We start from the raw sequence: 57,671 nt of genomic DNA on the forward strand, positions 1-57,671 counted from the left end.
GGTAAGAAAGCGTCCCTGCCCGCAGCGGAAATCCCATAGGCAGCTCCAAGTCTGCAATACCTTTGCATTAGAAAAAACCGAACAATTTTACAAAACTTCGTTGGAATGTTTTGTAATCGTTCGGTTTTTTATCGTTTTGAACCCTTTTGTCCCAGCCTCTTTTATTGGTTATACATTTTTCACTTATTCACTTTGAGCAGAAGCACTTACCAATACGGAAGAAGGACCTTCTTTCATCGTAACTGGCTGTGTCTTCGTTTCACTAGCTTTCTGTTTTGTCTGCTTCTTTCCCGAAGGCACCATATTGAAGATGATATTTAAGAAAATCGCAGTTAAACTCCCTAACACAATCCCATTACTCGTTAAAATTTGCACACTGTCTGGCAATTTTGCAAACAGATCCGGTACAACTGAGACCCCTAGACCAATTCCAATCGAACACGCAACGATCATCGCATTGTCCTGAGATTTCGATATGACTGGGCTCAGCATTTTAATTCCTTGAGCGACCACCATTCCGAACATCGCAACCATCGCCCCTCCAAGGACAGCATTCGGGACGATTGTAGCAAGTGCTGCAACTTTAGGTAAGAAGCCCAATGAAATCAGCATGACCGCTGTCACTAAAATGACGCGGCGTGATTTGACACCTGACAACTGCATTAAACCAACATTTTGTGAAAACGTCGTATATGGAAAGGCATTGAAAATTCCACCGATGACAGAAGCCAATCCTTCTGCACGGTAACCTTTTTCCAGTTTACTTTTATCAATCTCTTCATCACAAATGTCTCCAAGCGCGAAATACACACCTGTCGACTCTACTAATGAAACCATTGCAACCAACGTCATGATTGCAATCGGCAACAAGTGAAAAGTTGGTGTCGCTAAGTAAAACGGAAGCACCATATGCACATAGGAAGCATCTTGTACATTTGAAAAGTCCACGATGCCTAAGAATACAGCCGCCACAGTACCTCCTACCAATCCAAGCAAGATCGCAATCGACTGCAAGAAACCTGTAGAGAATCTATACATCAGCACGATAAACAACAAGGTACCAAATGACAAACCAATATTCGTCAGTGAGCCAAAATCAGCAGCCCCTTGACCGCCACCCATATTATTTATCGCAACTGGAATCAATGTAATTCCAATAATTGTCACGACCGAACCTGTCACAACGGGAGGGAAGAAACGAACTAAGCTTCCAAAAAACCGGCTGATGAAAAAGATAATCACTCCAGAAGCGATGACCGCACCGTAAATAGCCGAAATCCCATATTCATTTCCAATCAAAATCATTGGGCCGACTGCCGTGAACGTACAGCCGAGCACAACAGGCAAGCCAATACCGAAATATTTATTACGCGAAATTTGTAAAATCGTTGCAATTCCGCACATCAGAATATCAATCGACACGAGATACGTCAGCTGTGTTGGTGTCAAACCGATAGCGTTCCCAACGATCAGAGGGACTAATACAGCTCCAGCATACATAGCTAGTAAATGTTGAAAACCAAGCAAGGTAGTTTTCATTAGAAGGCTTCCTCCCCGACGAATTGCACTTTTCCATCCTGCAAGGACTGTAGTTCCGCCAATGATTCCAGTCGAATCCCGGCCTTACGTATTAATTCCCCGCCTGGTTGGAATGCTTTTTCAATGACAATACCTACACCAGCGATTTTTGCGCCTGCTTGTTCTGCAATATCTATTAATCCGAGTGCTGCTTGTCCATTCGCTAAGAAATCATCGATCAACAACACGGTGTCTTCATTGGAAATGAAATCTTTAGAAACCGAAATATCATTTGATTCATTTTTCGTGAATGAATGTACTTTTGCGGAGTAGAGATGATCCGTCAATGTAAGAGATTTTCGTTTTCTCGCAAAGACGACAGGTACACCTAAAATTAGGCCAGCCATCGTGGCAGGAGCAATTCCTGAAGATTCAATCGTGACGATCTTTGTGATGTTCTGGTCACTAAACCGCGCAACGAATTCCTTCCCGATTTCCTGCATCAGTACTGGATCGATTTGATGATTTAAAAACGAATCGACTTTCAATACCTCTTCCGATAATACTTTACCTTCTTGTCGAATCTTTTCTTTTAACAACTCCACTTGTGTTTTGCTCCCTTCAAATGTACGAATAAAAAAAGCGTACATGCCATTTCCCCATATAAACTATGAGAGAGCGGCATCTACGCTTTTAAAGATGAAAAAGCATTTTCCTGTCGAACGACAAAGAAATCTGCTTTTCATACTCCTCATAGGCGACCCATTTACGGTAGATCGGTAGAAACTTGCGGGCCATATTCCCGCGATTATATGAGTTCTATTTAACTGAATGGTAATAGTATAGCATGATTCGACAACATTTCAATACTTAATTCTTCCAATTAAACTCATTGGATCCTTTCCTTTTGGAGCTTGGACATATTCCTGTCAAAAAAATATGTATCATAACTTCAGTCGAGGTGTAACAAAAAGCAATGGCTGCTATTCCACTCTCTTTTTTCCCATTACTCAAATAAAAATGATAGAGGACAAATAAATCACCAAGCCGACTGTAAAGCTGCTGATCACAGTAGTGAACAAGACAATTTGCGCTGCCAGTTCAGCCTCTATGTCGTACTCCAATGCCAGAGTGGAACTGTTCCTTGACGTCGGGAATGAACTTGCGATCCATAAAGACTGGGCTGTGACACCGTCAATCTTCAACAGTAAGATAAAAAGAAGCGCAACAGTCGGTGAAAGAATGAGGCGCCCAAATGCGCTAAGGAAAATCAGTCGATTCCATAGCGCCTTCACTTTTATTTGCGCTAATTGTGCGCCTAATGTAATGAGCGCAATCGCGATGAACGCGTTGGATAAATGCTCGATCGGCAATTCAACGAAGTGAGGCAATTGGATGTTTGCCAAGTTCAGAAATGCCCCGAGCCAAAGTGCATGAATGATCGGCATCTTAATAAATTGTTTCAGAATGGCCGCTCCTGATTGTGTCTCAGAAACCAGATTATATAAACCATAGGAATACGTCAGGAGATTTTGATAGACGATCAAGACAATTTGAATTGAGACACCGAGCGGATTTGCATGGAAAACCAGTTGGCTGACCGGCAATCCATAGTTACCAGAGTTAATGAGGACAATACTATTTTTCATTACTGCGGATTGCTGGCGGTTTAGACGCAGCATTTTACTGAATAAATGACCTATGACAATCAGCGAAGTACTGAATAATACAACAAAAAATAAAACATCCAGCAAGACTTTCACATTGATCACCGTATGGTATAAATTCATGAATACAGCAGCCGGGATGAGACAATACGTTAAGATATTCCCTAACGCCTTAACGTTAAAAGTAAATTTTATTTGCAAAACAACCCCAATTGCTAATAAAATTAGCATCGGTGTGATAACATTTACGAAGACTATGAGTAAATATTCCACTAGGAGATCTCCTTTCTGTTCTTATAGCCATATACTTCTTGGATCGATCTTCATTAATAGGAGGCTTCACTATTTTGAATTCAAAAAACGTACGACCGAACAAACATTTACATTTTCCAAAGAGTCAGTGGATCCTGTTAGCCGGCATTCTATTTATCGCAGCAACGATTCGATCACCACTGACTTCTGTAGGACCTATTATCGGGGCCATTCGAGACCAATTGCAAATATCCAATTCGCTAGCGGGCTTCTTGACAACGATTCCGTTGCTCGCTTTTGCTATTGTTTCACCATTCGTGCCTCGTATATCAAAAAAATACGGCATGGCGCCCACTCTTTTTTATTCGCTGATTGTACTAATGGCAGGTATTACTCTGCGCTCTGTAGGATCTAGCAGCTTACTACTAATTGGTACATTTTTAATAGGTGTAGGCATCGCTTTTGCGAATGTTCTACTTCCCGGCTTGCTGAAACTGAGTTTTCCATTACATATCGGATTGATGACAGGCTTGTATTCCGTTTCCATGAATATATCCGCAACACTCGCGTCCGGGATCGCTGCACCCATTGCCAATAACACTACATATGGATGGCAAGGTGCGCTCGGCATCTGGGGTGTCATTACATTCATAGCTATCATCGTGTGGATTCCGCAAATCCGAAAAAAACCGGTTACTGAAAAAGAAGTAATGAAAGACTTGAAAGCACGTCCGAAAACTCCGCTTTGGCGTTCGCCAATTGCCTGGAGCGTCACTTTTTTCATGGGCTTCCAATCCTTTTTGTTCTATACAACTTCCTCCTGGATACCCGTGGTTCTTCAGACGACCGGCTTATCGAACGAAGCAGCCGGCTGGATGCTGTCTCTGGTCCAATTCGCACAATTACCTATGTTGTTTATCATACCGATGATTGCAGATAGATTGAAAAATCAACGCGTGCTTGTCGTCGCTATCTTTGCATGTTATTTTATCGGATATGCCGGCGTGCAATTTGGCAGCGAAAACTTGACTGCTCTATGGATGATTTTCATCGGACTTGGCGGAGGCTCTGCATTTGGTCTATCGATGATGTTCTTTACATTGCGTACCAACACACCAGAAGAAGCCGCTTCTCTTTCCGGCATGGCACAGTCCGTCGGATACCTACTTGCAGCGGTCGGTCCTGTTCTTTTCGGTTATTTGCACGACTGGACAGGTTCTTGGACAACTCCGCTCTATGCATTCATGTTTATCGCATTCTTGGTATTCGTAAGCGGTATGTATGCAGGAAAAAATCGAATCATTTCTCAAGATCCAAAGGCTTCATGATAAAAAGAGCAAGTGCTGTTGCACTTGCCCTTTCTATTCATTCGAATACAAAATCTGCAGAAATCGGACAATGATCACTACCTAAGATCTCTGCATGGATTTCACTTGTTTGAAGCGTGGACTGAAGACGATTTGAAATGAGCAAAAAGTCAATCCGCCAGCCAATATTACGAGCTCTTACATCCCGCATATAGGACCACCACGTATAAGCCCCTTCTTGGTTAGGGTGCAAATAGCGAAACGTATCAATGAATCCCGAATCAAGCAAACGTGTCATCTTCGCACGCTCTTCTTTCGTAAACCCTGAATTGCCATAGTTGGATTTCACATTGCAAATATCAATCTCTTCGTGTGCAACATTTAAATCTCCACAGTAAATAACAGGTTTCTGTGCGTCTAGTTCTGTTAAATGAGCGAGCATTTCATCTTCCCATTTTAATCTGTAGGAAAGACGTGCCAAGTCTCTCTGTGAATTCGGTGTATAACAGTTCACTAAGAAGAACTTTTCAAACTCTAGCGTCAGTACACGACCCTCCGCTTCACTGTCTTGCCCATTCAATCCATATTGGACAGATAGCGGTCGTTGCTTTGTAAAAACAGCCGTGCCGGAATAACCTTTTTTCTCTGCGTAATTCCAATAGTGTTCATATCCGTCAAACGGCAATTCAATTTGTCCTTCTTGGCATTTGATTTCCTGAACACAAAAAATATCCGCTTGCATTTGCTCAAAAAAGTCATTGAACCCTTTTTTCACGCAAGCCCGTATGCCATTGACATTCCAAGATACTACCTTCAACTTTACACAACCTATCTAAATTTAATTGCCATTGAAACTAACAGCTAATTTTGCAGCCAGTGCCGCATTCGATTTAACCAATGCGATATTCGCTTCCAAGCTTTTTCCGTCCGTCAACTGCTGGACTTTCTTCAACATATACGGGGTGAGGTCTTTACCGCTTATTCCTAATTGTTTCGCCTCTATTAACGCATTCGATACAAGCTGATCCATATAGTGCTGATCCATCGCATATTCTTCAGGAATTGGATTGGCAATTATCGTACTGCCTTCTAAACCGAGATTCCATTTGACACGCAGCATTTCCGCCATTAATTCGATATCGTCCACTTGATAGTCTACACGATGTTCACTGCCCCTCGTATAAAAAGCAGGAAAAATATTCGTCCGGTAGCCTATAACCGGGACCCCTTTAGTCTCCATGTATTCGAGTGTCTTACCTAAATCAAGTATGGATTTAGCCCCTGAACAAACGACTGCTACACTCGTAAGTGCAAATTCCTCTAAGTCCGCAGAAATATCCAACGTCTCCTCGACACCACGATGAACCCCTCCAATTGCACCTGTCGTGAATACACGAATACGCGCCAAATCCGCGAAAAACATCGATGCTGCTACAGTCGTAGCACCAGGCTTCTTGGTAGCGATAAGATAACTTATATCTCGTCTGGACGCTTTGATAACCCCCTTGCTATCGCCAAAACTTTCCAACTCTTCATCCGACAACCCTATTTTAATCTTGCCGTCCATGATTGCAATCGTAGCAGGCACTGCTCCGTTTTCTCGAATAATCTGCTGAACCTCACGTGCAGCTTTTACATTTTCCGGATAAGGCATTCCATATGTAATGATTGTCGACTCCAACGCAACTAAAGGCTTGCTATATTTCATCGCTTCTTTGACTTCTTCCGAATAAGATACATATCTTCTCATCTGAGTTCCCCCTTTACCGTCCAATAACTTTACCCCCATACCAAAGATAAACATACTCTATCATTTGTTCAATGTTCTTCCGCAATGATTTGTTCGATCTGATAGCTTTCCAGATTCCATCCCGTCGGTTGATCCAACACCAACTGGGACAACAATTTACCAACGAACGGACCCACTGTTAAACCTGAAGACCCGAGTCCGTTGGCTACCCAGATCATAGGATGATCGGGCAATCGGCCAATGACCGGCATAAAGTTCGGTGTATGCGGTCGAATTCCAACTCTTACCTCGGCAACTTCAGCATCCTTCAAACCCGGCGCCACCGGTAACACATTCGTCAATACTTCTAGTATACCACCAGCTGTTGGCCGAGTATCAAAATTGTCTGTATTTTCATGTGTTGCACCTGCAACAAATTTCCCGTCTTCAAACGGCACAATATATTGTGTGGCGGGCGGCATGATGACGGGCCAATCCCCTGATGTATTGTATGATGTCTGCAAGTGAAGTATCTGTGCTTTCTGGCCATAGACTAACAGCGTCTTCCCTAAAGGCTCTGTAAATTCATTAGCCCATGCACCTGCAGCTAAAATGACTTGATCCCCTTTGATTATCTGATTTCCAACGATGACACCACTGACACTCCCACCTGTCATGTAAGGAACGGCAGAACCTTTAATCAACTGCACCCCTCTTTTTACCACGACTCGCTCTAAGGCTTCGCGCAACGCGTGGCCATCCACTTTGGCAGCCCCTGTGATTCTAACAGAACTATATTCGTCTGAGAGCGCAGGGAAATATTTCGCCGTTTGCGTCATGTCCAATAACTCCACTTCTCCGATTTCGGGAGATGATTTTTTGCGCCCTTCCAATAAATCCATTTTCTTATGTAAACGTTCACGCTCGGTATGGATAGCCAAGGCTCCAACTTTCTTATATCCTGTTTCAGTTTCTCCTTCCTCTTCCAGTGATCGAATCAACTCGGGATAATAGGCTGCTCCTGCTGTTGCTAGTGCATACCATGCCTTGTTTCGTCGCTGCGAAGCCCAAGGACAGATAATGCCTGCCGCCGCTCTCGTCGCTTGCCCTGGTTCCTGTCGATCGATTACAATGACTTCCACATCTTGATTGGATAGATGATACGCAGCAGAAATTCCGACGATCCCCGCACCGATAATAATGATTTTCTTCATACTAAATTAACTCCTTTTTATATACTTTTCAAATTCGACAAATTTTTCACTTTATTTTTTCTGAAAAAGCAGTATAATGATTCTATTCGAAAGATTTTTCGGAATATTCTACATCCAGAGGAGATCTGATGATTATGACAAGAGTACCTATGCAAATACAACTTACACAAAGCAAAAAAGAAAAGCCAGATCCAGCAACTTTAGTTTTCGGGAAAACATTTACGGATCACATGCTCATCGTAGATTACGAGGAAGGCAAAGGCTGGCACAGTCACCGTATCGTACCCTATGCACCACTGACGCTTGATCCTGCAGCTATCGTCTTCCATTATGGGCAAACAGTTTTCGAAGGAATGAAAGCATATAAATCGGAAGAAGGAACGATCCGTATGTTCCGTCCTGAAGAAAATATGAAACGCCTCAATTATTCATTAGATCGTTTGTGCATGCCGCGAATCGATGAAGAGAATGCCTTATACGCACTAAACCAGCTTCTGCAAATCGACAAAGATTGGATTCCGACTCTCGATGGGACTTCATTATATATTCGACCATTTGTAATTGCAACGGAAGCTTTCCTTGGCGTAGCACCTGCTAAGAAATATCAATTTTTCATGATTCTTTCTCCGGTAGGTTCTTATTATAAAGAGGGAATCCATCCTGTAAAGATTCTGGTTGAAAATGAATTTGTTCGCGCCACAAAAGGCGGTACAGGAAGCGCGAAAACAGCCGGCAATTATGCTTCAGCATTAAAAGCACAAGAAGTAGCCGATCAACAAGGCTATTCACAGGTGCTTTGGTTAGACGGTGTGGAGCGTAAGTACGTAGAGGAAGTAGGCAGCATGAACATTTTCTTCAAAATCAACGGAGAAGTCGTGACGCCTGCAATCAACGGCAGTATTCTGGAAGGTATCACACGGAAGTCTATACTACAGCTACTACGTCATTGGGAAGTACCTGTGGCCGAACGAAAAATTTCGATGGACGAAATTCGAAATGCCTATGAAAATGGGCAGCTGGAAGAAGTTTTCGGTACCGGAACAGCCGCTGTCATCTCTCCAGTAGGCGAACTGAATTGGGATGGCTATAAAATGATCATCGGCAATGGAGAAACTGGAGAGCTTTCAAAAAAACTGTACGACACACTGACAAATATCCAAACAGGCAAAGAAAACGATCCTTTCAATTGGGTCTACGAAATCAAAAAACATATTGCTCAACTTGCTTGACCGTGGATGAGAATAGAAACTGCCCAAAAAGTCATTTCAACCTGACTTTTTGGGCGTTTTTTTGTATAAAAAAATCTTTTGTACATCTTAGTCAGTCAGTTTTCACTGCTGTAGAGAAATGCGCGGTACACGGCTGGTCTGTTTCGTTAGGCAGGAGATTTGGAGCAGAGCTGCTTGACGACTGTACGGTCCAAAAGGGTTTTGGTTCAGTCCGACAACACATTGATGCGTTCTTCTGCTCCCTCTTGCTTTATAACTTAAAAAAGGCTGACACTGAAAGATCGTTTCACTTTCAGAACAGCCTCCTCTTTCTATTTATACAGATAGCAACGCGGCATCACTTGTCAACTGCTCACCACGAATTCGTTGGAATTCATCCATCAGCTTCGCAATTGTCAAGCCTTGCTTTTCTTCTTCTTCCACTTCTAATATGATCTGTCCCTTATCCATCATGATCAAACGATTTCCAAGATCCAGTGCCTGCTGCATATTATGCGTCACCATCAAAGTCGTCAACCTTTCATGCTCGACTAACCTCTTCGTCAAATCCGTGATCAACTCTGCACGAGAAGGGTCTAGTGCCGCCGTATGCTCGTCCAACAATAAAATTGACGGCTGAGTAAACGTAGCCATTAACAGCGACAACGCTTGCCGCTCTCCGCCGGACAACAATCCCACTTTAGCAGACATTCGATTTTCTAAATTTAAGTGCAATGTTTCAAGAGACGTACGAAACAACTCTTTCCGCTTTTTGTCTACACCGCGATGAAGCGAACGACGTTTATTGCGTGAATAAGCCATCGCCAAATTCTCTTCTATCGTCATTGTCGGTGCTGTGCCTGCCATCGGATCTTGAAAAACCCGCCCGATCATTTTCGAACGCTTAAACTCGGCTAATCTCGTTACGTCTTTACCGTCAAGATAAATATTACCAAAGTCAGGCGTCAATGCACCTGATATCATATTCATCATCGTGGACTTCCCTGCTCCATTACTTCCGATTACTGTAACAAAATCACCAGGATGCAAATGAAGATTAATCTGGTCGAGCGCCACTTTTTCGTCTGGGGTAGCTTCATTGAAAGTTTTATTGATTTGATCCAGTTTCAACAATCCTATGACCCCCTTGTGCTGCTTTCATTTCCATTCGCTCGGCTTGTCGACGTGCTTTTCGGGCTTTTTCCCGTCTCTTTTCTAAAATTTGCGGGATAATCAATGCCGCGATCACAATGATCGCAGTAATCAATTTCATATCGCCGGAGTCAAGAAACTTCACTCGCAAGGAAAGACCTAACACAATTCGATAAATGACAGCCCCGAAGATGACCGCCAATGTCGTACGGAAAATTGTTTTTGTTCCGAATATCGCCTCACCAATTATGACAGAAGCTAAACCTATGATGATCATTCCAATTCCCATTCCGTTATCGGCGAACTTACCATACTGGGCTATCAATGAGCCCGAGAATGCCACCAACGCATTGGAAATTCCTAATCCTAAAATTACGAGAGTATCTGTATTCGCGGAAAAGCTGCGAATCATTTTTTTATTATCTCCTGTCGCACGTATAGCCAATCCGACTTCCGTCTGCAAAAACCAATCGGCAATCAGTTTAATCAGGATCGTCACCAAAATCATCAAGAACAAAGTGCCCCATGTCGCAGGTAAATGTTCAATACCCAGGCCTGACAGGAAGCCATTTATAGCCCCATCAATTCCAAGGTCGCTCCAAAAACCTTGGAACTTGCTGAAAATCGTTTCTGCATTCAAGAGCGGGATGTTCGGGCGTCCTACTGAACTTTCAGTAGTCAGTCCCATTATCCGAAGGTTTATCGAGTAGAGAGCTATCATCATGAGGATTCCGGATAAAAGTGGATTGATTTTTCCTTTGGTATGTAATAAGCCTGTTATACATCCCGCAAAAAAACCGACGACAATTGCGGTTAGTGTTGCAACGAGTGGATGGTAATCAAATACAATCATCGTGGCCGCCACTGCTGCTCCTGTCACAAAACTTCCGTCCACCGTCAAATCTGGAAAATCAAGCACTCGGAATGTAAGATACACTCCGAGCGCCATGATCGCATAGATGATGCCCTGCTCAACTGAGCCAAATACAGCTGAAAACATGCAAGATCATCTCCTAACTTATTCTACCGTTTCGGCATTCCAATCGTCTTGGATTTCAAGACCGATTGTTTCAACAGTCTTCTTATTCACTACTAATTTTAAATTCTGGGGAACTTGTACAGGTAAAGAATCAGGAGTTGCTTCCCCTTTTAGAATCTTCGCTGCCATTTCACCCGCTTCATAACCGATATCGTAGTATTCGAAGCCGTAAGCCCCCAGGCCTCCTCTTTCAACTGAATCGAATTCCCCAACCATCATCGGAATCTTATTATCATTTGCAACAGAAACGACGGATTCCAAAGCCGAAACTACTGTATTGTCTGTAATGATATACAGTGAGTCGACTGAACCAACCAATGACTCAGCTGCCTGTTTCACGTCAGCAGATGTAGCAACAGAAGCTTCGACTACTTCCATGTCCATATCTTTCAAAATTTCTTTCACCTGATCTACTTGAAGACGTGAATTCTGCTCTCCAGAGTTAAAGATCATACCTACTTTTTTGGCACCAATTTGTTCTTTCAAAAATTTCATTGTGTTCGAGATTGCATCAGGATGGTTATCAATTGTGCCCGTCACATTTCCACCAGGTTCTTCATTGGAAGCAACCAGTTCTGCCGCTACTGCATCCGTAACAGATGTAAAGACAATTGGGATATCTTGTGTAGCGCTTGCCGCTGCCTGAGCACTTGGTGTAGAGTTGGCGAAAATCAAATCTACTCCAGCTCCTGCCAGGTTATTAGCAATCGTAGAGTTTGAACTATTGTCATTTTGCGCATTTTGTTTATCGTATTCAACATCTAACCCTGCATCTTTAATCGCTTTTTCAAAACCTTTTAGTGCAGAATCTAAAGATGGGTGTTCAACAATTTGTGTCACGCCGATCGTGTATTTTTCTCCCTCTTTTTCATTATCATCATTTTGATCGTTTGCCGATGATCCTGATGACTCCTTTTTCCCTCCACATGCAGCTAAGATGAGCACGATACTAAATAGCGCTGCTGCATAAGTCATCCAACGTCTCTTCATAGAAAATCCCCCTATACTTTTCTCTCTATTACCTTGTCGATATATTCAGAAAAGGCAATAATTATACGTTATCGTACACTCTACTAAGTTATCCGTCAATGCATTATTCGATATTTTAAGTAAATTCCCATAAATCGAAGATCTTCTTGTCATTATTATGTATTAATTAAGAAAATTATAGAAGCAGAGAGATAATTAAACTGTAATTAGCCAAGCGCTACTTACCTCGCTTGGCTAAACAAAAAAATTACTCTTATCTTTTATTCACTTAATTAATAGTTTAAAAATTGTTTCGTGCGCAGTTCCTTTGGCGATTTTAAAACTTCCTGTGGGTTCCCTTCTTCGACAATCAATCCTTTATCCATAAAAATCACTCGGTTTGCGACATTGCTCGCGAATTCCATCTCATGAGTAACAACTATCATCGTCATATGTTCTTCCGCAAGCTTTTTCATTACTTGCAGTACTTCTTTTGTCAGCTGCGGATCCAATGCAGACGTCGGTTCATCAAACAATAAAATATCCGGATTCATCATCAAAGCTCTTGCGATCGCAACACGTTGTTTTTGACCCCCCGAAAGCCTAGAAGGAAACTCATCTCGTTTGTCAGCCAGACCAACTTTCTCCAATAATTCAATGCTTCTATCACTATATTCTTTCGCTTGTTCTTTTTTTACAAGCTTGGGTGCCAATTCTAAATTTTGTTTGACTGTCAAATGCGGAAATAAGTTGAATTGCTGAAATACCATTCCCATTTTCGCGATGATTTTTTTACTGTCTGCCGGTTTAGCATAGAAGCCATCCTTCACTAGATGATCGCCATCCACAGCAATACTGCCCCCTTCTACTTCCTCCAACTGAATCAAACTCCGAAGCATTGTACTCTTACCTGAACCTGAAGGTCCGATGATTGCCAAAACATCATTTTTCTCTACATTAAAAGTTAAGTCTTTCAATACTTCTAATGGTCCGAATGATTTCTTTAAGTTACGTACTTCAATGAAAGACATAATTTTCTCTCCTCAATCATATTGCAGCTTTCTCTCTAAATACTTGAAAACAATCGTCAATGCAAAGGCAATCAATAAATAGATCCCCGCTGCAATGAAAAATGGAATGATCGTAAAATCTCGATTGACCACGGTCTGCGCGTAGTGGAGCAGCTCGGGTACCGCCACTGCATACAATAAGGCTGTGTCCTTTACTAAGGAGACAGACTCATTAGCAATCGGTGGTAACGTCACTCGGAACATCTGCGGTAGAATGACACGTGTAGTCGTTTGCCATTTTGATAATCCGAGGACTTGCGAAGCTTCGTACTGTCCTTTATCAATGGATAGGAGGCCACCGCGAAAGATTTCAGCAAAGTAGGCCGCATAGTTCAAAATAAACGCCAATGTGGCAGCGACGAACCGGTCTAACACGAGAAACTCCCCAATTACCGGAAGAAGTGGCAAACCAAAGACAAAAAACAATAGCTGCAATAACAAAGGGGTCCCACGCATGATATAAATATAAGTTTGCGCTAAAAAAGAAATTGGTTTCATACTACTTCTTACGGCAAGTGTCAGCATAAAACCAAGTGGAATCGAAAGAACGATAGCGAGCACGAATAATAGGACGGTCGCTTTAACTCCTTCGAGCATTGGGATCAGCATAGACATAAAATAGTCAAAATTCATCGTTTAATTCCTCCAAAAACACAGTTAAAAACTCTTGGACTTCCATTATAAAATGCTGCAGAAAGTCAGTACTCTCAACTTTCTGCAACACAGTTGATACACTATTTTTTCGCTATATACGCTAAAATAAATAACTTACACTCAAAGTACAACGTAGAACCCGTTGATTTCCGTTCCAGGCGGACGCTTTCCGCGGGGCGCGGGCGAGCCTCCTCGTCGCTTTGCTCCTGTGGGGTCTCGCCATTCGCGCTATACCCCGCAGGAGTCGCCGCCTTCCACTCCAATCAACTGAGTGTCCATTTCTGAGCAAACTCATATAAAAACTTTAATACAACATATATAATTTCGAATCAACGAAGGAGTTTATCTTCTCCAAACCATTCAGTGGAGATGTCAGCGGAAGTGCCGTCTTCGTTCATCGTATCTAAAGCTTTTTGTAAGTTTTCGAGTAACTCTTCATTGCCTTTCTTGACACCAATCCCGTACTCCTCAACCGCTAAAGAACCATCTAGTTTCTTGAAGACTCCTTCTTCTTTTGTCATATAGTAGTCGATGACAACTTCGTCAAGTACGACCGCGTCGAGACGGCCTGTTTTAAGGTCTGTCAGTGCCAATACATTATCTGCAAACTCGGTTACGGTTTTTAATTTTTCATGGATCGGGTGACTCTCCAGTGCCGGTCCTGCTGAAGACAAAGCTTGCAAGCCAACTACTTTCCCATCTAGCTCTTCTACTTTTCCAATATCTGAATCCGCTAATGTTACAACCACTTGGTTATTATCCAAGTACGGCTTTGTAAATAATACTTTTTCTTTTCGCTCATCAGTAATCGTATAACCATTCCAAATTAAATCAATTCGTCCACTGCTTAATTCGGTTTCTTTCGTTTTCCAGTCGATTGGCTGGAATTTCGCCTCAGCTCCCATATGCTCAGCGGCTGCTTTTGCCATATCGATATCAAATCCTACTAGCTCATTTTTATCATCTCGGAACCCCATTGGTGCAAATTTATCATCCACGCCAATGATGATCTCTTTAACTTCTTTGTCTTTCCCTGTGTCTGCACTTGTTGCAGGACTATCCCCTTCAGCGGACTTGTCCGAACAGCCTGCCATAACTAGTAGTAAGACGGCGAACAGGAATATGAACGACTTCTTCATGTTATTTCCCCTCTTTCTTTCTCTCTTTAATACGCTAAAGAATTAACGTATTACTAAAATACCATTAGATATCCGAAATGAAAAGCCCCTACTTTACTAAAATTAAATTAATCATAGAAAAAAGAATAGACGTCCGTCTATTCTCTGCCGCGTTATTTAGATCGCCGGAACACTTTATGCCCATCATATGAAAATATGAGTGACTTGTTCTCAAGTACCGTCTCCATATGAACAATGCGGCCCCACAGCCGGTGGATATGCGGGAGGACGTGCTCTAAATAGGGCAGATCAAGCTCCGTCTCCTCGTAACGATGCACAAGATACAACTCACCATTTTTCATATAATCGCCATCTTCCACTACGATATACGGAAACCCTCCATTCACCCGCATCCCGATCAACTGATTTCGGACATTCTCTGCCTGCAGATCCGAAACTTTGTACATATTCTCCTGTTTCTGAAAGACATACATATCTTCTTGCTTAATCAAGTCATCGGTCAAATAATTGCGGATGAACGATGTGTCATTCTCTATTTCCCTCGCTTCAAAAATCTTTTCTCGCCCTGTCATAGGACGTTCACCTTTTCCATCTGCTCCTTGCGCAAGTAAATCATATCGCTTTTCAATATCCTCAAAAATTTTCACTCCAAGATAATATGGATTGATGGAAGTCTTGGAAGGTTGGAGAACATTAGCATTCAACTTTGCAAATTCAATCGTCTCAGAGGGCGTCAAATCCATTTCCCGAAGTATTTGTTGATGCCAATAAGAAGCCCATCCTTCATTCATAATTTTTGTTTCCAGCTGCGGCCAGAAATATAGCATTTCCTCACGCAACATCGTTAAAATATCAGCTTGCCAATCTGTTAAAATTCTGCTGTTTTCCAATATGAAAAGCAGTACATCCTTCTCCGGCTGTTCGGGAAACTTTTTATTCATCTCGATCGCTTGCTGTCCAAGGACAGGATGCTGATCTAAATTCCATAAGTCATCGTAAGCTGTTCGTCTCGCAATAGGCTCATCAAATGAGGAAGAGGATGGTTTAATGTCGCGTACGATACTTGGATCAATATGCTCCTGGATAGCCAATACGGCATCCAAAAACGTTTCAACTCTTTGCTTACCATAGCGTATTTCATATTCCGCGATGCGCTCTGCTGTCGCTGCCATACTTTCCACCATGTCTTTACGCGTCTTGGAAAAATAAATATTATTTTTAAAGAAATCACAATGAGCCAGCACATGGGCAATGATCAACTTATTTTGAATCAAACTATTCGTATTTAATAAAAATGCATAACACGGATTCGAATTAATCACTAGCTCATAAATCTTGCTTAATCCGATGTCATATTGGAGTTTCATTTTATGAAATTGCTTTCCGAAACTCCAATGCGTATAGCGGGTCGGCATGCCGTATGCCCCGAATGTGTAAAGGATATCTGCAGGACACACTTCATAGCGCATCTGATAAAAATCTAAACCAAATCCACTGGCAATCTCGGTTATTTCTTCAATTGCTCGCTCTAATGCTAGCTGATCATTCAGCGTAATCCCTCCGTTCGCTTTTCAAAGAACTTCTTAAGTGCAAAGTAAACATCTCGGTTTTTCTGTAAAATGTAATAATTAAATTTCGGATGCTCTATCGATTTATACGCGGACATTAACGTGGACATTCTACGGTGTTCATTCACTTCTGCGTAGCCGAACATATTAGATATCGACAGTAATTCGTCTACATACTCCAGGCATTTCCTATTATCGCTTGTCATGTTTTCTCCGTCTGAAAAGTGTACCGGATAAATATTATAGCTGGCTGGCGGATACGATTCTTTGATCACTTGCAAAGCTTTTTCATAAGCTGAAGAGCATTTCGTCCCGCCACTCTCTCCTTTATTGAAGAAATTCTCTTCCGTCACAACTTTTGCTTCAGTATGGTGTGCAATGAATTCGATTTCGACTGTTTCATATTTTGTGCGTAGAAATTTTGTCATCCAGAAGAAAAAGCTTCTCGCCATATACTTCTCAAATTTCCCCATCGAACCACTCGTATCCATCATCGCAAGTACGACTGCCTTTGATTGGGGCTTCTCAACAGGATTCCACGTTTTAAACCGCAAATCATCTTCTATGATCGGAGCAATTTCCGCTTTCCCTTTCATCGCATTTCGTTTAATGGCAGATAGTAAAGTACGTTTTTTATCTATATTGCCAATCAATCCTTTTTTTCGAATATCCGTAAAGTCAATATCTTCAATTGTCGTCACAGATTGTTCTTTTTGTTCCAAATCCGGTAACTCCAGCTCCTTGAAGAAAAGCTCTTCCAACTCTTCCATCGACACTTCAGTTTCATAGATATCTTGCCCTGGTTGGTCTCCCGCTTCTTTGCCGTTGCCTTGTTGTGCTTGCTTTTGCTCTCCTTGCGCCACGACATCTCCAACTTTACTGTCTCCCTTTCCTTGTCCAACGTGCTTGGACTTCTCATGGTTGTAACGAATTTTGAACTCATCCAATGAACGAATCGGTATTTTCACTACGTCTTTTCCATTCGAAAGAATAATATTTTCTTCACTAATTAAATCAGGCAAATTACTTTGCAACACTTCTTTAATTTTATCTAGATGGCGTTGCTGATCCTGATGCCCTTTGCGATGGAGAGACCAATTTTCCTCAGTGACAACAAAACGACTTTTCTGGTTTTCTTCCATTCGAATCCCCGCCTATCTCTCGAACAATTTGTTTCCCTATCATATGCGGCAGAAGTTTGAATATTGACTAAAAAACAAGGTCCCTATTTCTGGGACCTTGTTTCTTTCGTCAACGATTCAGCAAACTGCCTACATAACGCAAAAGTTCATTGGCGGAAACTGAATTATACCCATGCTCATCAATCAGTCGAGCCACTACCTCGTTCATCTTCTTGAGCTGCGTCTCGTCTGGCGTAGCAGAAGTCGTTGTGATCTTGACGACGTCTTTTAAATCAGCAAACAGCTTCTTCTGTATAGCCTCCCGTAAGCGGTCGTGCGAACGGTAATCAAAGCGCTGATTCTTCCTTGCATAAGCGGAAATGCGAATTAAAATCTCTTCACGGAATGCTTTTTTGGCATTCTCAGAAATACCGATTTGCTCTTCAAGCGAGCGCATCAATTTTTCATCCGGATTTACTTCTTCTCCAGTTAATGGATCACGTAATTTATTTTTATTGCAATAGGCTTCAACATTGTCTAAATAGTTATCCATCAGCGTTTTAGCCGACTCTTCGTAAGAATACACAAATGCCTTTTGCACTTCTTTTTTGGCAATTTCATCATATTCCTTACGCGCCATGGAAATATAATTCATATACGTATCACGGTCTTCGGCAGAAATTGACGCGTGCTGATCGAATCCGTCTTTCAATGACCGCAGTACGTCAAGCGCATTGATACTAGGTACTTCTTTACGAATAATGGCGGAGGAAATTCGGTTGATCACATAACGTGGGTCGACCCCATCCATTCCTTCATCCATAAATTCATTTTTCAATTCTTCTGTGTCCGCATCGTTAAAGCCTTCTACACTCTGTCCATCGTAAAGACGCAGCTTCTTCAAGCGATCAATCCCTTGCTTTTTAGAAGCTTTCAAACGAGTCAACACAGAGAAAATCGCGGCAACACGCAACGCATGAGGCGCAATGTGGACATGCGCCATATCGCTTTCACGAATCATTTTCTGATAAATTTTTTCTTCCGCACTCACTTTTAGATTGTATGGAATTGGAATGACGATGAGTCGAGAATGTAATGCTTCATTCTTTTTATTGCTAATGAATGATCGATACTCCGTTTCATTCGTATGCGCAACAATTAATTCATCTGCACTGATCAACGCAAAACGTCCTGCTTTGAAGTTTCCTTCCTGCGTCAAAGACAATAAATGCCAGAGGAACTTTTCATCAAGCTTCAACATCTCTTGGAATTCCATCATTCCTCGATTTGCTTTATTCAATTCACCATCAAACCGGTACGCTCGAGGGTCGGATTCAGAACCAAATTCTGCGATTGTGGAGAAATCAATGCTTCCTGTTAAGTCCGCAATATCTTGTGATTTAGGATCGGATGGTGTAAACGTACCAATTCCTACTCTTTTATCTTCGGATAATAAAATTCTTTCTATTATAACATCTTCAACCTTGCCATCATATTCCTCTTCAAGACGCAAGCTATTCAACGGGGATAGGCTTCCTTCAATCCGTATACCGTATTCTTCAAAAAATGAATCACGCAATGGCATTGGAATGAGATGCAGTGGGTCTTCGTGCATCGGACAGCCCTTGATCGCATACACAGCTCCTTCGTTCGTGCGTGAATATTGCTCAAGCCCGCGTTTAAGCATTGTAACGATCGTCGATTTCCCCCCGCTGACTGGTCCCATCAATAATAGTACACGCTTCTTAACGTCCAAACGTTTAGCTGCCGGATGAAAATACTCTTCTACCAGCCGTTCAATTGACTCTTCTAAACCAAATAATTCTTCATTGAAAAACTGATAGACTTTCCGTCCATTTTGTTTTTCAACTCCTGCACTTTCGATCATCTCATAAATTCGTGAATGAGCAGTCTGCGCAACTTCTTTACGTTCCTTCAATAATTCCAAGTATTCCTTGAACGTCCCTTCCCACTTCAACTCATTTTCTTCTCTGCGATAATTATGCAATTGATTAATAATATCCAACGTCTCTCCTCCAATTAGGCTATGATGTATTATCGTATGCCCGTAGAAGAAAAATGATTCTTATCGTTGGAACGAGGAAAAATAAATTTACTTGATTTCATACTTTGTTCTTTTTTTAGATTCCTTTAAAATAGAAAGTATAAGTTACGGAAAAGGGGAATTTTATGAACAAGCAGCATAAAAAAGAAGCAGCCGGCCATTTGATCAGGAGATAATTGTATATATCAATTGGCGTTGTGCTGACCGCTGTCGCATTGGATTTATTTCTCATACCAAATTCCGTCATTGATGGAGGGATTATTGGTATAGCATTCATATTGAACTTTTTGACAGGCGTACCATTTGGAGTTCTTATATTGATCTGTAACCTTCCGTTTTTATTTTTCGGCTACAAGCATATCGGGAGGAACTTCTTCATTTCTTTATCGTTTGCCATCGCGTTACTTGCAATTGTGGAGTTCCCGCTAAAGACTATCGGTCCGTTCGTCACGGATCCGTTGCTTGCTACTGTTTTCGGTGGATTACTATTGGGTGCAGGTGTTGGAATGATTATTCGGAATGGAGGAGCCTTGGATGGTACAGAGATTCTGGGGATTTTATTGACGAAAAAGATTCCGTACAGCGTCGGGGAATTTGTTATGTTCTTCAATCTCTTTATCTTTACATGGGCTGGTTTTGTGCTTGGTCCTGAGAAAGCGATGTATTCGATCATTACTTACTATATCGCGTCCAAAGCAATCGATATTGTTATTCAAGGGTTGGATGAGACAAAAGCAGTCATCATTATTTCTGATGAATATGAGGAACTCGGTGAAGCGATTCGATTGAGACTGGGCAGAAGTATTACGAAGCTGCATGGTCGCGGCGGCTATACAGACAATGAAAAAGATGTCATCTATGTTGTGGTGACCAGACTGGAGATTTCAAAGCTCAAGCAAATCGCACAAGATATCGATCCCTCTGCATTTTTGACCATCATGAATACTCAAGAAACGCATGGAGCCACATTCAAATCGGCGATTCATTAACAAGTACCTTCTATATAATAGAAACAACCTCTCCGAAAAATTCCGGAGAGGTTGTTTCATCTATTAATGGAAGACAATCGTTTTATTGTTTTCAACGATAATACGATCTTCAAGATGCCATTTCACAGCACGCGCAAGAACACGTCTTTCGATTTGGCGACCAATTTTCTTTAATTGGACTGTGTCATCACGATGATCTACGCGTTCGATGTCCTGTTCAATAATCGGACCTTCATCCAAATCGTTTGTGACATAATGTGACGTTGCGCCAATCAATTTTACTCCTCGCCCGAAAGCTCTTTCGTAAGGACGGGCACCGATGAAGGCAGGTAAGAATGAATGGTGGATATTAATGATTTGATTCGGGAAGTGACTGACGAAGTTCGGTGTTAATATTTGCATATAACGCGCTAGCACGAGGACGTCGACGTCGTATTCTTCCATTAACTGAATCTGCTGCTGCTCTACTTCTTGACGAATGTCTTTATTCGCCGGAATGTAGTGAAAAGGAATTCCGAGCGCTTCGACCATTTCTCGTGCATCCTCATGATTACTGATCACGACGACAATGTCCGTGTTTAAGTCGCCATTTTGCCACTCCCAGAGCAATTCCATCAAGCAGTAAGGTTCTTTCGAGACGAAAATAGCTGTGCGTTTAAGTTCTACGGCGTATGAAAAACGATATTCCATCTCATACGCATCGGCGATCTTTTGAAAGTCTTTTTCTAATTCCTGCTTTTTCTCCAAGAGATTATCTGCATGGAATTCGATGCGAAGATAGAACGTTCCGCCTTCAGGGTCGGTCGAGTATTGGCTGGATTCCACGATGTTTGCTTGATGATTCAGCAAAAATGTAGAGACCGCTGAAACGATTCCGGGTCTGTCGGAGCATTGGACGAGCAATCTTCCGATATTTTGTAGTGCAGATGATTGTTCTGCTAGGTGTGTTGACATTCTACTTCTTGTTGACATGTATTCTCCATCTCCTACTTGATAAGTTGATTTGATACGTTGAATTGCTGCTGAAAACCGTTGATTTCCGTTGCAAGTGAACGCTTTCCACGGGGGCATGCGGTTAGCCTCCTCGTCGCTTCTGGAGGGCTCACCTGTCACGCTAATCCCGTTGAAGTCGCTGCTCTCAACGATAAATCAACTAGGTTGTTGTATAGCTTTGTAAATGGTTTCAATCCAACTTCCTGTAATCAATAAATTTCTCCAACCATCTAATAAAAGAAAGTTGGAGAAGGTTTTTGCTTCGTATAGTTTTCGAAAACCTATTCTAATGAAGCGTGACTCTTCTTTACAGTATGAAGGATTCGGCGCTTTTTCGCAAAGGTTTGTTATTCGGCTGGTTCATTCAATCCTTTTCCCATTCCTTTAAGGAAGTTCATGCCAAATGTTAGGGCACGGTTGATGTCGGGATCGTTTAAGGACTTCATTAATTGCAAGGCTCCGGTTTTTTGGTTTTCTCCATTACCCAACTCTGCTTCATGCAAACCACGTTGCACGCTTTGAGATAGTTTTTGGATCGTGGCCGGATCAATTGCAGTTAGAGTGCCGGCTGCAGCCATTAAGTTATTCAACATATTGGTGACCGGCTCTCTAGACACTTGACCGACCGCTATCCCTGCAATTTTTTCTTTTGCTTGAAGCATGGCTTGCAAAGCATCTAAGGCACCGATATCATGCAATTCACCGGTGATTTCCATTATTTTCTGGATAGAATCTTCTTGCTCTGCTAGTAACTTTTGCAGTTCAGCTAATTTTTCTTCTTGAACTTCAATTTCCGTCCGTTCGGTTCGTTTAATAGAAGTAATCGGTGTTGCCATTCCCATTCACCTCCCGATTCATTGATCTGTTAATTGCACATACCCCGGCCTTTTCCACTTACGCTCTACTTCCACTCCGTTTTGTGGATGCCTTTTCTTATCACGGTGATTGCTCTTCGGCAATGGATTCTCACCTTCTTGAGGTAAAACTTCCATACGTACCATTGTCTGCTTGTAAGCTGGTGTATTCGTCCGTTGATCGGTTGCCGGACCAGTTAGAAAATTGATGGCAGACTTTTTCTCTACAGAGTTCATCGGCAGGAACAGCTCATTTTTCTGTACTCGATCTGTGACAAGTGCCGGTAGCTTCAACGCACCATACGGTGAAATGAGACGTACAAATGTACCGGATACCACGCCGCGGTCTTTCGCTAATTCTGGTGATACTTCAACGTAAATATTCGGAACTTTCTCTTGAATTCCTTCTGATTTATTCGTCAGATTCCCTTCATGGAAATGCTCCAACATCCGTCCGTTATTAATATGAAGATCATATTCATCCGGGAACTTAACCGGCACTACCCAATCGGATAAAGCAAAACGGGCTTTTTTATCCGGAAAATTAAATCCATCTGTATATAACAAAGGTGTACTCTCCCCATCCAGGCTGCCCCAAAGGAAACTTCCCCATCCTTCTAGCTCTTCATAAGACGCTTGAGCGAAAATCGGGCTCAAGCTCGTCATTTCTTCAAAAATATCGCTAGGATGCGTATAATTCCAGTTTGCGCCTAGACGATTTGCTACCTCTTGAATGATCCACCAATCCTGACGCGAGTCACCTTTATTCGGCAGTGCTTTATATAGACGCTGAACACGTCGTTCCGTATTCGTAAATGTTCCGTCCTTTTCAAGTGAAGGAACAGCCGGTAAAATCACATCGGCATATTGCGCTGTTCGTGAGAAGAAAATATCTTGTACTACCAGGAAATCCAGCTTTGATAATACATCGTGCACATAGTTCGCATTGGAGTCAACAAGTGCCATATCTTCTCCGACAATATACATACCTTTCATAACGCCTTCATCAATCGAATGAAGCATCTGAATATTATCAAGGCCTGGCTTGCCTTCTATTTCCACGCCATAAGCACGTTCAAATTTTTCTCTCGCTGCGTCATCTGTAATATGCTGATAACCCGGCAGCCAACCTGGCAAACTTCCCATGTCGCATGCACCTTGCACGTTATTATGACCGCGCAAAGGATAAGCCCCTGCTCCCGGACGTCGATAATTTCCTGATGCGAGCAGCAAATTCGAGATCGCTGCTGATGTATCAGAGCCACCTGTATTTTGTGTAACACCCATTCCCCACAATATACATGTTCCATCTGCATCACGGATCATTTCGGCTGTTTTGATCAATACTTCTTTCGAAATACCGGTTACGTCTACAGCATAATCCAAAGTATATCGGTCGAGCACTTCTTTAAAATCTTCAAAATGCAAGACGTTTTCATCAATAAATTTCTGATCGTGCCAACCTTGATCGATTAAATATTTCGTAACAGCCATCAACCACACTTGGTCTGTTCCTTGCTGCGGCGTCATGAAGATGTCCGCGCGCTCCGCCATTTCATGCTTTCTAAGATCCGCGACAATCAGTTTTTGACCATGCAATTTATGTGCTCGTTTGACACGCGTAGCAAGAACGGGATGACCTTCTGCGGGATTTGCCCCGACAATAATGACAAGTCCGGCTTCCGCAATATCTTTAATCGTTCCTGCATCCCCACCCATTCCGACCGTACGGAACAATCCGTCTGTCGCAGGTGACTGACAATAACGAGAGCAATTGTCTACATTATTCGTCTTGAATACTTGCCGTGCAAATTTCTGTATAACATAGTTTTCTTCATTGGTAATTTTCGAAGAAGAAATCACACCAATACCATCTCGGCCATACTTCTTACGGATTTCCCCTAAATTTGAGGCGACCAAGTCTAATGCTTCTTCCCAAGAAGCTTCGACAAACTCATCACCTTTTCGAATGAGCGGCGATGTAATCCGTTCCTCGCTATTAACGAAGTCCCAACCAAATTTCCCTTTGATACATGTGGAAATTTGATTCACCGGCGCATCAGAAACCGGTTGGATCTTTAATATTTTACGATCCTTCGTCCATACTTCATATGAACAGCCGACACCGCAAAATGTACAGACGGTTTTCGTTTTTTTGATTTTAGACTCTCTCATTGCGGCCTCTACATCGGATACTGCCATAATGCTGCTATAGCCAGGCTCCACATCTTTGATCAAGTCAATCATTGGTTCCATTAATTCGTCATCCATTTTCGTCATAAAGCCGGCTTCTCCGAGCATCGTCTTTTCCATCAAAGCATTACATGGACAAACTGTTATACAATGTCCACAGCCAACGCATGAAGACTCATTAATTTTTGCTCCGCCGTCCCAAAGAACAATTGGGCGATCCCGTTCCCAGTCAATTGATAACGTCTCGTTAACTTGCAAGTTCTGGCAGACTTCCACACATTGACCGCAGGCGATACATTGATTCGGATCATACCGGTAAAATGGATGGGTGAAATCCACTGCGTCCTTTGAACATTTTGGCTCGTAAGGATACTTTTGATGCTCGACCTCCATCAGTGCAACTGTATTGTGCACTTTGCAGTTGCCATTATTGTTGTCACATACGGTGCAATACAGTAAATGGTTTTCGAGTATCCGATCCATCGCTTCTGTCTGTGCTTCTTTTGCACGCGGTGAAGCCAGCTCTATATTCATACCGTCTCTTGCTTTTGTAGAACAGGCTCGCATTAATTCACCGTTTACTTCCACGATACATGTATCACAAGTTTCAATTGGATCCACTTCTGGCAAATGACATATTTGCGGATGTTCTATTTTATTCGCATTTATAATTTGGATTAATGTTGACCCCTCTGCGAAGTCAAAGGGCTTGCCGTTAATTGAAATAGACATATTCACGTCCCCTTTCTTAAACAAAGATAAAAATCCACCATGAAAAAAACCGGCGTAAGCGGCAATTTTCATGGTGGAATAGTTTCTTAACAGGACTTGCTAAAGAACCAATCCATACTTACTATTACATGTAGGCGATAAGAACCTAGCAATCACGTACTAGAATCTCATCAATTCTTACTTTAGTATAAAGTAAAATAGCATGTAATACAATGCCTGCAATAAAAATGTTAGACTATTCTGCTAAATGAATCGAGGAAATAATATGAAAAAAATCCACATGTTCAATGATATTATCAGGAAGTTACGAAAAGACCTATTCGGCAAAGGGCCCGAAAGAATTCATACAATATTTGTTGACAATATGGCTGTGTCGACGCTTTATGGAAATCTTACTCCCACAGAAAAATTTATCGCCAGCACGCCTGAAGGAAAAGAAATGGTTCACAGGGCGCGTACAGGAATGATTCAAGCTGTATACGCAAAGGCCCCCCCCGAAGGGCTTGAAGAATTGACGGAAGCTAAATTTTTACACTTGTTCAGTGATTTTAAAATTGATGATGATATTGCTGTATCGGTTTTTTTATTTGATCGTTCGATTGATTGAAAGGGGGAAAATAGTATGGAACAGCAACATCAGCGGCCGATCATTCGTTTTCAAAATGGGCATTTTACTCAAAAAAAAGATCTGGTGGCAGTAGAATATGCAATTACCATTAAGCTGAATGAAAAAGAATTCGCAACGATTGTCTGCACACCAGAGTATATCGAGGATATGGTGGTGGGGTTTTTAGCGTCTGAAGGCATTGTCCCGAAATGGGAGCAAATAAAAGATATTCACTTGGACACAGAAAATGGTTTTATTCATGTGCAAACAGACACTATCTATCCCTTTTTCGAGCAATTACAGAACAAGCGCTATATCACTTCGTGTTGTGGTATGAGCAGACAAGGCTTTGTCTTTGCTAGTGACGTTTTGACCGCAAAAAAAATGAGCAGTGTCTCCGTGCAGTTAACAACCGAACAAATCTTTTCGCTGATGAACGAAATGGAAGAGCAAGCGGACATGTTCAGGCATACAGGCGGCGTCCATAATGCCGCCCTTTGCGCGCCAGACCGTTTATTGCTATCTAGAATGGATATCGGCAGGCATAATGCTTTAGATAAAATTTACGGACACTGTTTAAGAAATAAAATTTCCGTAAGAAATAAAATTATTGTTTTCAGTGGGCGGATCTCATCCGAAATTTTATTGAAAGTGGCAAAAATCGGTTGTGAAATCGTTTTATCGAAGTCGGCTCCAACTGAGTTGGCTCTGACATTAGCCGAAGAACTCGGTATTACTACGGTAGGTTTTATCCGAGGAAATTCATTCAACCTATACACACATCCGGAAAGAATTGTCTTAAATAATTAAAAACCTTTTTTCAAGAGCGGACAAAAATTAATATTGACAATAATGTGAATTGATAATAATATACAGCTTAATCCCAAATCACGTTCTTTATCTATGAAAAATTTGTAGAGACCTCTGTAATAAACATGGCAGAAAAGCTGTAAAATTAGCTTTTTCGACAAAGAACGAGACACTGGGCTCTTGCACATGTTACGTGGCTTATTAGACATCACAGAAACCGCTCGCTGAATTTATCAGTAAAAAAGGGAGGTTTATGAATGAAAAAGACAAAGAACAGATGGCTGATCGCATTGTCTGCAGTTGGGATTCATATTTCCATTGGATCGGTTTATGCTTGGAGTAACTTCACCAATCCATTGATCGATGAATTCGGCTGGACAACAAGCCAAGTACAACTGACGTTCAGTATCGCTATTTTATTCCTAGGATTGTCAGCTGCTTTTCTCGGACACTTCGTAGAAAAGTATGGTCCTAGAAAAGCCGGGTTGCTGGCAGCAACTTTCTTTGGTGTCGGAGTTACCGGAGCCGGTCTCGCAGTTAGTTTATCTTCTTTGCCGCTGCTTTATATTTCTTACGGCATGCTCGGTGGAATTGGGTTGGGTGTCGGGTATATAGCCCCTGTTTCTACACTTGTTAAATGGTTCCCTGACCGAAGAGGCTTAGCAACTGGACTGGCAATTATGGGCTTCGGTTTCGCGGCTGCGGTCAGCAGTCCGATTATGGAATATTTAATTGTCAATGTGGGGCTGCAAAACACTTTTTATATTCTTGGAATCTCTTATTTTATCATCATGTTGCTTTCTTCTCTTTATCTTGAAAAACCTGAAGAAGGATGGGCACCACCTGGATTTATCGAAAAAGTTCGTTCTGGAAAAACTGAAATCAAAAAAGATCTTGCACAGCTAACAGCGAACGAAGCGATTAAAACGAAGCGATTTTATTATTTATGGTTCATGTTATTTATTAATGTCACCTGTGGAATTGCGATTCTGTCTGCTGCTAAACCGCTGGCGATTGATAGCATCGGAATGACTACCGTTCAGGCAGCCGCTTTAGTTGGAGTACTTGGAGTATTTAACGGGGCCGGAAGACTGGGCTGGGCAGCAATCTCAGACTATATTGGCCGTCCGAATACCTATACTACATTCTTTGTCGTTCAGCTTATATTATTCTCAGTGTTGCCATTTACAACAAACGCGATCATTTTCCAAGTGATTTTAGCAATCATCTATACATGTTACGGTGGTGGTTTCGCATCCATCCCGGCATTTATCGGTGATATTTTTGGAACGAAGCAACTCGGAGCGATCCATGGCTATATTTTAACAGCATGGTCCGCTGCCGGAGTAGCAGGCCCGATGTTTGCGGCTTGGATGAAGGATACGACTGGCAGTTACGAAAGCAGTTTATTATTTTTCGCCGGATTATTCGTTGTGGCATTTGTAATCTCTCTTTTGATTCGTGTTGACATGAAGCGACTGCGTAATGAACAAGCTGGAATCGATCCCTCCGCAGTTCCACAAATAGCGGCTACGAAATAATGAAAAGCGCATCTCATTCATGAATTCTGAATGAGATGCGCTATTTTATCTTTCCGTTTCACTAAACGTGTCTCCGCCTTTGATGGTGCCAAGTTCAAATCCGTGTTCAAACCAATAGATCCGCTGCTTTGCAGTTCCGTGCGTAAAGCTTTCCGGTACTACATAGCCTCTCGCACGTTTTTGGATCGTGTCGTCTCCAACCGCACCAGCTGCGGTAATCGCTTCCTGTAAATCTCCTTGCTCCAAGTAGCCAAGACCTTGTGCATGATGCGCCCAGACGCCAGCAAAATAATCGGCTTGTAATTCAAATCTTACTAAGTATTTATTGAATTCTGTTTCACTCATTTTTTGACGTAAAGGCATAACTTGATCCGATATTCCAAGTAAAGTTTGTACATGATGACCGACTTCGTGCGCTATAACATAAGCCATCGCAAAATCTCCCGGAGCTTTGAAAGAACTCTGCAATTCATCGTAAAACTCTAAATCAATATATAATTTACGATCTCCTGGACAATAGAACGGACCTGCCGCAGCACTTCCAAAGCCGCATGCAGTCTGTACTTGACCGGTATAGAGGACAAGCGTAGGATTTTCATATTGAAGGTCTTGTTGCTGGAATAGCTCTGTCCAAATATCTTCCGTATCGGCTAATACGACCGATACAAAATCCGCCAATTCTTTATCTTGTTCCGTCTCAACATACGGTTGCTCGGGTTCAGACACGGATGCATTATCCAGTAAATCAGTCGGGTTTCCACCCAGCAATAAAAATAAGATGATTCCCACGATACCTAGGCCACCACCGCCTAATGCAATCGCGCCGCCACCGCTTCTACCTCTTCGATCCTCCACATTGGAACTTTTCCTTCGTCCATCTGTCTTCATGACATCTCCTCCACTCGTTCTTCCAGTTTAGTGGAAGGCTTAATGAGCATGTACTTGCACTTTATTTCAACATACCCAAGTTGGTAAGGAGACAAACAAGGCGGCTGCACCAGATTATGATGAAATTATTGATAATTGACTGTTATCTATTTCACATGTTCATTTTTTCATATATACTTTATAATAGTGTCTTACATTTATGAAGGAGTGATTTTGTTGATTAGTCAGAAGTCTGTATATAATTTCAACGCGGGTCCATCAGCTCTTCCACGTGAAGTGTTGGAGAAAGCACAAAAAGAGCTAGTGGATTTTAAAAATTCCGGAATGTCCATTATGGAAATGAGTCACCGCAGCGCGGCTTATGAAGAAGTACATAATCAAGCAATCCAACGCTTGAGATCACTTTTCGCTATACCTGAGAATTATGAAGTTCTTTTGCTGCAAGGCGGAGCAAGTCTTCAATTTGCTATGATTCCAATGAACTTTCTTACTTCCGGAAAAAAAGCCGGCTACATTATGTCAGGAGCTTGGTCTGACAAAGCATTAAAAGAAGGTAAAACAATCGGCGATGTGTTTGAAGCTGCTTCCACTAAAGAAACAAACTACAATAGAGTACCATCCCTTGCGGACATCCAGTTTGATGACAAGGATGCATATGTTCATATCACATCCAACAACACGATCTTCGGTACACAATTCCAAGAGTTTCCTGACACTGGAGATGTTCCATTGATTGCGGATATGTCGAGTGATATTCTCTCAAGACCTATAGACGTCAGCAAATTCGGCATGATCTATGCAGGGGCGCAAAAGAATCTCGGTCCTTCCGGCGTAACAGTTGCAATTATCCGTAAAGATTTATTGGAAAATGCAAATGTAGAAATTCCTGCTATCCTAAAATACAGCACGCATTCTACAAACAATTCACTATACAATACTCCGCCTTCATTCGGTATATATATGTTAGGTGAAGTTTTAGGCTGGATGGAGCAGCAAGGCGGCCTTGAGCAAATCGCTAAAAATAATGAAGCGAAAGCTACGCTAATCTACGACGTCATCGATGAAAGTAATGGATTTTATACAGGACATGCTGAAAAAGACAGCCGTTCACTTATGAATATTACATTCCGTTTGGCTGATGAACAGCTTGAAAAACAATTTTTACAGGAAGCAAAAGAGGCAGGTTTCGTCGGGCTGAATGGACACCGCTCCGTAGGCGGATGCCGTGCTTCTGCATACAATGCAGTGCCGTTCGCAGCTTGCCAAGCATTACAGCAATTCATGTTAAACTTTCAAGCGAAAAATCAATAATACTAAAAAACCAGGCACTCTAATATAAGAGTGACCTGGTTTTCTAATTGAGGACTACACTAAATTCCTTTGAAAATGCTTGTTGCAGAGAACTGAAGGTCTCGACATTACTAAAATCAAGACCTAGTTCTGTCGATGCTTGCGCAATTTCTGGACGAATTCCAGTAATAGTAGACTTCGTACCAAGCAAAGCCAACACTTGTGTAATTTGATAAATCTGTTGCGCAACCAATGTATCGATAACTGATACTCCTGATAAATCAATAAATAAATGAAGGATATTGGTTTCCATACATTTTTCTGGTATGCTTTCTAACATGATTTGAGCACGCAGTTCATCCATATCTCCAATCAATGGAACGACTCCAATCTGATCCGTCAATTTAATTACAGGAGAACTCAATTCATTAATCAAACTTTGCTGCATATCAAATCTACTGTTAACAAATTTATTATATGTCTCAGCAAAATCAACATAAATCTGATCAAACGCACTGTTAATTGTCTCGCTCCAACGTACATAATCTTCAATTGTTATGCTTTCCTCATTAGCGACGTAAAATTCTTTAATTACACCCCAATAAGTTAGGCGTACTTTGCTTAATGCATCTAATACATCTTCAATTGGCGTTTTACTATTGACCCTGCTCGGTGCAACTACTGCTGCCCACTGTTTTTTATTTTTCAGAAATATTTCTTTGTCATCCAACAGACTGCTGGTAACCGTCAAATTGGTTAATCTGTTTTGTTCCCGAAGCGTCTCTTCCATTGACTGACTGGCGCTTAAAGAATAAACGGAGCCTTCCTCCACTTTTCTCATCGCAAGCCACGACTCAGTTATATTTGGAAATTCAGACAATAAGTATTCATACAGCTTAACATCAATCTCTTTCATTCTATATCCCCCACTGCTATTCTCGTTATACTTTTAACTTCTCCTTTATAGAAGAATTTGTTCATTGAATAAATACGAGTAAGCGGTTTTTTTCAAAGTCAAAAATATTCAAAATCACTCCAAGTGCAGTGACATATTTATATAAAGACTCATAGTAAATAGTTCCGTACTCTTTTTCATATTGCGCGATCATAAAAGGATAATGTTCATCATCAGGAATAGGTAGATACTTCCAAGGCCGCGGTGTATCTTTTGATTTCTCAGCATGAGCTTCATTCAATAAATTGTTAAGAAGTTCGACTTTTTCTTTCGGAAAATCAAAATACTGAATCTGCCCTTGCTCTGCGACAGGGATTAAATTCTTCCTGATCCAGTCTACAATCGGGTGTTCAATTGGAGCTCGATGAACTTCTCCAAGACTTTTCCCTAAAGTTCGGCGGCCCCTCATTTCGCTTTTATCAGCATAAACAATGTGTAAGAATTTCACAGTACGCCTCCTCAAACAGAAGATTATAGATCAACCCACTAAATAATTTAAACAGTGCCTGTACACTAATTATACAGCAGACTGCTCAAGTTTATATTACTTTTCAATACTTAGTTCCTTGGTCACCATATTCTTCAAGTAGCTCTTCAAAGCTTTTATTCTTTTCACGCTCTTTGCGTTCTTGAATTCTCTTTTCTTTATCTTGCTCTTTTTTCGTTTGCTCCGCTGCTGTAAGTTCTTGCTTGGCACTTTTTAATTTCGCCAGCATGTCTTCACTCACTAAGTCGGAAAGGGATGTGCCTACTGCTTCTGTATCCGCTTTTTGCTGTTTCGGTTGAACGTTATTTCTTTTTTTAGCCATAGTTAACCCTGCTTTCTCTTTTTTTATGTAATTTGCACTTGCTATTACGCAGCTGTAAAATTATTAAGGTTTATGGATTGCCCTATTTCTTCTTTATTACGTACAATAAGATAAGGGAGGGATGTTTATGTTTAGTTTACCAAAAAACGTTACACTAATCGAGGTCGGACCGCGAGATGGTTTACAAAATGAAAAAAACAATATCCCGACAGAAGTGAAATTATCCTTTATCCAGGCGCTGCATGATGCTGGGATAAAGGAAATGGAACTTACCTCATTTGTGTCTCCGAAATGGGTACCGCAGATGAAGGATGCGCAAGAAATAGTACAGCGAGTAAGGAAGAATGGCCGGCAGCTCGTTCTGACTCCCAATAAAAAAGGTATTCACGCTGCAATCAATGCCGGTGCTGAAAGTTTGGCTGTCTTTGTTGGTGTCAGTGATACATTCAATCAGAAGAATATTAATTGCTCCACTAGCGAGAGTGTGACTGCGCTACGACCCTTAATTCAGCAAGTAAAGCAAGATGGGCATTATGTCAGGGCCTGCATCTCGACTGCGTTTCACTGTCCGTATGAGGGCTTCATACGACCTGAACAAACAGTCGCGCTATGTAGACAATTTGTTGAAATGGGTGTCGATGAATTGAGTGTGGCCGATACAGATGGGATGGCGAACCCGTTGGCTAGTCATTCATTATTCAGTAATCTGAAAACGCAGTTCCCTGAAGTACTGATCACTGCTCATTTTCACGATACGCGAAAAATGGGTATCGCGAATATTTATGCTTCTCTACAAGCAGGCGTTGACCGCTTTGATACGTCTGCGGGCGGGCTGGGTGGCTGTCCATTTTCTCCTGGAGCTACAGGTAATGTAGCAACTGAGGATGTTTTATATTTGCTGCAGTCTTTACACATCGAAACAGGAATAGATTTGACTGGAATTTGCTTAGCTGTAGATGAAGTAGCTCCCTATCTTTCACGGCCAATTGAAACGGCTATGTATCAATTATATAAAAGGGAACAGTTAGAAAGAAAGGAGTAATTTTGTTGAAACGGAGAGTCATGTACATTACAGGTATTGTCTCAAGCATTTTCACGGCCATCTTTACTGTTTTTGGCATCTTGGTAACCAACCGGATGATGTATCTCAAAATAAAAGATTCCGAATTCATTTTGCAGCGGGAAACGCTGGCAAAACGTTTTGACCGACAATGGTACGAAACCGTTCGGAAAGATGATATTTGGATCCCTTCGCCGAATGGCTACAATTTACGGGCAGTCTTCTTACGCCCTTTGGACACAACGAGAACTGTCGTAATTTGCCACGGCGTCACTGAAAACAAAGTAAATTCCATAAAATATGCTCGACTTTTTGAGCGTCTCGGTTTTAATTCAGTGATTTTTGATCATCGACGGCATGGCGATTCTGGAGGCAAGACGACTAGCTTTGGGTTTTATGAAAAAATTGATTTAAAGGAAGTAGTAGCTGCTGTACGAAAGCGCGTAGGCAAGCGTGCATTGGTCGGCATCCATGGTGAATCCATGGGTGCGGCAACGACTCTTTTATACGCTGGGACTTATGAGGATGAGGCAGATTTCTATATCTCCGATTGCCCTTTCTCAGATTTCTCTGAACAGCTATTGCATATCATTCGAACGGAATTACCTCTTAAAACAGCGATGAGTTTGCGTATTGCCAACCTATTCTTAAAAATACGCGACGGTTACACATCGGCTGCAGTATCGCCTCGAGAAGTCATGAAATATATCGATAAACCCGTGTTATTTATACACAGTTTAGAAGATAAATTTATCCTCCCTCATATGACGGAAGAACTGTATGCGTTAAAAAAGGGCGATAAAATGATGAAACTATTTGAAAAAGGTGCACATGCGAAATCTTATAATGACAATCCTGAAGAATACTTGCGTGTTGTCCAGACATTCCTGAATCGTTTCCGACTTTCTTGACCGAACTTGAATCTTTCTCTTCATTCAGTGGTCGTTTGAACATCCACTGAGCAGAATATAAAACTACATTCAGCTCGCAACCTTTTGAGGTGGTCTTCTGCTGAATAAAAATAAAAAAACTCCGTATAAGAGGGCCATAGAGCCAGCAACGGAGTTTTTGCTTATTTTTTTTTATCAGGCTTGTCTTGTACTTTGTTCATTTGAGCCATCATTTGATTAATTTTCTTTTGTGAAGCAGATGGGCAAACAAAGTACAAACGTTGATATGACGCTATTTCTTACCAATAAAATAACCTCTTTAACTATTAAGGAAAGTATACCAGATGCCTACTTGACTTGTCTACTATTTATATCAAATGGTTAATTTTCATCTTTAAAGCTTAGCCTTCAATGTAATTTCCATCAAACCTGTACGCAACCGATTAATATTAACTACTACCATCATCTCACCATACACGTCATATTCATCATTAACTTTGACGTTTTCTCTGGCTTCTTCAATATCTGGAATGAGCATCATATAAACGCTTGTATTCACGACAATCTGTGAACCATTCATTGTGACCCTATCCATATTAACGATACTGTGCAATTCTTTTCCCGGCTGTACAATTTCCTTGTATTTTGGTCTTCCCCTACTATCAACTCCATCTGGCACTCTAATTGTTTCGCCCGGCAACTGAATCATATAATTACAATGTTGAATAGTTGCTTTATATTTAGCTCCACGCTGATTCACAACGTCCTCAACGACCATGTAAACCGCTTCCCCGATTGAAACATAGTCTCCTTGATTAAATGGCTGCAATGAATGCATATGTTTCCGGCTACTCTCTCCTAGATGGGCTTGTGTTATATAAGCTTGTTGCGGTTCATCATTAATTAAAACTTCTACTGCAATCGAATTGAAAGCGTCTTTGAGTGACTGCATACCTGTAAATTTGTTCATATCATTTTCCCACCTTTATAGATACAACATAAATGTATCTGTATTTCTGCTTTCCGTTTTCATTGCTCTAATTTTACGTGTTAGGTGATAAATTCTTTTTTGTATATTTTCACTAAATTGACTTATAGAAAGGTCATCCAATTTAATATTTTTATAGTTTTCAGGATTGTTTGCTAAACTCTCTAAAATAGAAAGCGTAGTGGTATATACCGCCTTTTGTGATTCTGGATTAGATGCCTGATATTGTGACTGAGGTTCTAGCCCATTCTCCTGTAAATAGATTATCAATTCATCATCTGTCAATTGAATCCCTTTTGTCTCTAATTTTATTCTCTCCATATTATTCATTTTCTTCTTTCCCTTCATCTGATATTTGCTGTAAATACTTTGTGAGTTGTGCAGGTAGCGGCACGCCTATATGACCTAAATTTTCTATGATTTCTAAGCCAATTAATCCAATAAAAAATAAGATAGTAACCGATCTGAATAGAAGGTCACTACCTGTTAATAGATCAGCCATGTTTGCCATGATGATGGCTAGTATGATGCCAAACTTTTTAATAAAATTCTTATAACCGTTCACGCTGTCGATTTCTCTCATAGTGATTGCTTTCAGGAATGAAGTGACAATCTCAATAATCATGAATACGACTAGCACCGTCAATGATATGTGCCAACCTCCCACTAGGAAAGCAAGCCATGAGCCGATTACTGACAGTAAAAATAGTAATTTTTCCATATTATAAAATCCTCTCGAATTGTAAAACTTTCCTTTTGCTCCATAATAAAAAGCCACATCATTTAGATGTGACTCAGAGTATTAATTATGGTTTATAACCTTGTGAGCTTTTCACCCTTGCCATATTGCCTTGACCTTTTTTATAAGTTCGGTTCGGTATCTCTGCAATCACCATTAAATCAAACGTTCCATAATTTACAAGGTGATCATAAAGGGCAGCAAAAGAGTCTCTACCAAAATAAAGATACCAAGAATCGGAATAACCTCCATCGAAAGGTGTTAGTTTAGCACAAAACAAGTCTTTTTCATTCGTAAAACCATAATTGTAATAGTCACAGATTTCAACTGTACCCTCCAAATAAAATTGTTCACCAATATGATTGCTCATATTGTACTGTACTTCCTTTGCTGTTAGGTTTACGTCTCTTTGATTCATAAATGAATATCGTCTATCTTCTATTGCAATACTTTCTTCTTCATTACTTGCCGCTACCGTTTTAACAATTTTATCCTCATCATAGTTTCCGCTTCTCAAATTAGCATTACCAAAGCGTTTTTCTAATTTATTGTATTGTTCACTATAGTCTTCAAAAGCCGTTCCTTCTGTTTCACCTGTAAGATTTGCTATACCAACCAATAATGAGGTTACTTGTAATTGAAGTATTTCCTTATAGATTTCATTTTCTGCATCTGTCATGTCTGCAACATCTTTCCCTAGTAATGAATTAATATTATCCGTTTCAATTGATTCATTACTTTTCGTGGAGTTGTCAATATACAGTGTAGTTTGAATAGCATTATCCCAAAATTCTTGACTTACATCTTTAGGTTTGTTTGAACAACCAACTAATAGAATCGTTATCAATACACTAGCTAATATAACCCTTTTCATATAACACTCTCCTGTAGTAATATTATCATGATTCCATACTACCATATGAAGAATAAGAATTGGAAGCTAATTTCAAAATAAATACATCTTTATAAATAGGTTCATCTAATTTAATAGCTATTCTATTCTGTAAGGCGTTACAGATGTTAGATGGAGAATCACTCTAGGACATTAATAGGAGGCGTTGTAGAGCATCCTGACAAGCCAGAATGGAAGATGGAAGGTTATAAATGGAATATAAGGAAAAACCTGTGCGTGAGAAAATTGATATGGTATGCAATTCTATTTTTATGTTAGAGTGGTCGTATATTTACTCACCTTTAACACTCGCACACGTATCTTTATGCATGAACGACCATATAAAAAAAGAAGTAGCGTAAGCCACTCCTTAGATTAATTTCATCCAAACGGTTTAAAATTGCGTTGTGTTACTCCTAATTCTTCTTCTCTCAATCCAATATATCTTCTAGTTACTGCCTGAGATGAATGATTAAATATCTCGCATAGGTCAACAATGTTGTTATATGCCTTATAATATTGATAGCCATAAGTTTTGCGTAGTGTATGTGTTCCAATCCAATCCCATTCCAGATAATCAGCCGCTTTTTGTAACGCTCTGTAAGCTTGTGTAGTTGTGATGTAGCCACCTTTTGCTGATGGGAACAAGTAGCCCTCTGATGCCATATTTTCAAGGTAGTCTGCTATATCCGCCATGATGTTATCGAGGTAGACAGTACGAGGCTTCTTAGTTTTACCTTCCTGTATTCGCAAACTACTTTTCCCTTTTACGTCTTCAATTCGTAGTTTTACCAAATCACCTATCCGCAAGCCTGTTGATATACCTAAATTGTAGAGTAGTACATTCCTGTCTGCCGTTTTTGGGGACATTTTGCGTATAGCTTCAATAAACTCAACATGTTGCTCCAATGTTCTTATAGGTTGAACATTTTCCACACTCTTTGTCATAGTAGTTACGCCCTTTCCAATGTACGGTTTTTTATGTTAATACAACTTTACCATACATTAGAAAAGAACACAACGAATAAACGTTAATAATACTACGTTTATGATGTATGGTTTTTTAATTTCCTTACATTTGATTAGACTCCATACAATTATACATTAAGCAGGAAATCAAGCCATTAACAAAATGAAATTTCATCTCTATTTTTTATTTTTAAATATGAATGACGGTTCATTATATAACAGGCGAGAAATTTTCAATATATACACTATCTCACTTTTCCTTGTACCTATCACGTTTCCATTCAAGTTTCCCCTATCCCTTTTCCTATTATTTAATATTATTCTTCCTTATTACTGTCTACCATATTATCCCCTATCGTTCCCTCTGACTGTAATCTTTGCTTTTCCATTTCCACATCTTGCACATAAGGATTATTTTCTAAAAGTGTATCAATACTGATTCCACTCATTTCTCTCAATTTCTGCATATTACTAATAATTTCTCCCTCGTTCATTGGAATATTATAGGTAAATGTCGTATCAATTGAGTAAAATTCATCATCTGACATTTTAAACCCTCTAAATTCTAATAGAGTCCGTACCTTACTAAACCTTCTATTGAATCCATGCTTTAGATGGCTCTCGTTCTGGTTGGCTTTCACTTCACTTAAACTGAATAATAGCTTGACTGTCTGCTCACTCACGTTGCTGATCTGACTGTCTCCAAATGCTACGGAAGGCGTTGCAGACACCTGCATTAACGTATCGAATAGAGTCTTATAAAGTGAATTAAATGTGTTGCTGTCCATCTTACCTGTCACTAAGGAGAATGAAGCCCCATCGTCCAAATTGATACCCTGCCCTACTATATTCTTATCCATCTCACCTTTTAACTGTTGCCCAGATACGACCGGAATAGGATTTAAGAAGGTTGCAAATGCATCAAAATACTTGCTTACCAAAATTTCAATAGCATCAAGAATACCCTTCCAATCCTCTAAGTCACTTCTACCTTCACTGTTACCAATCAAATCATTACTAGAATAGATTACAGGCAATCCAGTTAATGAAGCATACTGAGCCGTTAATTGTAACCTACCCTTTACGCTCTCATACTCCTGTACTTTCTCTTCATCATAAACTGTATAATAATCTTTACCATTCCAACTGTAAAACTGAATCAGTGAAATCAGTTCATTATGTCGGTTGTATACAGGGGTATATTGTGAAGGGTCAATGATCTTACTGGTAATCCTACCTTTATCGAGAAAAATATATTCTGCACACTGTCCATAACATAATAGTTTCTTTAAGATTTCAGTGTTCTTCAAATTAAACTTTGCTCTCTTACTTACCTCATTCAGTTCATCTGCTACCCTTTGCTGTCCTACTACCACCACATCATGCCGCAACAAGAAGCTTGTCTGCCAATTAATCAACTGTCTGGCTAGGTTAATAACTATCTTACGTGGCTCTACAAGTACCCCATTATGATAGAACGGCGCACGTTGTAAAATATCATGATTCCCATCAAGGTAACTTTTATTGGCTTTCACCTTCTGTATTCTTTGAGCATTAGATACACTATTCACTTCTTGTAAAAACCAATCGGCTCTGTTACCGTGTGCTTGCTGTATATATTCTTGTAAATTCATATATTCCATTCCTTTCAATCTACATAGTATTTGTTCATTTTCATTGCTTGGACGGCTAAACATGCTGAAATTACGCTGTCATCATGATGTAAGCTACTATTTCCACGCTTATTTCCTGTTTTACCGCCTTCTGACTCTACAAATAATTGCATCTGCTGTAATGTCTGCTGACTATCAATATTGATTAATCCTTTTTCAAACGACTCTTTGAAATCAGATACAAAAATAGCTTTTGTTTTCTGAGAAGTAGTAAGCCCGATCTGAGTAGAACGTACTCCACGCTCATTGAAGATTTTCTGCTTGTACAGGTTCATATATTCATGGTCTTTTCTTAAACGCTCAATGCAAGGCAATCCATAACTATTTCTCTCCACGCACAAAAAAGCATATCCATAGATACGCCCTAAATCGTTCAATATCTCAGCAAACTCATATACAGGTACTTTATTGCTTGTAAAATGTAATACTTCCTGTCCATCACTATCTAAAATGGTTAAAGTTGAACTATCTGTATTGCCACCACCACCACTAGCAACGTCTGCACCGCCCCAATAACGCATATTCGGCACTGGTAGATGGATTATATCTAATCCCTTACCTATAAACTTTACAAGGTATTCAGGGAAGTCCACAATGCCCTGTATTACGTCCTCACGGCTTAGAGGTTCAATAGTATTACTCATACGACTCAGCACCTTAGATTGATCGAAAACGCTGTTTCCGGTGCTTATAAATGATTGCATGGCATTAGCAGGGTATTCCTGGTAAAACTGCTCTACGCTTTCCATGTCCATTATCTTCCACCTACGCCACGCAAGCATATTTAAGTTTGCTCCTGCTTCAAATAGAGACAATTCTTCATCGTCCAAATCCTCTTTGCTCATACGTTTTCCTTTGTTAGTGGACTTATAAAATTCCATTGCTTGTTCATGGTCATATTTGAATTGTTTCTTATATAATTTATGATAAAACGGAATGAATACAGGAATGTACTTGGATTCACCTTTCATGGCTGCTGTATATAATTTAAAGAAATGATTTCCTGTACCGTTACTTGTTGTTTCTATCGTGCATTGACTGTTAGCACCTTTTGCTAGGGACTGTTCTAAACTCAATAATTGTTGCTCTTGTGATTGCCAAAAGGCGAATTCTGAGCAATGAATATAAGTATAAGTTGATCCACGTCCAACGGACTTACTCCCAGCGGTTACACTACTAATTTTACTTCCATTACTAAATAGCAGTTCTCCCCTGTTATCTCTCTTCACACTAGGAAATAGACCCTTGTAGCGTTCTCTAGGAATGTAATCATTAATACGTTTCAAGGTATCAAAAAGTGACTTTGCGGAATCACTCTTATAAGATATAATTATTATATTTTCATTTTCCATTGTTAAAGCTCTCCACAAGGCACGTCCTAGCACAAATGTAGAAATTCCACTTTGTCTGGCTTTTCCTACGACTATAAAACGATTAGTTTTCATCAACTTTTCAATATCCTTCTGAGCTTCATTAATTTCAAACGGAATTACATCATTATTATTATCTGTAATAAATAAGAAATTCTTAGCAAATAACTCAAAGTCATCAAATATCATCTTAATTTTTTGTTGAGGTGTAAGTAACTTCTTTTTAGTCATAATCAATCAAGCTCCAAATCATCAAACATATCATCATTTGGATTTTTCTTATTATTTTCCCTGTTTGCTGCTTTGATCTCCTTTTGCAACTGCAACATTAATTTGACACTTTGCACGTCGCCCTCCTTTGCTTTCTCCACTGTGGCAAGATATACGTCCTCAATGTCATTAGCAAATTTGGTCTGTAAATATAGATTGGTCAATCCTAAAAACTGATTGCTATTTTCCCACTTAATATATTCTGAAAGTGTTTTTACTCCCAGAATCTCACACAATCGTTCAGGTGTATGTTTCTCTTTACTTTTGTCATATTCCAGATTAAATCTCCATCGTGCATACGTTTTCTTCTTAGGACTTAATTTATTAATTGCCTTGTATATATCCATATTTCATCTTCTCCTTTTTGATTTTATTGAACACAAAAAAGGATGAGCAAACGCCCACCCTGTTCATGAATTAATCTTTTTATAATCCTGACGGCATCTGATTCTCTAAATCCAACTCCCACATATAGCATTCATTAAGTTCTTGTATTTCAAGCTCACGGTGTATTTGCTCAATTTGCTTGAAGTCTTTAACGGTAGCATCAAAAAAGTCTCCTAGTTGCTCCTTTACGTCTACAACTGACTTATCTACACTCATTTCATTTTGATACTGCTCCAGTCTCTCGATATGACGTGACAATAACAATACTGTCATATCTCCCCAGTGACCGCTTTCCTTTTTTAATTGGATTGGCAAGTAGTAGTCCATATCAAAGCTATGCAAATAATTGGCAAAATCATTTGAAAATGACTTTTTTAGTGATTTCATTAATTCCGTATCAATTTCTCTTTTTGCTAGTTCGTCTAACTCTAGCAAATAGCAAGTATTCAAGTAGTAGAAACGTTTCCAGAAGTAGGTAGAAATTTTGTAATTTTTGTTGCTATGTCGATATGTGATTGATCTCTGGTTGAAATGTCTCCAAAAAGAATCTTTTACAGGTGTAAGAATTTGAACCTTTAAGCCTTCTACATCATCTTCATTGATAAACTCTATTTTCGACTGTTCATGGAATTGCGTTACATCATATTCTAGTTGTAAACCATCTCGAACGGCTTTGAATATTTCTGTCATTCGTTCATTTTTTGGTTTTTTAATATGACTAAAATATTCATACAGACTTGAGCCATGATATTTCAAAATCTCTTTTCTAGTTTCTTTCATTTTTTTATACTTTTCCTCTGGTACAACGTCATATACAACTGTAGTAGGATTGTCTTTGTTAGGCTTACCTGCAATATAGTAAGTCGTAACTTTTACACCTTCCATACTTTTAAAGGCTTTTTGAATTAGTGCCTTTTGTACGTTGCTGATTGCTCGGTTAAACTCGTCTACAATCTCATTTGGCTTGAAGAACTCATTTTCGTCCATATTATATTGCTTTTTGAGATGTTCAACTGATTTCTTTTCATATTCAGTAGATGTATCTACTTTTGGCAATCCTAATAGATAAGCCCACTGGTTATAGCTCAGACCATACTTATACTTTTTGATTTCATCATATTTTGTCGCTACTGTATCGGCTATAACGCTAATAAGCATCATTTCAGCGTCTGATTGTTTATATCCATTAGTGGAATTTCCAGTGATCCGTTCAGTAGGTTCATCTTTCATACCGGATAGAATAACCCTACCTTGTTTACCCCCACTGGTGACTTCCACATTCTCATAAAATCGCTTCATTTCTTCTTTTAATGTCTTCTTTTGATTGGTAGCAAGTTTTCCATTTTTCAAGAAACTATCTAATCTCTTTTGTGCATTCTTAACATCTTTATCAACGCAAAATCCCAACGCTTCTATAATTGTCATAGTCGTTTTTTCCACTTTCATAATTCTCCATTCATATTTTTCTATAATTTATTTGGGGACAAACTCACTGTATATATAAATAATACCTTCATATAGAGTGAGTTTGTCCCCATTTTAATTTGCTACTGAACACGTTCTTTCTTTCCCTCTTTTTGTCCATTCTTTCAAGCTAGAACTCAATTTCTCATTAATATTAAATAACCAAATTGTCTTTTTCGTCTTATTGTGTACTGTCACACTAAAAGGCATTTGTCCATTCTCTAGCAAGAATTGCATTAAATTGTAACTGTAACATTCGTAGTATTTTTTTCTCATATTCCAATTCTCCTATTCTGTAAATTTTATTAGTGAGAGCGGTACGCTTGAACAGCGAGTTGGAGAATCCAACTTGCTAGGCACTTGAACTTGTTCATATAAAGATTAATAGTATAAGTGCCACTAGCGTGCGGAATCAAAAGCGATTCCTTGCTCTGCATCCCAAACAAGTTTGGGCTGACAGTAACTATAATTTATCTCTACTGTATCTTATATAGAAGGAACTCTTATTTTGCAACGCGAAAATTATATTCTTTTAAAACTTTTTGCAATTCATCTGTCTTTAAATAGAGAGTAAAAGTATTTCCATCACGGATTGATTTCGCTTTTAACAAATAGAAAATACCATTCTCCTTCAAGTATTCTGATAGAATCCGTGTGTAACAGAAGAAGAAATCATTGCTTGTAAGTTGTTGTTCCATATCTCATGCACCTCTCTTCTCTTTAAATGTTGAAAGACTAATTTGATTCCTGTATGTGAAAGCCATACTGAATGTGTTATCTAACATCTGCTTGTTCAGTTGTCTTGCTTCAATTTCCTGAGTATCAAATCCACCAATTACAGTAAATTCACCTTCTGGCAATTCCACTGGAAAGCCTAAATGCTCACCAATCCACTCTAAATTTAATCCTGAAAATGCATATGGATTTTTACCAGTAGGATTGAATGCCAATTGACCATTATTACGCAAGACAATTCCTGTATCTAATTCATGGGCAAACTTGAAGTCATTGAAATCAGACTGTGAATATTTAGTAAGTAAATCAATTAGTTCAGTCATTTCTAGGCGTTCTAACCATTCAGCCATGATGTATTGATACTTAGGGTTACGCCATCCCATGTAGGCTGAATCAATGCACAAGAGGGTCATCATACCTTCTTCTGTTTTGGGTAGTGGAATATCATATAAGCTCCATGCCGTGACCAATGAGGATAGATTATACTTCTTGAAATACTGCTCGTTGCTGATATTAAGAGCATTATTTAGATTGACGCTATCAGGGTTTTTAAATCCATTTGACGATGGCATGACTAGGTGATTGCAGAACGTATAGCCTTTATTTAGCGCCAAATCAGCCCCAATTGACAGACGTTTATCTGATTGATCTAAAGTGGCAAATTTATTGAATGAGTAGAAATGATTAATCTCATAGCCAAATAAGTGTTTTAATAAATTGGCTAGTAGTAGTGAGTCCATATCGTTGGTTAGTGTGAGGTTGCGATTCTGTTTAATTTTCGCCCACTGGGGCATTAAGTCTTTGATTTTCTTCTGCATAATATAATGAAATGCAAAATAGTTCCTTTAGTTTGTTGCTTCCTTTTTCTCACGTAGTTTCTTAAAAACTAACGAAAATAACCGAATAATCGGCTGCTTGCATAATTGAGAAAAAGGAAACTAATTTTTCATTTTCATCTGTTCAACTCCATTCTTATTTGTGATTTATTTTTTAACAATGATTCGTGGTGAACCAGAGCTTACCAATCTTGCTTTTTATTAAGTTTTCTAAAACCGTGTAAAGTTATGATTAAAAATACTGACCAGATTAAAGTTTGAAATAGTGCGTTGATTAACATAAATGACATATTATTCCATCTTCTCATTTAGATTTATATTTAGCTAGGACATAATGTATCTATCAATAATTGCTGATAAATTCTTTATATTTCTGTACCTTGTTAGCGTCCATGTTTGTTTTGTCATTTTCATACAGTGACAATAAACCGATACTGCAAGAACACGCCTGAGCCAATTGTTTGAGCGTGATTCGTTTATTTCTACGCATTAAAAAGTATTCAATTTTCTGCATTTTGTGACTCTCCTTCTTCTCATTAAAATTTTTAACTAATGGATAATAAAAAAGCTCCTACTCAATTAAGAGTAAGAGCTAGTTATTGTTAATTATTCAGTAATTTCAAATGAAACTGCTGCCTTTTCATTCAGCAACGCAATTCCTACCTGTGTCTCAATATAAACAGACTGCTTAGAGCCGCTTGCACTTTCTGGCTTGCCGTTAATTGGAATTAGTACAGGCATCTCAATATATTCAGGATTAGCAATAAACATTTTACCTTGTCCTAATTCTTCCGTTAAAACAAAAGTTACTGTACCAAATACAGTTGAATAAACCTCTGCGTCAAATCCTAGGAATTTTTCACGCGCAAGGAATACAACCTCTTGTGAATCTGTAAGAGACTTCTTCATTCGAGCAGGTAGGAAAGCAACCATATTCTCTGATACACCTGCATCATAAAGTTTTTCTACTGCTTGCTCAAATTGAACATCAGTGAACTCAGTACCTGTTAGTTTGTGATCCGAATCAATTTGCTCTAAGATGCCAGAAGCATGATATGTGCCAGTTACTGAATCGTAAGAGCCTTCACCGTGAATAAGCTTATTTTCAATTCTGCGCTTAATAGCCTTTGTCTTTGAATCAACTTCTTTAGCCAAAAGGTCGCTAATACCATGATGAGATGATGCCTGAGCAGTGTTGGATACTGTTGCTGTGTTCGCAAATAGTTCCAAATATACCTGTTTAGGTGTACGAGTATCTTTAGCATAAGCAGGCGCATCTCCGCCCTCTGGAAGCGTTACGGCTGAATTGGTGATTTCCTCCTGTACCCATCCGTACAGTGGTGCTGACGCACGAATTGTTTTAGACAACAAGAATGTTGTGAACGGATTTCCTTTTTTATTAATCTCAACTAGTACATCTTTCAAATCAATAATATTATCTTCTACTTTAAACATATATAATTTCCCCATTCTGTTTTTGTATTTTTATTTGTTCAATAAGAAAAACACTCTTCAACGTTTGCCGAAAAGTGCTTTAATCATACTTTTTGTATCGCCTTTTTCTTTTGCTACATTGTAAGAGTCTTGCTTTAAATTATCTTTCGGAACATAACCTGCTGAAACCTTTGCTTCATTTTTAATACCATTCACAATGGCTGTGAGCTTCTGTACAGCGCTCTCTAGCTCTTCTGGTGTACTTACATGAACAATGTCTTTGAACGCTTCTAACCCATGTTGTGATAGTGTGAGAGTGACCTGTTTAGAAAATAAATTATCTAGCTTATGATTGAGTTCTTCAACAAGCCTCTCATTCTCTTTTTGTGTCTGTTCCATTTCGTCAACTGTTGGCGCTTCTGCTTCTGGTGATTCAGGCTGCTGCTCAGTGACCTCTACTTCTTCAACTTCTACATTTTCAGTTTCCACTTTCTTCTTCTCCTTTGCCTGTTGGCATGTTTATTTTGTTGCTATCGCATGAGCGACAACTATCTTAAAATTATTTATTGAAATATTTTACTGATGGGCATAAAAAATAGACGTGCTATATGGCAGTAGCACGCCCTGAGCAATTATAAATAGTAAACAAACTAATATAAACGTGAATATGGCAACCACTATTCTAGGAGTTTTAATGGAAACCAAATTATTTATATTAAGTAAAAATCCCCTACACCATCCTCATATATACTGCAAAGTGTGACATTTTAAGAAGACCAATCATTAATTTCTGCCAATCCTAATATAAGTTGCTCTTTATAATCTAACCCAGAAAATGTTGTATATTTCTTAGAACCTTTCGACATTTCTTTTTGTTTGTCTCCTGATAAGACTTCTGAATTTCCATCTTGTTTAGATAAATAGTACCCGAGAGTATCCATACACTTTATGGTATCTGGATCGAACCATGTTTCTCTAAAATATTCTTCTACTGTCATAGACTCATTATGGAATATCAACTTCTTTTCCAGTAATTCATCAACCGCTTTCTTTTTGCCCTCAACCTTTAAATTCATATCTAAACTGAATGATTCATGCGCCACCTGTAATTTCATATATTATCCACCCACTTTTTCTATACGGTGCAGGCGCTGTCTAAATGTATCTCGATTAATCTCCATCTTATCAGCAAAATATCTTTTATTAATGCCTATAATAAATCCCTCTTTATCAAACGTGAAAGGGTCTGTATTCTTTAGTTCAATTTCCTTTACAATCAGATCAATCAATTCGTCTATAAATTTTACTTGCCCCTTAGTGAGCAATTCTTCCTTCACCTTCAATAAACTCTTTATATTTTCATTGCTCATTTTATAATCATTCACATGATAGATTTCATTTTTAATTCTAAATGTACGGCTGTTGAGCAACTTAGATAATTTTGTATAAGTTCGTCTGATTGTACTAACTCTAATATATTTCACCAACTGTTTATCATCTAACTCTAAATTGACAAGTGGAAGAACTTCATTCAGCGATTCACTTATAAGCGGTACAATTTCATCATAATACTTCTGCTTTTCTCTATTAATTTCAGGTAGAATAGCAACCCACTTCTCATAGATTTCAAACCACTCAAAACTATCCCAGTAGCCTAAATCATCCTCAATCTGCTTTAATTGTCCGTCTGTAATCTTATCGAGCATATCAACGGTATAATGCATGTCCATTTTTAATAATTGGAAGTACAATGTATCAATTTGTTCGTCATCATCTTCAAAGCCTTTTCTAAGTGCATATGCTTTCTTTGCATGTTTCTCTAAAACAGATTTCAAAGCTATTGCTACAAAGTATTCAGGTAACTCTTTTGCTACGGTCCTTTTTGGTCGCCATCTATATTTATCTAAGTTATCTCCATAGACTACAATCTTGTATGATAATTTAAGATCAACTACATTATCAGACAAAGCAAGCGAAATTAATTCGCCTGCTAAATCATATTTTCCATCGTTGTGGAGGATGATCTTCTGTTTAAAGTTCAATATTCATTCTTCTCCTTTTGGTAACTCGTAATAATAATTTCCACTGCTTAATTCTTCTCCATGTCCCCCACCATCTTCATGCTCAATCATTCTAAAAAATGTCCATCTAACTTCAATATCTTTTTTTCTTTCAATGAAATCCCATGTTCTAATGATGTACTCCGTATCTTCTTTTTTGAGATAGATTCTGTCCATATCCCAATAATCAATAATATAGTTTTCATCACCATTTACCACATCACGAACAAGATCAATCATTGGCTCAGGAATGTCAATCATATGCTCAATTTCTTCAATTTTTTCAGGATTATCCACTTTCCAATACTCAACTGCTTTTGAAAGTACATCCTCATAATTAGCAGACACAAATTCTGTTACCACTCTATCAAACTCACCTGTAAGTTCTAACATATATTCTGCAATCTGCATTTCTTTCTCTTTGTCGGTAAAATCCTCACGCAACTTTGTTTCGTCAATAAATCCTAATAAATGTTGCTCCATAACCTCTGACACATTTGGAAATCTTCTCATTTACCATCTTCTCCTTTGTGATTAAAATATTTTAATAAAAGAACTGTTTTACAAATCATCCTGATTGTGTTCTTTTTCATACTCCTGATACTTTTCATTCAGTAGCTCAAGCATCCCATCATATCCCCAAACACTTGCGTTCTCTATTTCTTCTTTTGTCACAACTTCTCTTTGCATTAATATAGTGAAAGCTAAAGAAGCAACATGTTTCAAATTTTTCTCCATAACAATCTTCTCCTCCGAACAAGTTTTTATTGGTTTGACCTTATTTGACCTTTCGCTATCAGTATGAATTATCAGTAAAAATAATGCAATTTATTTGCAACGTTCTTTTACTTGACATTTGATTAGACGCTTTTTTACTTTGGTTGAGTGGTATGGAAAACGGCTTTGGTCGCAAAGTTGTTGCCTACGTTTCAAGATTAAAAAATAGTCAAGAAACATAGGCAATCAACGCTATTTTTAACTTTGTCTATCGGGTTATGGTATCCGTTTTCGTATAGCCCTTGTTTATTGAGGAATATTCTTCCCTTCGTCCTACTGCGTCAGACAGCCCTAGCAGTGGTATGTGGACAACTTGCGAGCGTATCTGCTCCTGTCTCTCCTTCATCAGCACTTTAAGGTAGCTTTCACCCTTCAATGACAGCAGAAAACAAGGAGTCTGCTAGTTGTCATCTATCCCCATTTTATGCAGTGGAAGGGGCATGTCCTGACGTAATTTATTAAAGTGTGCTTAACGGCTGCTCACACTGACAAATCCTGACCTAAAATAGGCATAGTTAAATAAGCTTGCCATTATCCTAATTTTTTGGTAGGATTAAAATTAACAAGTCAAGATTCACCGTATTCAGTTGTGGTGGGAACAAGGTCTTGATTCGGGCATATGTTGTCGCATATGTCCTTTTTTGTGTTCTATTTCTCGTTGTCGTAGTGAGTATGGTATTTCTCCAATTCCTCAATAGCATTTTGAATACAGGTGATAGCATCTGTATCTTTATAGCCATCAGTTGAGTGATCGAATGTATTGAGCCAATCTTTAAGGTCATCTATTACGTTATTCATTTTTTAGCCCTCCCTAGATTCATCAAGGGGCTTGTATTCATTGCTTTCTCTTCTATCTGCAAATCAGTCATACTGCTCAGATAACGCTGCGTTGTGCCTATATCGCTATGTCCTAAAAGTCGTGATAATGTATAAACGTCAATATCATTAGCAATACATGTAACTGCATAAAAATGCCTGAAAGAATGCGGAGAAACACGCTTACCTGTTATGCCCGCTCTTTCCCCTGCTTCCTTCACAACTTTATCCAGTGATACGTGACTCAAATAATCACCTTGATAAGAAAGGAAATAATGATCGGATTTCACAATTTTATCCTCAAAATATTTCTTCTTCATACGTTCATACCTAATGAGAATCCGTTTCAAAGTAGGGCTAATATAAACCACTCTTTCTTTATTTCCTTTACCATTTACAAGAATAGAAGTATCACGAATGCTTTCATTCGTTAACCCTCGTAACTCCATTGCCCGCAGACCGCAATCAGCAAGCATGGCTACAATTGATTTATTTCGGCATTCATAGAAGTTTTTATAACTAAATGAGCTAATCATTTTGGCTACCTCTTCTTGTGTGAACCCTTCCAATACTTTTTTTTGTACTTTTGGTCTGTCCACTTTTCTCATTGGATTATCCTCTATATATTCCTCTTTAATGCACCAATTAAAAAAGGCAGAAATAAGTTTCATTTTTGCTACTATTGATTGTGGTTGCAAGCCCTGTTTTTGCTTGAATCTAAAATAAGCTCTTAAATCATGTACAGTAATTTTCTCAATTTCTGTGGTAGCTCTTTTTTCTTCAAGATACGAACATAAATGACCTAATTCATGTGTTTTATTGGTGATTGTTTGCTTGGATAAGTTTTCTGCTTTCGCATGGTAGATATGTTCTTCAATCAAATCGCTTAACAACAACAAAAAGACCACCTCCCCTGATTTAGTTTTCATCAGTTAAAGTGGTCTTTTATTGGATTGAAAATAGAAAAAGGAATAGGTTGGAATGATAAACCTGAGCAATAAAAATGCTTGTCTACCCATATCCTAATTAACCCTAAACCTTGTCATATCACCGTTTTTGCTTATTTTTTTTTATCAGGCTTGTCTTGTACTTTGTTCATTTGAGCCATCATTTGATTAATTTTCTTTTGTGAAGGTTTTTGTCCCATTTGCATCATCATCATACGTAGCATTTGTTCATTGATCGGTGGATTTTCCTTCAAATAATTCATCATATATTTACGAGCGATGAAAAAGCCGAGTGCTACCCCGCCTATCAATGCGACGACGATTAAGACAATCGCTAGTACTAAATTCATTGCTGCTATACCTCCTTCACTAAAAATAGTTCGATTACATACTACCAAGAAGGATTATACAACATAGCAGCAGTGAATAGCAATGACTCTTCATAAATTATGCGGAAATTTTTACATTACGACATCTTCTAAGAGCATACGCTCTGAATATTTAACCGGCTTCAGCCATCCACATTCCTCTTGCTCATTCATTACCGCGAAAAATCGATCCGTCGAACTAGAAAGCGCAACAAATAAATCTAAATCTAACATCCTGGAGCCTTGACAGTAAACCTGTATGCAGTGAGTGCCCATTTTAATGAAAACTTCGCCTTTAATTAGATGTGTCAATCGATATTCATTATGATAGGAGTCCAATTCATCGAAACTTTTTCCCAATTTACGTTGGATCAATTGATCCAGTTCCATTTCATTTAGCCGGTCACATAAATATTCAATCTCTTGATAGTTCGTCGAAGGACCCATGGCTAACAAATCAAACAATAAGCGTTCACGTCCCATTATGAAGGATTGATATTCTGCCTTAATCTTAAAAATTTCATATTTCCTCATAGCGAACACCTCCTAGAACCTATGATAGAGCTTGTCCCTTCAAAATCATGTCACATTGCGGAAAACTTCCTCACTATTATTGTCGGAAAGTTACGAATTGAATTCGGCGATATAAAACAAAAAACACATCTCTCAGTCAGATAACTAAGAGATGTGTGGAGTGCTTTACTTATTGATCTAGCAATTCTTTCATTCGCTTCACAACATTGTCAACAGTAAAGCCATATTTTTCAATAACTAGATCACCAGGTGCACTTGCGCCGAATGTATCGATTGCCAAAACGGAGCCTTCGTCGCCTGTATACTTATGCCATCCAAGGGAAGCTCCCATTTCGATAGCCAATCTTTTCTTCACTTGCTTTGGAAGCACGGAATCTTTATAAGCCTGATCTTGTTTCTCAAACAGATCCCAAGACGGCATGGAGACTACGCTGACGTCAATGTTTTGTTCTTTCAGCGCTTGCTGTGCTTCTGCCGCGAGGCTGACTTCGGAACCACTCGCAATCAAAATACCGTCCGCTTGTTCTTTAGAAGCTGGCGATACGATGTATGCACCTTTTTGTACAGAGTCCATAGCCAGTTCTTTAGATTTTGGCAACACTTTCAGGTTTTGTCTAGATAGTACTAGAACCGTTGGTGTGTCTTTTGAAGAGACGGCTGCATACCAAGCTGCAGACGTTTCATTACCATCAGCAGGACGAATGATTGATAACCCTGGCATAGCGCGTAATGAAGCCAACTGCTCGACTGGTTCATGTGTAGGACCGTCTTCTCCTACCGCCACACTATCATGTGTGAAAACGTACGTTACGGGCAAGCCCATTAACGCAGACAGCCGAATTGCCGGTCTTACATAGTCACTAAATACGAAGAACGTACCACCAAAAACAGAAACTCCGCCGTGTAAAGCCATACCGTTCAATGCAGTTCCCATTGCAAATTCCCGAACACCAAACCAAATATTGCGACCTTCATAGTTCTCAGAAGAGAAGTCTCCTGCATTTTTGATAGATGTTTTATTTGATCCTGCAAGGTCCGCACTTCCGCCAAATAAAGATGGTAAAGTTGAAGCCAGCGCATTAATGGATTCTCCTGAAGCTGAACGAGTAGCTACGGAAGCTCCTGCCTCATAGATAGGCAAGCTTTCTTTCAAGTCAGCGGGAAGTTCATTGGCAATTGCTTTTTTCAACTGTGTTGCCAATTCCTTATGTTCGTTCTCATATTGATCAAACAATTCATTCCATTGTTGTTCTTGTTTAACACCCAGTTCTTCGGACGCTTCTTTGAAACGGTCATATACTTCTTCCGGAACATGGAAGTCTTGATCAAATGTCCATTTATAGTACTCTTTTGTTAATGCTAATTCATCTTCGCCAAGCGGTGCACCGTGCGCATCTGCTTTACCAGATTTATTCGGTGAACCATAGCCGATGACCGTTTTCACTTCGATAATTGTAGGACCGCCCGTTTTTCCTTTAGCTTCTTTAATGGCTTCAGATAGTGAATCGATGTCATTGCCATCATCCACGCGCAAGTAATTCCAACCGTAGGATTCAAAGCGTTTCTTAATATTTTCAGAGAAGGACATACCTAAATCGCCGTCAAGAGAAATATCATTGCTATCATAAAGTACAATCAGCTTGTCTAATTGTAAGTGACCAGCTAATGAGATCGCTTCGGCAGCAACGCCTTCCATTAAATCACCATCTCCGCAAAGCGCATATGTGTAATGGTCAACAATATCAAAACCAGGTTTATTGTAAGTTGCGGCTAGATGTTTTTCCGCCATAGCCATTCCCACAGCCATTCCGATACCTTGACCTAATGGACCAGTAGTCGCTTCCACACCTACTGTATGGCCGTATTCTGGATGTCCAGGTGTTTTAGAATCCCATTGTCTGAAATTCTTAATGTCATTAATCGTTAAGCCATAGCCACTTAAATGCAGTAAACTATACAACAGCATAGAGCCGTGACCAGCAGATAGCACAAAGCGATCTCGGTTAAACCATTGCGGATTTGTTGGATTATGGTGTAAAAACTTTGTCCATAAGGTATAAGCCATTGGAGCCGCACCCATCGGTAATCCCGGGTGACCTGAATTTGCTTTTTCAATCGCATCGATTGATAATGTTCGGATTGTTGTTATTGCCAGTTGATCGATTTTTCCGGTCATTCTGTACATCCTTTCCGTCCTGTCTCTTCTGATTATTTTTATAAGTATTCCTTCTACAGTGTAGTCAATTACTTAATGAATTACAATATTAATCAGCAGTTGAGACTTAATTTAACGGCTTTTGGTTCTCTCTTGCTTCCTTAACCTTTTCAGGAGTTACATCATTTCCTTCTGCGTCGATCACTTTTACAGATTCAATTGTTTCACGCATGCTTGAACGGAAAGTTTCCAAGTATTCTTTACGCAATTGAGTTTGTTCTTTTGCCTCTTCAATAGATAACCCTGTAGTCTTGGATTTATTTGCCAACTCATTAATACGCTTAATCTTTTTTTCAGATAACATCTTTACACCCTCCAAAATTTCTTCATTTACTAAAATGTAAACAACCTGAAGGAAAAGTGCAAACGATTAGTGTTCCTGCTCTTGAAACTCTTTATATCTTCTATGGACAGTTGCTTTGCTAACCGAATGGCCAAGTCCGATCAATACTCTCGAAATCTCATCGAATGTCATTCCTTTGTTGCGCAACGCGACAATTTCTTCAATAGGCAATTCGAGTCGTTCTCTTCCTGGGCCCCGGTCGATATTATGCAAGTTACGGGAAGGGTCGTAACCTCTTTGAACCGCTCTTTTCATTCCTCTTCGTATTTTGGCATTATGGAGTTTCCGTTGGTATTCTTCTACAATCGCTAAAATCTCCAACAGCATCGTATCCATTTCATTTAACTCCAGTGCTCCATTTGTATGGTTTGAAATAACAGCTGTGTTCGATTTAGCAATGACATGCAGGATGGCCACCCTCGCATTGCCTCTTCCTAATCTTGTCTCATCTTGAATAAAGACAGCATCGATTGGTTCTGCTTGTATACGATCCAATAAATTCAACAGACCTTCACGGTCCATATCATAACCGCTCTGGCGATCAGTGAATATACCTACACATTCATAAAACATTTCTGCCGCCAATATTTCCAGCTCTTCCTGCTGTCTGACAATGGATTGTTCTTGACTCTCCTTTTCGGTACTGACCCGACAATAAATTACACACTTTTTTTTATTCATCCGCTTCCTCCCCCATCTCAGCCACACGATGTTCAGCTTGTGGGTTCATTTTAACAGGAAGGCGTAATAATTCACCCGAATTAATTTGATCAGTCTGCAATTCATTTAATGATTTAACTTGTTCAATCCAATGGTGCGCAGGTGTTCCATCTGAATAGTTGGTTGCCAGCCCCCATAATGTGTCCCCGTCATTGATGACAATTTCTAGATAATTATCTTCTTCAGACAGTTTGTCCAATTGATAAGCTGCAACACTAAGAAAAACGATTAATAGTACGATAAAGTAATAATTTTCTTTAAGAAATTTCATGATAAATCCCCCTAGTAGTCTACTTTTTAGAATGCATGTTCGGAATGCTTGTTCTCTATTATAAGAGAACGTACGATTGGCTGTCAAGCAGAATTCGAACCTTTGTTTGATTACTAATCGAACACATGTTATACTATATTCAAAATACTTGAGCTGTATCTCTATTTATTAGTAAACAATTTGAAGAGGTGAATAGATTGAAGAAAATATCTAAAAGACAAGAAGAAATATTAGCTTTTATTAAAGATGAAGTACGGCTAAAAGGATATCCGCCATCCGTGCGTGAAATCGGGGAAGCAGTAGGACTGGCATCTAGCTCCACTGTACATGGTCACTTATCTCGATTGGAAAACAAGGGGTTTATTCGCCGGGACCCTACTAAGACGCGTGCAATAGAAGTCTTAGACCCGGAAGGACTAGACGAATTAAAGAGCGGCGTCATGCATGTTCCTTTGATCGGTAAAGTTACAGCAGGGACTCCGATTACAACTGTAGAAAATATTGAAGAATATTTTCCATTACCAGATACGTTCGGTTCTTCAGATGATGAGATCTTCATGTTGGAAATCGTCGGTGACAGTATGATCGAGGCAGGTATTTTGAATGGCGACCGTGTCATCGTCAGACAAACACATACAGCTTCCAATGGAGAAATCGTGGTGGCGATGACAGAGGAAGATGAAGCTACTGTAAAACGTTTTTTTAAAGAGAAAGATTACTTCCGCTTACAGCCTGAAAATTCTTCCATGGATCCTATTATCGTGAATCATGTGTCCATACTTGGTAAAGTCGTCGGTGTTTACCGAATGATCCATTAAAAAAAGTGTATCAAGAACCCCTATAGGTTCTTGATACACTTTTTTCTTTAGATTAATTTTCGCTCTAATAATTGTTCCATGGAAGTGAGCACAGCTGTTTTTACATGCTCATACGTTAAACCGCCTTGAATGTAAGCGGTGTAAGGAGGTCGAATCGGACCGTCAGCTGTCAGCTCAATACTGGAGCCTTGTATAAATGTGCCTGCAGCCATGATAACATCATCCGAATAGCCGGGCATATAAGATGGTTCAGGAGCATAGTGCGCATTGATCGGTGAGTTATCCTGGATCATCTGACAAAACTTGATCATTTGTTCTGCTGATGAGAAGTTGACAGATTGAATGAGATCAGTTCTCCGTTCACTATAATGCGGTGTAGTATCCATTCCAAACTGCTCGAAAAATGCAGCTGTAAACAAAGCTCCTTTAACGGCCTGGCTGACTACGTGCGGCGCTAAAAAGAAACCTTGATACATTTCCAACAGCGTATCCAATGAAGCCCCTGCTTCTGCCCCTAGTCCCGGTGATGTCATGCGATATGCACATTTTTCAACGAGTTCTTTCCTGCCTGCAATATAGCCGCCCGTTCTAGCTAGTCCGCCGCCTGGATTTTTTATTAGTGAACCCGCCATCAGATCCGCCCCTACTTCAGTCGGTTCCTGTTTCTCGACGAATTCACCGTAGCAGTTGTCTACAAATATCACGACGTCTTCTTTTATTTTGCGGATTTCCTTGATGATTTCTTCTATTTCATGTATACGGAAGGATGGATTGCTCGAATAGCCTTTTGAGCGCTGAATCGCAACCACTTTGGTTTTTGATGAAATTGCTTGTTTAGCCTTGACATAGTCAACAGCACCGCCTTCCAGCAAGTCAATATGCTGATAGGAAATTTGATAATCTTCCAGTGATCCAGTATCTTTTCCGTTTCCTGACACGATGGAATCCAACGTGTCATAAGGCTTACCCGTAATATAAATTAACTCATCGCCCGGACGCAGAATCCCGAATAAACTGATCGTGATCGCATGGGTCCCAGAGATGATTTGATTCCTGACCAGACAGTCTTCAGCGCCGAAGACATCTGAGTATACCTGTTCCAGTACGTCACGGCCGCTATCGTCATACCCATAGCCCGTTGATCCAGATAAATGAAAATCACTGACACGGTTTTGCTTGAAAGCCTGAAGAACCTTTCGTTGATTGTAGAAAGCAATGTCTTCTACTTCCTTTACATACGGTGCAATCAACTGCTCTGCTTCTTGAGATTTCATGAGTAATTCATCATTAATTGGTGCTATTTGCATTTGTAGTACCTCTTTTCAATTTGTTCATCATCTAGTTTAACAGAAGGACTGCAGTTGACCTACTAAAGACCACAAAAAAACAGGCAAGCGCCTGTTTATTGTTCATCTTTTAAAATTACGGGTTTCGCAGGAGCAAATGTTGAAATTGCATGTTTGTAAATGAGCTGCTGCTTGCCTTCCGATTCAAGTAAGACCGTATAATTATCATAGGATTTAATAAGGCCTTTCAGTTGAAAACCGTTTAACAAAAAAATTGTAACGAATGTGTTGTTCTTGCGTAATGCATTCAAAAACGTATCTTGCATATTTCCTTGTGCCATTCAATTGCCTCCCTGTCTCTGTTATCTAGTTATTCCATACTCACTTCTGAAAATCCTCTATTATTTTAGAGGTTCTTCTGAAAATTTCATCATTCGATTGATTCGCTTCGACCCATTGGATAGGTAATTTATTGC

At 39.6% G+C, this 57,671-nt stretch carries 61 protein-coding genes and 1 riboswitch (1 of these 62 running past the window's edge); of the genes, 10 read left to right on the top strand and 51 right to left on the bottom strand.

Features of this window, described 5'->3' with window-relative positions; translation table 11 throughout:
- Nucleotides 1–183: 183 nt before the first annotated feature.
- The 3 genes from H7J92_RS05825 to H7J92_RS05835 all read right to left on the bottom strand — a co-directional run bounded on the left by H7J92_RS05825 (nucleotide 184) and on the right by H7J92_RS05835 (nucleotide 3,458).
- On the bottom strand, nucleotides 184–1,539 hold the full coding sequence (locus H7J92_RS05825; protein WP_221835920.1) for a nucleobase:cation symporter-2 family protein: 1,356 nt from the start codon (nucleotides 1,537–1,539) through the stop codon (nucleotides 184–186).
- The gene (locus H7J92_RS05830; RefSeq protein ID WP_246602598.1) at nucleotides 1,539–2,168 is read right to left on the bottom strand and encodes a xanthine phosphoribosyltransferase; all 630 of its coding nucleotides are present in this window, start codon (nucleotides 2,166–2,168) and stop codon (nucleotides 1,539–1,541) included. Before H7J92_RS05830 ends, H7J92_RS05825 begins: the two co-directional genes overlap by 1 nt.
- 84 nt (nucleotides 2,169–2,252) lie before the next feature.
- Nucleotides 2,253–2,354: riboswitch (purine riboswitch) on the bottom strand.
- Between the two features lie 174 nt (nucleotides 2,355–2,528).
- Nucleotides 2,529–3,458, bottom strand: coding sequence for an AEC family transporter (locus H7J92_RS05835; protein WP_221835924.1), 930 nt, complete (start codon nucleotides 3,456–3,458; stop codon nucleotides 2,529–2,531).
- Nucleotides 3,459–3,532: 74 nt separating this feature from the next.
- Here H7J92_RS05835 and H7J92_RS05840 point away from each other — a divergent pair, with 74 nt between their 5' ends.
- A complete protein-coding gene (locus tag H7J92_RS05840; RefSeq protein WP_246602600.1) occupies nucleotides 3,533–4,765 on the top strand; it encodes a CynX/NimT family MFS transporter in 1,233 nt (410 codons plus the stop codon).
- 37 nt (nucleotides 4,766–4,802) lie between these two features.
- On the opposite strand, the gene H7J92_RS05845 is transcribed toward H7J92_RS05840, so the two are convergent.
- The 3 genes from H7J92_RS05845 to H7J92_RS05855 form a co-directional block, all read right to left on the bottom strand.
- The gene (locus H7J92_RS05845; RefSeq protein WP_221835926.1) at nucleotides 4,803–5,561 is read right to left on the bottom strand and encodes an exodeoxyribonuclease III; all 759 of its coding nucleotides are present in this window, start codon (nucleotides 5,559–5,561) and stop codon (nucleotides 4,803–4,805) included.
- Nucleotides 5,562–5,582: 21 nt separating this feature from the next.
- The gene (locus tag H7J92_RS05850) at nucleotides 5,583–6,494 is read right to left on the bottom strand and encodes a pseudouridine-5'-phosphate glycosidase (RefSeq protein ID WP_221835929.1); all 912 of its coding nucleotides are present in this window, start codon (nucleotides 6,492–6,494) and stop codon (nucleotides 5,583–5,585) included.
- A gap of 68 nt (nucleotides 6,495–6,562) precedes the next feature.
- On the bottom strand, nucleotides 6,563–7,687 hold the full coding sequence (locus H7J92_RS05855; protein ID WP_221835931.1) for an NAD(P)/FAD-dependent oxidoreductase: 1,125 nt from the start codon (nucleotides 7,685–7,687) through the stop codon (nucleotides 6,563–6,565).
- A 128-nt stretch (nucleotides 7,688–7,815) separates the two neighbouring features.
- On the opposite strand from H7J92_RS05855, the gene H7J92_RS05860 reads away from it, so the two are divergent.
- Nucleotides 7,816–8,916, top strand: coding sequence for a branched-chain amino acid aminotransferase (locus tag H7J92_RS05860; RefSeq protein WP_009497214.1), 1,101 nt, complete (start codon nucleotides 7,816–7,818; stop codon nucleotides 8,914–8,916).
- Between the two features lie 315 nt (nucleotides 8,917–9,231).
- On the opposite strand, the gene H7J92_RS05865 is transcribed toward H7J92_RS05860, so the two are convergent.
- From H7J92_RS05865 to H7J92_RS05905, 9 genes are all read right to left on the bottom strand, one after another.
- A complete protein-coding gene (locus H7J92_RS05865) occupies nucleotides 9,232–10,029 on the bottom strand; it encodes an ABC transporter ATP-binding protein (RefSeq protein ID WP_040758206.1) in 798 nt (265 codons plus the stop codon).
- On the bottom strand, nucleotides 10,004–11,047 hold the full coding sequence (locus H7J92_RS05870; RefSeq protein ID WP_078817708.1) for an ABC transporter permease: 1,044 nt from the start codon (nucleotides 11,045–11,047) through the stop codon (nucleotides 10,004–10,006). Before H7J92_RS05870 ends, H7J92_RS05865 begins: the two co-directional genes overlap by 26 nt.
- Nucleotides 11,048–11,065: 18 nt before the next feature.
- Complete coding sequence (locus H7J92_RS05875) at nucleotides 11,066–12,076, bottom strand: ABC transporter substrate-binding protein (protein ID WP_009497222.1); 1,011 nt, start codon at nucleotides 12,074–12,076, stop codon at nucleotides 11,066–11,068.
- 272 nt (nucleotides 12,077–12,348) lie between these two features.
- Nucleotides 12,349–13,086, bottom strand: coding sequence for an amino acid ABC transporter ATP-binding protein (locus tag H7J92_RS05880; protein WP_221835932.1), 738 nt, complete (start codon nucleotides 13,084–13,086; stop codon nucleotides 12,349–12,351).
- Between the two features lie 12 nt (nucleotides 13,087–13,098).
- Nucleotides 13,099–13,758, bottom strand: coding sequence for an amino acid ABC transporter permease (locus H7J92_RS05885; RefSeq protein ID WP_221835933.1), 660 nt, complete (start codon nucleotides 13,756–13,758; stop codon nucleotides 13,099–13,101).
- Between the two features lie 350 nt (nucleotides 13,759–14,108).
- Nucleotides 14,109–14,918 carry an amino acid ABC transporter substrate-binding protein gene (locus H7J92_RS05890; protein ID WP_078817710.1) on the bottom strand — a complete coding sequence of 270 codons (810 nt, stop codon included), beginning with the start codon at nucleotides 14,916–14,918 and terminating at the stop codon, nucleotides 14,109–14,111.
- Between the two features lie 152 nt (nucleotides 14,919–15,070).
- Entirely contained in the window at nucleotides 15,071–16,474 is a 1,404-nt protein-coding gene (locus H7J92_RS05895) for a SpoVR family protein (protein WP_040758208.1), read from the bottom strand.
- Nucleotides 16,465–17,628 (bottom strand): sporulation protein YhbH, encoded by a 1,164-nt coding sequence (gene yhbH, locus H7J92_RS05900; protein WP_009497235.1) that lies wholly within the window; start codon nucleotides 17,626–17,628, stop codon nucleotides 16,465–16,467. Before yhbH ends, H7J92_RS05895 begins: the two co-directional genes overlap by 10 nt.
- A gap of 109 nt (nucleotides 17,629–17,737) precedes the next feature.
- On the bottom strand, nucleotides 17,738–19,633 hold the full coding sequence (locus H7J92_RS05905) for a PrkA family serine protein kinase (protein ID WP_009497237.1): 1,896 nt from the start codon (nucleotides 19,631–19,633) through the stop codon (nucleotides 17,738–17,740).
- A 215-nt stretch (nucleotides 19,634–19,848) separates the two neighbouring features.
- Between H7J92_RS05905 and H7J92_RS05910 the strand changes: the two genes are divergently transcribed.
- On the top strand, nucleotides 19,849–20,661 hold the full coding sequence (locus H7J92_RS05910; RefSeq protein WP_246602602.1) for a YitT family protein: 813 nt from the start codon (nucleotides 19,849–19,851) through the stop codon (nucleotides 20,659–20,661).
- A 63-nt stretch (nucleotides 20,662–20,724) separates the two neighbouring features.
- On the opposite strand, the gene purU is transcribed toward H7J92_RS05910, so the two are convergent.
- The 3 genes from purU to fdhF all read right to left on the bottom strand — a co-directional run bounded on the left by purU (nucleotide 20,725) and on the right by fdhF (nucleotide 25,433).
- On the bottom strand, nucleotides 20,725–21,615 hold the full coding sequence (gene purU, locus H7J92_RS05915) for a formyltetrahydrofolate deformylase (protein ID WP_050804657.1): 891 nt from the start codon (nucleotides 21,613–21,615) through the stop codon (nucleotides 20,725–20,727).
- A gap of 386 nt (nucleotides 21,616–22,001) precedes the next feature.
- Nucleotides 22,002–22,490: a helical membrane plugin domain-containing protein gene (locus H7J92_RS05920; protein WP_040758212.1), complete on the bottom strand. Its 489-nt coding sequence runs from the start codon at nucleotides 22,488–22,490 to the stop codon at nucleotides 22,002–22,004.
- Between the two features lie 18 nt (nucleotides 22,491–22,508).
- Entirely contained in the window at nucleotides 22,509–25,433 is a 2,925-nt protein-coding gene (fdhF, locus tag H7J92_RS05925) for a formate dehydrogenase subunit alpha (RefSeq protein WP_040758214.1), read from the bottom strand.
- A 265-nt stretch (nucleotides 25,434–25,698) separates the two neighbouring features.
- Here fdhF and H7J92_RS05930 point away from each other — a divergent pair, with 265 nt between their 5' ends.
- The 3 genes from H7J92_RS05930 to H7J92_RS05940 all read left to right on the top strand — a co-directional run bounded on the left by H7J92_RS05930 (nucleotide 25,699) and on the right by H7J92_RS05940 (nucleotide 28,391).
- A complete protein-coding gene (locus tag H7J92_RS05930) occupies nucleotides 25,699–26,040 on the top strand; it encodes a Na-translocating system protein MpsC family protein (protein ID WP_221835934.1) in 342 nt (113 codons plus the stop codon).
- 15 nt (nucleotides 26,041–26,055) lie between these two features.
- On the top strand, nucleotides 26,056–26,850 hold the full coding sequence (gene fdhD, locus H7J92_RS05935; RefSeq protein ID WP_078817713.1) for a formate dehydrogenase accessory sulfurtransferase FdhD: 795 nt from the start codon (nucleotides 26,056–26,058) through the stop codon (nucleotides 26,848–26,850).
- A gap of 257 nt (nucleotides 26,851–27,107) precedes the next feature.
- Nucleotides 27,108–28,391 carry an L-lactate MFS transporter gene (locus H7J92_RS05940; protein ID WP_078817714.1) on the top strand — a complete coding sequence of 428 codons (1,284 nt, stop codon included), beginning with the start codon at nucleotides 27,108–27,110 and terminating at the stop codon, nucleotides 28,389–28,391.
- A gap of 45 nt (nucleotides 28,392–28,436) precedes the next feature.
- Here H7J92_RS05940 and ypfJ read toward each other — a convergent pair whose 3' ends face one another.
- Complete coding sequence (gene ypfJ, locus H7J92_RS05945; RefSeq protein WP_078817715.1) at nucleotides 28,437–29,279, bottom strand: KPN_02809 family neutral zinc metallopeptidase; 843 nt, start codon at nucleotides 29,277–29,279, stop codon at nucleotides 28,437–28,439.
- Nucleotides 29,280–29,492: 213 nt separating this feature from the next.
- Between ypfJ and serC the strand changes: the two genes are divergently transcribed.
- A complete protein-coding gene (serC, locus tag H7J92_RS05950) occupies nucleotides 29,493–30,590 on the top strand; it encodes a 3-phosphoserine/phosphohydroxythreonine transaminase (RefSeq protein ID WP_078817716.1) in 1,098 nt (365 codons plus the stop codon).
- A 43-nt stretch (nucleotides 30,591–30,633) separates the two neighbouring features.
- Here the strand turns inward: serC and H7J92_RS05955 are convergent, their stop codons facing one another.
- The 3 genes from H7J92_RS05955 to H7J92_RS05965 form a co-directional block, all read right to left on the bottom strand.
- On the bottom strand, nucleotides 30,634–31,485 hold the full coding sequence (locus H7J92_RS05955; RefSeq protein WP_078817717.1) for an STAS domain-containing protein: 852 nt from the start codon (nucleotides 31,483–31,485) through the stop codon (nucleotides 30,634–30,636).
- Nucleotides 31,486–31,546: 61 nt separating this feature from the next.
- The gene (locus H7J92_RS05960) at nucleotides 31,547–31,972 is read right to left on the bottom strand and encodes a hypothetical protein (protein WP_078817718.1); all 426 of its coding nucleotides are present in this window, start codon (nucleotides 31,970–31,972) and stop codon (nucleotides 31,547–31,549) included.
- A 103-nt stretch (nucleotides 31,973–32,075) separates the two neighbouring features.
- Complete coding sequence (locus H7J92_RS05965) at nucleotides 32,076–32,333, bottom strand: YqkE family protein (RefSeq protein ID WP_078817719.1); 258 nt, start codon at nucleotides 32,331–32,333, stop codon at nucleotides 32,076–32,078.
- A gap of 127 nt (nucleotides 32,334–32,460) precedes the next feature.
- On the opposite strand from H7J92_RS05965, the gene H7J92_RS05970 reads away from it, so the two are divergent.
- Nucleotides 32,461–33,375, top strand: a complete 915-nt coding sequence (locus H7J92_RS05970; RefSeq protein WP_176132545.1) for a hydroxymethylglutaryl-CoA lyase — start codon at nucleotides 32,461–32,463, stop codon at nucleotides 33,373–33,375.
- Nucleotides 33,376–33,380: 5 nt separating this feature from the next.
- Entirely contained in the window at nucleotides 33,381–34,304 is a 924-nt protein-coding gene (locus tag H7J92_RS05975) for an alpha/beta hydrolase (RefSeq protein WP_040758220.1), read from the top strand.
- A 373-nt stretch (nucleotides 34,305–34,677) separates the two neighbouring features.
- On the opposite strand, the gene H7J92_RS05980 is transcribed toward H7J92_RS05975, so the two are convergent.
- The 26 genes from H7J92_RS05980 to yneA form a co-directional block, all read right to left on the bottom strand.
- Nucleotides 34,678–35,253 carry a hypothetical protein gene (locus H7J92_RS05980; protein WP_221835935.1) on the bottom strand — a complete coding sequence of 192 codons (576 nt, stop codon included), beginning with the start codon at nucleotides 35,251–35,253 and terminating at the stop codon, nucleotides 34,678–34,680.
- Nucleotides 35,254–35,268: 15 nt separating this feature from the next.
- Nucleotides 35,269–35,601 carry a hypothetical protein gene (locus tag H7J92_RS05985; RefSeq protein ID WP_221835936.1) on the bottom strand — a complete coding sequence of 111 codons (333 nt, stop codon included), beginning with the start codon at nucleotides 35,599–35,601 and terminating at the stop codon, nucleotides 35,269–35,271.
- On the bottom strand, nucleotides 35,594–35,992 hold the full coding sequence (locus tag H7J92_RS05990; protein ID WP_221835938.1) for a phage holin family protein: 399 nt from the start codon (nucleotides 35,990–35,992) through the stop codon (nucleotides 35,594–35,596). Before H7J92_RS05990 ends, H7J92_RS05985 begins: the two co-directional genes overlap by 8 nt.
- An 85-nt stretch (nucleotides 35,993–36,077) precedes the next feature.
- Nucleotides 36,078–36,884 (bottom strand): hypothetical protein, encoded by an 807-nt coding sequence (locus tag H7J92_RS05995; protein WP_221835940.1) that lies wholly within the window; start codon nucleotides 36,882–36,884, stop codon nucleotides 36,078–36,080.
- A gap of 399 nt (nucleotides 36,885–37,283) precedes the next feature.
- Nucleotides 37,284–37,850, bottom strand: coding sequence for a tyrosine-type recombinase/integrase (locus H7J92_RS06000; RefSeq protein WP_221835941.1), 567 nt, complete (start codon nucleotides 37,848–37,850; stop codon nucleotides 37,284–37,286).
- Nucleotides 37,851–38,188: 338 nt separating this feature from the next.
- Entirely contained in the window at nucleotides 38,189–39,505 is a 1,317-nt protein-coding gene (locus H7J92_RS06005; protein WP_221835945.1) for a phage portal protein, read from the bottom strand.
- Nucleotides 39,506–39,519: 14 nt separating this feature from the next.
- Nucleotides 39,520–41,145 (bottom strand): terminase large subunit domain-containing protein, encoded by a 1,626-nt coding sequence (locus tag H7J92_RS06010; RefSeq protein WP_221835948.1) that lies wholly within the window; start codon nucleotides 41,143–41,145, stop codon nucleotides 39,520–39,522.
- A 2-nt stretch (nucleotides 41,146–41,147) separates the two neighbouring features.
- A complete protein-coding gene (locus tag H7J92_RS06015) occupies nucleotides 41,148–41,531 on the bottom strand; it encodes a hypothetical protein (RefSeq protein ID WP_221835951.1) in 384 nt (127 codons plus the stop codon).
- 79 nt (nucleotides 41,532–41,610) lie between these two features.
- Nucleotides 41,611–43,011, bottom strand: a complete 1,401-nt coding sequence (locus H7J92_RS06020; protein WP_221835953.1) for a hypothetical protein — start codon at nucleotides 43,009–43,011, stop codon at nucleotides 41,611–41,613.
- A gap of 527 nt (nucleotides 43,012–43,538) precedes the next feature.
- On the bottom strand, nucleotides 43,539–43,733 hold the full coding sequence (locus H7J92_RS06025; protein WP_221835955.1) for a hypothetical protein: 195 nt from the start codon (nucleotides 43,731–43,733) through the stop codon (nucleotides 43,539–43,541).
- A gap of 3 nt (nucleotides 43,734–43,736) precedes the next feature.
- Nucleotides 43,737–44,588 (bottom strand): hypothetical protein, encoded by an 852-nt coding sequence (locus H7J92_RS06030; RefSeq protein ID WP_221835957.1) that lies wholly within the window; start codon nucleotides 44,586–44,588, stop codon nucleotides 43,737–43,739.
- A gap of 361 nt (nucleotides 44,589–44,949) precedes the next feature.
- Nucleotides 44,950–45,120 carry a helix-turn-helix domain-containing protein gene (locus tag H7J92_RS06035; protein ID WP_221835959.1) on the bottom strand — a complete coding sequence of 57 codons (171 nt, stop codon included), beginning with the start codon at nucleotides 45,118–45,120 and terminating at the stop codon, nucleotides 44,950–44,952.
- Nucleotides 45,121–45,212: 92 nt separating this feature from the next.
- Entirely contained in the window at nucleotides 45,213–46,061 is an 849-nt protein-coding gene (locus tag H7J92_RS06040; protein ID WP_221835962.1) for an SU10 major capsid protein, read from the bottom strand.
- Between the two features lie 57 nt (nucleotides 46,062–46,118).
- The gene (locus H7J92_RS06045) at nucleotides 46,119–46,529 is read right to left on the bottom strand and encodes a hypothetical protein (RefSeq protein WP_221835965.1); all 411 of its coding nucleotides are present in this window, start codon (nucleotides 46,527–46,529) and stop codon (nucleotides 46,119–46,121) included.
- A gap of 278 nt (nucleotides 46,530–46,807) precedes the next feature.
- Nucleotides 46,808–47,155 (bottom strand): hypothetical protein, encoded by a 348-nt coding sequence (locus H7J92_RS06050; RefSeq protein ID WP_221835966.1) that lies wholly within the window; start codon nucleotides 47,153–47,155, stop codon nucleotides 46,808–46,810.
- Between the two features lie 3 nt (nucleotides 47,156–47,158).
- Entirely contained in the window at nucleotides 47,159–48,082 is a 924-nt protein-coding gene (locus tag H7J92_RS06055) for a hypothetical protein (RefSeq protein WP_221835970.1), read from the bottom strand.
- A 3-nt stretch (nucleotides 48,083–48,085) separates the two neighbouring features.
- Nucleotides 48,086–48,613, bottom strand: a complete 528-nt coding sequence (locus tag H7J92_RS06060; protein WP_221835971.1) for a hypothetical protein — start codon at nucleotides 48,611–48,613, stop codon at nucleotides 48,086–48,088.
- Nucleotides 48,614–48,661: 48 nt separating this feature from the next.
- On the bottom strand, nucleotides 48,662–48,838 hold the full coding sequence (locus H7J92_RS06065; RefSeq protein WP_221835974.1) for a hypothetical protein: 177 nt from the start codon (nucleotides 48,836–48,838) through the stop codon (nucleotides 48,662–48,664).
- Nucleotides 48,839–49,525: 687 nt separating this feature from the next.
- Nucleotides 49,526–49,675, bottom strand: coding sequence for a hypothetical protein (locus tag H7J92_RS06070; RefSeq protein WP_221835977.1), 150 nt, complete (start codon nucleotides 49,673–49,675; stop codon nucleotides 49,526–49,528).
- Complete coding sequence (locus tag H7J92_RS06075) at nucleotides 49,672–50,592, bottom strand: tyrosine-type recombinase/integrase (protein ID WP_246602607.1); 921 nt, start codon at nucleotides 50,590–50,592, stop codon at nucleotides 49,672–49,674. The genes H7J92_RS06070 and H7J92_RS06075 overlap by 4 nt, the downstream gene beginning before the upstream one ends.
- A gap of 161 nt (nucleotides 50,593–50,753) precedes the next feature.
- On the bottom strand, nucleotides 50,754–50,990 hold the full coding sequence (locus H7J92_RS06080; protein WP_009497271.1) for a YneF family protein: 237 nt from the start codon (nucleotides 50,988–50,990) through the stop codon (nucleotides 50,754–50,756).
- A 111-nt stretch (nucleotides 50,991–51,101) separates the two neighbouring features.
- A complete protein-coding gene (sirA, locus tag H7J92_RS06085; RefSeq protein ID WP_009497273.1) occupies nucleotides 51,102–51,542 on the bottom strand; it encodes a sporulation inhibitor of replication protein SirA in 441 nt (146 codons plus the stop codon).
- Nucleotides 51,543–51,711: 169 nt separating this feature from the next.
- Nucleotides 51,712–53,718: a transketolase gene (gene tkt / locus H7J92_RS06090; protein ID WP_009497275.1), complete on the bottom strand. Its 2,007-nt coding sequence runs from the start codon at nucleotides 53,716–53,718 to the stop codon at nucleotides 51,712–51,714.
- A 106-nt stretch (nucleotides 53,719–53,824) separates the two neighbouring features.
- The gene (locus H7J92_RS06095; RefSeq protein WP_009497277.1) at nucleotides 53,825–54,061 is read right to left on the bottom strand and encodes a DUF896 domain-containing protein; all 237 of its coding nucleotides are present in this window, start codon (nucleotides 54,059–54,061) and stop codon (nucleotides 53,825–53,827) included.
- A 66-nt stretch (nucleotides 54,062–54,127) separates the two neighbouring features.
- Entirely contained in the window at nucleotides 54,128–54,781 is a 654-nt protein-coding gene (locus H7J92_RS06100) for a YneB family resolvase-like protein (protein ID WP_009497279.1), read from the bottom strand.
- Nucleotides 54,774–55,091, bottom strand: a complete 318-nt coding sequence (gene yneA / locus H7J92_RS06105; RefSeq protein WP_009497280.1) for a cell division suppressor protein YneA — start codon at nucleotides 55,089–55,091, stop codon at nucleotides 54,774–54,776. Before yneA ends, H7J92_RS06100 begins: the two co-directional genes overlap by 8 nt.
- 197 nt (nucleotides 55,092–55,288) lie before the next feature.
- On the opposite strand from yneA, the gene lexA reads away from it, so the two are divergent.
- Entirely contained in the window at nucleotides 55,289–55,909 is a 621-nt protein-coding gene (lexA, locus tag H7J92_RS06110; protein ID WP_221835980.1) for a transcriptional repressor LexA, read from the top strand.
- Nucleotides 55,910–55,956: 47 nt separating this feature from the next.
- On the opposite strand, the gene H7J92_RS06115 is transcribed toward lexA, so the two are convergent.
- The 3 genes from H7J92_RS06115 to miaA form a co-directional block, all read right to left on the bottom strand.
- Nucleotides 55,957–57,216: a methionine gamma-lyase family protein gene (locus H7J92_RS06115; protein ID WP_009497284.1), complete on the bottom strand. Its 1,260-nt coding sequence runs from the start codon at nucleotides 57,214–57,216 to the stop codon at nucleotides 55,957–55,959.
- A 95-nt stretch (nucleotides 57,217–57,311) separates the two neighbouring features.
- Nucleotides 57,312–57,536: an RNA chaperone Hfq gene (hfq, locus tag H7J92_RS06120; protein ID WP_009497286.1), complete on the bottom strand. Its 225-nt coding sequence runs from the start codon at nucleotides 57,534–57,536 to the stop codon at nucleotides 57,312–57,314.
- A 40-nt stretch (nucleotides 57,537–57,576) separates the two neighbouring features.
- Nucleotides 57,577–57,671 carry the end of a tRNA (adenosine(37)-N6)-dimethylallyltransferase MiaA gene (gene miaA, locus H7J92_RS06125; RefSeq protein ID WP_009497288.1) on the bottom strand. It continues 838 nt past the right edge of the window, so 95 of the gene's 933 nt are visible here — the last part of the coding sequence; its start codon lies beyond the right edge, outside the window — the gene reads right to left on this strand; it ends in the stop codon at nucleotides 57,577–57,579.

Source organism: Sporosarcina aquimarina, assembly GCF_019748715.1.
GTDB classification, from domain to species: domain Bacteria; phylum Bacillota; class Bacilli; order Bacillales_A; family Planococcaceae; genus Sporosarcina; species Sporosarcina newyorkensis.

Excerpts from the sequence above, each read along its gene's own strand:
- H7J92_RS05825 (WP_221835920.1), bottom strand. The coding sequence starts at position 1,539 with ATGAAAACTACCTTGCTTGGTTTTCAACATTTACTAGCTATGTATGCT.
- H7J92_RS05830 (WP_246602598.1), bottom strand. The coding sequence starts at position 2,168 with ATGTACGCTTTTTTTATTCGTACATTTGAAGGGAGCAAAACACAAGTG.
- H7J92_RS05850 (WP_221835929.1), bottom strand. The coding sequence starts at position 6,494 with ATGAGAAGATATGTATCTTATTCGGAAGAAGTCAAAGAAGCGATGAAA.
- H7J92_RS05855 (WP_221835931.1), bottom strand. The coding sequence starts at position 7,687 with ATGAAGAAAATCATTATTATCGGTGCGGGGATCGTCGGAATTTCTGCT.
- H7J92_RS05860 (WP_009497214.1), top strand. The coding sequence starts at position 7,816 with ATGATTATGACAAGAGTACCTATGCAAATACAACTTACACAAAGCAAA.
- H7J92_RS05870 (WP_078817708.1), bottom strand. The coding sequence starts at position 11,047 with ATGTTTTCAGCTGTATTTGGCTCAGTTGAGCAGGGCATCATCTATGCG.
- H7J92_RS05875 (WP_009497222.1), bottom strand. The coding sequence starts at position 12,076 with ATGAAGAGACGTTGGATGACTTATGCAGCAGCGCTATTTAGTATCGTG.
- H7J92_RS05880 (WP_221835932.1), bottom strand. The coding sequence starts at position 13,086 with ATGTCTTTCATTGAAGTACGTAACTTAAAGAAATCATTCGGACCATTA.
- H7J92_RS05885 (WP_221835933.1), bottom strand. The coding sequence starts at position 13,758 with ATGAATTTTGACTATTTTATGTCTATGCTGATCCCAATGCTCGAAGGA.
- H7J92_RS05890 (WP_078817710.1), bottom strand. The coding sequence starts at position 14,918 with ATGAAGAAGTCGTTCATATTCCTGTTCGCCGTCTTACTACTAGTTATG.
- yhbH (WP_009497235.1), bottom strand. The coding sequence starts at position 17,628 with ATGGAAGAAAACCAGAAAAGTCGTTTTGTTGTCACTGAGGAAAATTGG.
- purU (WP_050804657.1), bottom strand. The coding sequence starts at position 21,615 with ATGTCAACACACCTAGCAGAACAATCATCTGCACTACAAAATATCGGA.
- H7J92_RS05920 (WP_040758212.1), bottom strand. The coding sequence starts at position 22,490 with ATGGCAACACCGATTACTTCTATTAAACGAACCGAACGGACGGAAATT.
- fdhF (WP_040758214.1), bottom strand. The coding sequence starts at position 25,433 with ATGTCTATTTCAATTAACGGCAAGCCCTTTGACTTCGCAGAGGGGTCA.
- H7J92_RS05930 (WP_221835934.1), top strand. The coding sequence starts at position 25,699 with ATGAAAAAAATCCACATGTTCAATGATATTATCAGGAAGTTACGAAAA.
- fdhD (WP_078817713.1), top strand. The coding sequence starts at position 26,056 with ATGGAACAGCAACATCAGCGGCCGATCATTCGTTTTCAAAATGGGCAT.
- H7J92_RS05940 (WP_078817714.1), top strand. The coding sequence starts at position 27,108 with ATGAAAAAGACAAAGAACAGATGGCTGATCGCATTGTCTGCAGTTGGG.
- ypfJ (WP_078817715.1), bottom strand. The coding sequence starts at position 29,279 with ATGAAGACAGATGGACGAAGGAAAAGTTCCAATGTGGAGGATCGAAGA.
- H7J92_RS05955 (WP_078817717.1), bottom strand. The coding sequence starts at position 31,485 with ATGAAAGAGATTGATGTTAAGCTGTATGAATACTTATTGTCTGAATTT.
- H7J92_RS05965 (WP_078817719.1), bottom strand. The coding sequence starts at position 32,333 with ATGGCTAAAAAAAGAAATAACGTTCAACCGAAACAGCAAAAAGCGGAT.
- H7J92_RS05970 (WP_176132545.1), top strand. The coding sequence starts at position 32,461 with ATGTTTAGTTTACCAAAAAACGTTACACTAATCGAGGTCGGACCGCGA.
- H7J92_RS05980 (WP_221835935.1), bottom strand. The coding sequence starts at position 35,253 with ATGAACAAATTTACAGGTATGCAGTCACTCAAAGACGCTTTCAATTCG.
- H7J92_RS05985 (WP_221835936.1), bottom strand. The coding sequence starts at position 35,601 with ATGAATAATATGGAGAGAATAAAATTAGAGACAAAAGGGATTCAATTG.
- H7J92_RS05990 (WP_221835938.1), bottom strand. The coding sequence starts at position 35,992 with ATGGAAAAATTACTATTTTTACTGTCAGTAATCGGCTCATGGCTTGCT.
- H7J92_RS05995 (WP_221835940.1), bottom strand. The coding sequence starts at position 36,884 with ATGAAAAGGGTTATATTAGCTAGTGTATTGATAACGATTCTATTAGTT.
- H7J92_RS06000 (WP_221835941.1), bottom strand. The coding sequence starts at position 37,850 with ATGACAAAGAGTGTGGAAAATGTTCAACCTATAAGAACATTGGAGCAA.
- H7J92_RS06005 (WP_221835945.1), bottom strand. The coding sequence starts at position 39,505 with ATGAATTTACAAGAATATATACAGCAAGCACACGGTAACAGAGCCGAT.
- H7J92_RS06010 (WP_221835948.1), bottom strand. The coding sequence starts at position 41,145 with ATGACTAAAAAGAAGTTACTTACACCTCAACAAAAAATTAAGATGATA.
- H7J92_RS06015 (WP_221835951.1), bottom strand. The coding sequence starts at position 41,531 with ATGGATATATACAAGGCAATTAATAAATTAAGTCCTAAGAAGAAAACG.
- H7J92_RS06025 (WP_221835955.1), bottom strand. The coding sequence starts at position 43,733 with ATGGAACAACAACTTACAAGCAATGATTTCTTCTTCTGTTACACACGG.
- H7J92_RS06030 (WP_221835957.1), bottom strand. The coding sequence starts at position 44,588 with ATGCAGAAGAAAATCAAAGACTTAATGCCCCAGTGGGCGAAAATTAAA.
- H7J92_RS06035 (WP_221835959.1), bottom strand. The coding sequence starts at position 45,120 with ATGCAGAAAATTGAATACTTTTTAATGCGTAGAAATAAACGAATCACG.
- H7J92_RS06040 (WP_221835962.1), bottom strand. The coding sequence starts at position 46,061 with ATGTTTAAAGTAGAAGATAATATTATTGATTTGAAAGATGTACTAGTT.
- H7J92_RS06050 (WP_221835966.1), bottom strand. The coding sequence starts at position 47,155 with ATGAAATTACAGGTGGCGCATGAATCATTCAGTTTAGATATGAATTTA.
- H7J92_RS06060 (WP_221835971.1), bottom strand. The coding sequence starts at position 48,613 with ATGAGAAGATTTCCAAATGTGTCAGAGGTTATGGAGCAACATTTATTA.
- H7J92_RS06065 (WP_221835974.1), bottom strand. The coding sequence starts at position 48,838 with ATGGAGAAAAATTTGAAACATGTTGCTTCTTTAGCTTTCACTATATTA.
- H7J92_RS06070 (WP_221835977.1), bottom strand. The coding sequence starts at position 49,675 with ATGAATAACGTAATAGATGACCTTAAAGATTGGCTCAATACATTCGAT.
- H7J92_RS06080 (WP_009497271.1), bottom strand. The coding sequence starts at position 50,990 with ATGAATTTAGTACTAGCGATTGTCTTAATCGTCGTCGCATTGATAGGC.
- sirA (WP_009497273.1), bottom strand. The coding sequence starts at position 51,542 with ATGAGGAAATATGAAATTTTTAAGATTAAGGCAGAATATCAATCCTTC.
- tkt (WP_009497275.1), bottom strand. The coding sequence starts at position 53,718 with ATGACCGGAAAAATCGATCAACTGGCAATAACAACAATCCGAACATTA.
- H7J92_RS06095 (WP_009497277.1), bottom strand. The coding sequence starts at position 54,061 with ATGTTATCTGAAAAAAAGATTAAGCGTATTAATGAGTTGGCAAATAAA.
- H7J92_RS06100 (WP_009497279.1), bottom strand. The coding sequence starts at position 54,781 with ATGAATAAAAAAAAGTGTGTAATTTATTGTCGGGTCAGTACCGAAAAG.
- yneA (WP_009497280.1), bottom strand. The coding sequence starts at position 55,091 with ATGAAATTTCTTAAAGAAAATTATTACTTTATCGTACTATTAATCGTT.
- H7J92_RS06115 (WP_009497284.1), bottom strand. The coding sequence starts at position 57,216 with ATGCAAATAGCACCAATTAATGATGAATTACTCATGAAATCTCAAGAA.
- hfq (WP_009497286.1), bottom strand. The coding sequence starts at position 57,536 with ATGGCACAAGGAAATATGCAAGATACGTTTTTGAATGCATTACGCAAG.